The organism is Rhodoferax sp. (assembly GCF_028688795.1).
Taxonomy (GTDB): domain Bacteria; phylum Pseudomonadota; class Gammaproteobacteria; order Burkholderiales; family Burkholderiaceae_C; genus Rhodoferax.
Genome location: NZ_JAQTXM010000014.1, coordinates 56,240 through 113,195 on the forward strand (window position 1 = coordinate 56,240; position 56,956 = coordinate 113,195).

Below are 56,956 nucleotides of genomic sequence, written 5' to 3' on the forward strand. Positions count from 1 at the left end.
AGCCATTGGTGTGGGTATGGCGCTGCCGTATCTGGCGGCCAGTTGGTCACCCGCGCTGGCCCGCCTGTTGCCGCGTCCCGGGGCCTGGATGGACACCTTCCGACACGCCATGGCGTTCCCGATGTTCGCCACCGTGGTCTGGTTGGTGTGGGTGTTGGGCCAGCAAAGCGGCATTGACGGGGCTACCGCCCTGCTGGCCTTGCTGCTGGCGCTGGCCCTGATGATCTGGGCGTTCGGCTTGCGCGGGCGTGGTCGCTTCTTTGTTGCTACTTTTTCAATAGCTGTTCTCGCACTATTGACGGTTGCTATAGGCCAAAATGTCACTAAGCTTTCAGAAAATCCAGACACCGCTACCAGTACTGCACTGTGGCAACCTTGGGCGCCGGGCAAGGTGGACCAAGTGCTGGCCACGGGTGTGCCGGTGTTTGTGGATTTCACCGCCGCCTGGTGCGTGACTTGCCAGTACAACAAAAAAACCACCTTGGCCAATGCCGAGGTACTGGCCGACTTTGCCGCCAGAAAAGTCACCCTGTTGCGCGCCGACTGGACGCGCCGCGACCCGGCCATCACCGCTGCGCTGGCACAACTGGGACGCAACGGCGTGCCGGTGTATGTGCTGTACCAAACTGGCCGGGCACCCGTGGTTCTGTCCGAGATTTTGTCGGTCAGTGAAGTTCACAAGGCACTGGAAAGTTTGTAAGACGCCAGGGGTGGCATAGGTCAGTGCCGAGCTTGCGTTGTCTGAATACGCCATGCCATTGCCCCCACCGCACTGAAGCACATCATGGCCAAGCGTTCTTCTTTTCTTTTCAAGGCAGTTTTCATCCTGCTGGGTGCGTGCAGCTTTGGCCAAACACCAGTGCTTGCCAAAGAAGTTGTCATTGGTGTGTTTGCTTACCAGGGCGAACGCGAGTCGACCGCAGACTGGTCGCCCGTGCTCAGTTACCTCAATGGCGCATTGCCTACCTACCAGTTCCGTCTGGCTAATTTTGATGCCGGCGGGCTGCGTGCGGCGATTGCGCAGCAGCGCGTGGACATGGTCATTACCAACCCCGGCTACTACGTCGCCATGGAGTATGAGTTCGGACTGAGCCGGATTGCCACCCTGACCTCACCGCAGGCCCTGTCCCCCGCCAAGGCGATTGGTTCGGTGGTCATTGTTCGCGCCGACCGAAGCGACTTAAAAGCGTTGTCAGATTTGAGTGGCAAACGCCTGGCCGCTGTGGCACCGCAGGCCTTTGGCGGCTATCTGGTGGTGGCGCGTGAGCTGCTGCGCCAAGGCATCGATCCGGAATCCGACCTCAAGGAAATACGCTTTATGGGCTTGCCAATGACGCAAATCATTGCGGCCGTGCAAAGCGGTGCCGTAGATGCCGGGGTGATCCGCACCTGTCTGGCTGAACAACTGGCGCACCAGGGAGCACTCCGCATGGCAGACTTCCGGGTGCTGTCACCGCGCCACGAGGACGGTTTTGAGTGCGCCTTGTCGACACCGCTTTACCCTGACTGGCCGATTGCCGTCACCCGCACCACCGATCACAAGCTGGCCAAGCGGGTCGCCCGGGCACTCCTGGCGATGCCTGACACACCCGGCGGCCTGAGTTGGTCAGTGCCTGCAGACTACCAGCCGGTGCATGAGTTGTACCGCACACTTCGCATGGAACCCTACGCCTTCCTTCGGGAAAACACACCAAAAGCCTTGCTCCATCGCTTCTGGCCCTGGCTGCTGGGCTTTTTGCTGGTGTTGGTGGCCTGGGCCATCCACACCTTTCGGGTTGACAAGCTGGTGCTACGCCGAACGGCACAACTGCGTGAGTCACTGAATGCCCGCGAAGCCGCTGAAGCGCGCATGCGGGGCCATCAGGAACAAATGGAGCACCTGTCGCGCCTGTCCATCCTGGGTGAACTCTCCAGCAACCTGGCGCATGAGATAAACCAGCCGCTCACCACCATCGGAAATTACGCGCGCAGCGTGTTGCGTCGTCAAGCCGATGGCCGACTGAGCCCTGAGGCGGTGTTGGAGGCCTGCACTGAAATTGACAACGAGGCGCAACGCGCCAGCGGCATCGTGCGACGCATTCGCCACTTTGCCCGCAAGCGCCCCGCGGTCCGCGAGCCGGTCGACGTGGCGCAACTGGCCGCCGAAGCACGTCGTTTGCTGCTGGGCATGCTGATGCACCCGCCCGCCATCCTCATTGAAGACGTGACCGGCACGGGCTGCGACGTCTTGGCCGACGGGCCGCAGATTCAGCAGGTCTTGCTCAACCTGCTCAAAAATGCCATCGATGCCGGTCGCGACCTGCCCACTGAGCGCCAGGGTATTTTTCTGCGCATCGAAAGCGTAGAAAATCGGCAACTGGTGCATGTCATTGACCAGGGCTGTGGGCTGACGCCGGACGACCTGAGTCACCTGTTTGAACCCTTTTTCACCACCAAGCCAGACGGCTTGGGGCTGGGCTTGCCGATCTGCAAAACCATCATCGAAGCACACGGCGGTCGCCTGTGGGCTGAGATGAACCCGCAAGGCCCCGGCATGTGTTTCTCTTTTTCCCTACCTTGCCATGTTACACCTGCCTGAACAACCGATCGTCTATGTCGTTGACGACGACCCGGCACTGTGCCGCTCGCTGCGTTTTCTGCTGGAGTCGGTTGGCTGGACCGTACAACTGTTCTCCTCTGCGGCCGAATTTTTGCCGGTAGCCAGCGTGCTGTCGCGTCCTTGCTGCCTGCTGCTCGATATCCGGATGCCCGGCATGAGTGGGCTGGAATTGCAGCAGGTGCTGCATGCGCGCGGGTTTGCCGTCCCCGTTCTATTCATGACCGGGCACGCCGATGTGTCCATGGCCGTTCAGGCCCTGAAATCAGGGGCTTTTGATTTCATCGAAAAACCGTTCAACGACCAAAAAGTACTGGATTCGGTAGCGGCCGCCATGCGGCACTGCACCGACACGCTGGATGAGGCACAGCGCCGTGATGTGGCGCAACTGGCCCTGACCCACCTGTCGCCACGCGAGCGCGAGGTAGCGCAATTGGTGGCCCTAGGCCGACCCAACAAGTTGATTGCCAGCGCCCTGAACATCAGTGAAAAGACAGTGCACATCCACCGCCAGCACATCATGGAAAAGGCTGGCATCTCATCGGCGGCCGAACTGGCCCGCCTGATGCTGCGGGCCAACCCGGATGCCCTGGACTAAGGCTTAATAACGCGCATCTGCCGGTTTGCCACCTTTGGGCCAGTCATTGGCTTTTCCAGCAAAATCCGGGCGCGGCATGTGCGAGAAATAGTGCGCCACATCCACCGCGTCCTGATCGCTCAGGTTACCCTGCGCCAACGGGAACTTCTGGCCGTGCCCCATCACCATGTTGGCCTTGACGAAGGCCGCAGCGGTGTAGGTTCTGGCCATGCCGGCCCCAATGTTGAATGAGGCGTCACCCCACAAGGCTGGGAAAGCGACGTTGCCGTCCGCCTGCTTCATGCCCTGGCCATCCTGACCATGGCAAACGGCGCATTGGTCGCCGTAAACCCTTTTGCCGTTGTCCGGGTTGGCCACCAGGGTCTTGTCAATCTTCTCGGTGCCACGTCCGGGCACCTTGTCGCCCATCTTGACACTGCCTTGCATCCAGTCGGTGTAAGCCACCATGGCCTTCATCTCGGCTGAGGTTTTGGCCAGCGGTTTGCCGTTCATGGAGCGTTTAAAGCAGCCGTTGATGCGGTCTTCCAGATCAATCACCCGACCCGCCCGGGGCGCTTCCGACGGAAAGAAAGCAGAGATGCCGACAAACGGCGAGCCTTTGGCCACCGTGCCGCCATTCAAGTGGCAACTGGAACAATTCAACTCATTGCCCACATGCTCTGGCAACAAGGCTTTGGTTTGTGTCATCAGGCGCATGCCCTGAATAAGTTGATCGGCATTCGGGCGCTCAAGCAGTGCGGCAAATCGTGGTGTGACAAATTTTGACGGTTCAGCTGGCTTAAGCTTGAGTTCATCACGAATCTTGCGCACCTGATCGACGCTGACCGGCTCACCCTGGTTTCCCCATTTGGTGCGCACGAATGTGGCAATCTCGGCAATTTCGCGGTCATCCAGGCTGCTGTAGCCCGGCATGCCAAAGGCGCGTGGCGTGGTTTGTGTCACTGCAGACTGCCAGCCGCTAAGCATGATGTGGATCACCGAGGTGGCGTCTTTGGCTTGAACCGAAGTATTTTGGGCCAATGGCGGAAAGATGTCGCCCACTCCCAGGCCGTCACGGCGGTGGCAGGTCGAACAAAACTGCACATAGCCCAGTCCGCCACGCGTTTTGTAAAGCTCTTGCGCACTGGCTTGCGTGACAACTGCGGGCGCTTTACGGCCATTGGCTGCATCACCTGCAGGCAGGGATTTCAGATACTCAGCCAGCGCATTCAGATCAGCATCGGTAAAGTACTGCGTGCTGTGCTGAATCACCTCCGTCATGCTGCCAGAAGCCGCACCAAAACTGTTGCGCCCGGTTTTCAGAAAACGCACCGTCTCAGGCACGGTCCAAAGGTCACGCAGGTTGACCGCATGCCAGGCTTCAAAGGTAAAACCCGAAAGATAGAGTTTTCCAGACGACTCGGCATCACCCATGGCTTTTTCCTGGAAGGCGAGGCCACGCGGCGTGTGACAGGAGCCGCAGTGGCCCAGCCCTTGCGCAAGATACGAACCCCGATTCCATAAGGCTGATTTGGCCAAATCTGGCTTGAACACCTCATCGTCCAGGAACACCGCTTTCCACAGGCTCAAGCCCCAGCGCATGCTGAATGGCCACTTCATGGTGCTGGGCGTGTTGGCCTGCTGAACGGGGGGCACGCCGTGCTGCAGGTAGGCGAAGAGGGCTTGCATATCGTCGCTTGTTATCTTGGCATACGACGGAAACGGCATGGCAGGGTAAAGATTGTGCCCATCGGCAGCCACGCCCTTGCGCATGGCCTGATCAAACTGGGCGTAGCTGTACTTGCCGATGCCAGTGCTGGCGTCCGGTGTGATGTTGGTCGAGTAAATCACGCCAAACGGGCTGCTAAGTGCCAGACCTCCTGCCATGGGTTTGCCGTTTGCTGCGGTGTGGCACGCCACACAGTCGCCCAGCCGGGCAACGTATTCACCGCGCTTGATTTGCTCGGCGGGAGGATCAGAAGCCGCCATTGCAGAGGCGCTCAGCAGCGCCAACAGCGTTGGCAAATAGACGCGCAGATGGCGCAAGACAGATCGAAAATTCATGGGACACCTTCATGACAGACAGGTGTCCAGCTTATGCCGTTTGACCTCATTGCGACATTGGAAGATCAGTCCATCGAGCTAGGAACATTTACCTATGCCAGCGACCGACAACCGCCGCATGGCTACGCGCGATCTCCGACAACCACGCCCGCTAAGACTTCCTTAAGACTCGCCCCTTAAGCTTCAACCACGTTAACAAAAAGGTTAAGCATGCACACCAAACGCTCCACATCCCACTTGCTGGCCTGCCTGGCCATCGCATTGCCACTGGCCGCTGCAGCCAACCCCATCCTGGATGGCTACAAGGCAGAGATCAAAGGCACGTTCACCGCCGCCGCAGGCGAAAAACTGTACAAAACCGTGGGACCCAACCAACTGTCCTGTGCGTCGTGCCATACCGACTCACCCAAAAATGTCGGCAAACACGCCAAGACCAACAAGGTCATTGACCCCATGGCCCCCAGCGTCAACCCTAAGCGTTTCACAGACGTGACCCAGGTTGAAAAGTGGTTCAAGCGCAATTGCAACGACGCTTTGGGCCGAGCCTGCACCACGCAGGAAAAAGGCGACTTCATGACTTATGTGTTGTCGGTCAAATAAGGAGCGCACCATGACATTTTTCAAACCTCTTTTGCTGGCCGTGCTGGCTGCAGCCTCTTTGGGCGTCCAGGCCAAATACAACGGTGAAGACCGTGGCAAACCCGTGATGCCATCCACGAGCAACGCCAAAATGCAGGCCGAATGCTCGGGTTGCCACATGGCCTACCCAGCTGGCTTGCTACCTGCCGCCTCTTGGAAAAAAGTCATGACCGGGCTGGACAAACACTTTGGCACCGACGCCTCGCTGCCCACCGCCGACACCAAAGAAATCACCGACTACCTGGTGAAGTACAGCTCCAACCGCTGGACCGCCAACACAGCCCCGCTGCGCATCACCGAGAGCGAATGGTTCAAATCCAAGCACAACAGCCGCGAGATCAACCCGGCGGTGTGGAAGCGCGAATCGATCAAAAGTCCCGCCAATTGCTCAGCTTGCCACAGCGCTGCCGCTCAAGGCGACTTCAACGAAGATCGCATTCGCATCCCCAAATAGGCTGATTGAACACGTGCGTTTCTGATTTGAGTCACCGGCCTTTTCCAGAGAGTTCCCCCATGCGACCCACCCTGATCTGGGACCTGCCCACCCGCCTATTTCACTGGGCGCTGGCCAGCAGCTTTGCTCTGGCGTGGCTCACCAGCGACAGCGATCCGTGGCTCGCGGTTCATGTGTTCGTGGGTTATTTGATGCTGGGGCTGGTGGGCTTTCGATTGGTCTGGGGCTTGGTGGGTTCACATTTTTCGCGCTTTGCCAGTTTCTGGTTTGGCCCAAAAGCGGCTCTGGAATACCTTAAACAAGTGGCAAAAGGCCGTGCGCCACGCCATGTCGGGCACAACCCCACAGGCAGCTTGGCGATTTACATCTTGTTGGGCCTGTCTGTGTTGGTGGGGCTGACCGGCGTTCTGACCCTGGGCGGTGACGAACAACAAGGGCTGGCTGCGGGGTGGTTCAGCTTTGCCCAGGCGCGGATACTGAAAGAGCTGCATGAACTCGGCGCCATCGCCATGCTTGTGGTGGTCATTGGCCACATCACCGGCGTGGTGGTGGAAAGCCTTCTGCACAAGGAAAACCTGGCGCGCTCGATGGTCACGGGGTTCAAACAAGCCGACGCTGGCACGCCCAAAACCAATGCGCGCCCGTTGGTGGCCGTGTTGATGCTGTTGGCCATGCTGGGCTTTGGCGGCTGGTGGTTCACCTACGCGATTGACAGGCAGATCGACACTCAAACCTGGAACACCCGACTGGAAAGCGGCACGGTTGAGGAGCCCCATGTGAAATTTGTCGGCAAACAGTTGCCCGACAACCCGCAGTGGCGCGACGAGTGTGGCAGCTGTCACAACGTGTTTTACCCCGCACTGTTGCCCGCACGTTCGTGGCAAAAAATGATGACCGAGCAAGACAAGCACTTCGGCACCGATCTGGGCTTTGACAAAGCCACCAGCGATGCCATTTTGAAATTCATGGTGGACAACGCCGCCGAAAAACACGCCGTTGAAGCTGCCTATAAGATAGAGCAGTCTATTGCCGCCACAGACACGCCTTTGCGCGTCACCGAGACGCCTTATTGGGTCAAAAAGCACCGTGAAATCGCCGCGTCCGACTGGGCCAACCCGCTGGTCAAGAGCAAAACCAATTGTGCTGCCTGCCACAGCGATGCCGATAACGGCACGTTTGAGGACGGCGCCATGCACATCCCCGCGGCACCCAAAGCAGTTACGTCGGCTGCCGTAGCAGCGCCCGTGCCTGCTGCATCCAAGCCGTAACCGTCTCACATAAGCGCTACGGGCCTCGCAATGCAGCGTGGCATGGCCTCTGGCTCGTGGCTTGCGATAATCAAGCCATGAACATTTCCACATCCTCCTACGCGCCCCTCAAGAACGACACATTCCTGCGCGCCTGCCTGCGCCAAGCCACGGACCACACGCCGATCTGGATGATGCGCCAAGCCGGGCGCTTTCTGCCTGAATACCGCGCCACGCGCGCCAAGGCCGGCAGCTTCATGGGTCTGGCCACCAACACCGACTTCGCCACCGAAGTCACCTTGCAGCCGCTGGAACGCTTCCCGATTGATGCCGCCATTTTATTCAGCGACATCCTGACCGTGCCAGACGCCATGGGCCTAGGGCTGTCATTTGCCCTGGGCGAAGGCCCCAAATTTGCTTCACCCGTGCGCGATGAAGCGGCCGTTGCCAAGCTGGAGGTGCCCGACATGGCCAAGCTGCAGTACGTGTTCAATGCGGTCACCTCCATTCGCAAGGCGCTCAACGGCCGTGTGCCCTTGATTGGTTTCAGCGGCAGCCCCTGGACATTGGCCTGCTACATGGTTGAAGGCGCAGGCTCTGACGACTACCGCTTGGTCAAGACCATGATGTACAGCCGCCCTGACCTGATGCACAAGATGTTGCAGATCAATGCCGATGCGGTGGCGCTTTACCTCAACACCCAGATTGAAGCCGGTGCGCAAGCCGTGATGGTGTTTGACAGCTGGGGGGGCGTGCTGGCCGACGGCGCGTTCCAGGAATTCAGCCTGGCTTACACACGCCGGGTGCTGGCGCAGCTGCATAAAACCTGGGACGGTGCGCGTATTCCCAGCATTGTGTTCACCAAGGGTGGCGGCCTGTGGCTTGATGAGATGGAGCAACTCGACTGCAACGCGTTGGGCGTGGATTGGACAGTCAATCTGACCAAGGCCCGCGCCATTGTGGGCGGTAGCAAGGCCCTGCAGGGCAACCTGGACCCCAATGTGTTGTTTGCCCAACCCGCCCAAATCGAGGCCGAAGTGCTGAAAGTGCTCAACGCCTTTGGCACACCGCACACTGGCGACGGCGAAGGCCCGACCCATATCTTCAATTTGGGCCACGGCATCAGCCAGTACACCCCGCCAGAACATGTCGCGGCGCTGGTGCAGGCGGTGCACAGCCACTCCAAACTGATGCGCGGCGCTTGCTAGGGCACGTGCCACGGCTTAGCACTTTTTTGCTGTTTTCAGGTTCAAAAAGAGAAAATACTTTTGTACTTATGCACAAAATGGTTGATGCAGAGCAATAACCCTCTGGTCGACCATGGGACTTGCTAGCAAACCCATAGCGATAGCAAGTGCTTGATTTATATAGGTTTTTAAAATTGCCTTTTTTCTGTGCAGGCTAAGCGAAGCCTTGATTTCCAAGGCTTCGCAGGCTTTGTTGACGATCTATCAACAAAGTTATCCACAGAAAACATGAATGACTTACAAAACCCCTAAAAATCAAGCACTTAACGGCATTTCCGCAAGTTCACTTCAACAACATGACGCAAACGCCACCGCGCCTGGGCACCCTGACACCGGTGCTGGTGCATACCCCGGCCTACAGCCAAATGGCGGGTGCGCTGACCTATTTAAGCGACAGCCCCCTGCCCCCAGGCACCTTGGTGCGCGTGCCGCTGGGCCAACGCGAACTGCTGGGCGTGGTCTGGGACACCGCCCCACAAGATGGCGCAACTAGCCCGCTTGATCCGGCCAAATTGCGACCCATTGCCGCTGCGTTGGACGCCCTACCCCCTTTGAGCGCCAATTGGCGCGCCCTGATCAGCTTTGCTGCCAGCTACTACCAGCGTGCTACCGGTGAAGTGGCCTTGGCCGCCCTGCCGCCGCAGCTGCGCGACATGAGCAGTGTGCAACTGGCCCGCAAACTGAAAAAGCTGGCCAAAGCGGCGCATGTGCCAAGCAACCCAGCACACCGGCAAGACACCTCTGCTGGGCTCGCACAGGGGCTAAGTGCAGCACAAAGTGCTATTTATTCAATAGTGCTTAGCGCAGAGCAGACAGGGGCTATAAGTCAATTTCATCAAAATTCTGGGCCGTTCCTGCTGTTTGGCGCCACCGGCAGCGGCAAAACCGAGGTGTTTATGCAATGCACGGCTGAGTTGCTGGCCAATTCGCCCAACGCCCAAGCGCTGGTGATGGTGCCCGAGATCAACCTGACGCCGCAGCTTGAAGAGCGCTTCAAGGCACGTTTTTGCGCGCTGTATGGCGAAGACACCGTGGTGTCGATGCACAGCGGCATGACCCCGGCACAGCGCTTGAACAGTTGGCTGGCGGCGCACAGCGGGGCCGCACGCATTGTGCTGGGCACCCGCATGGCGGTGTTTGCATCCATGCCACAACTCAAACTGATCATCGTCGATGAGGAGCATGACCCCAGCTACAAAAGCAACGAAGGTGCCCGCTACTCGGCGCGTGACCTGGCCATTTACCGCGCCCGCCTGGAGGGCGCCAAAGTCATGCTGGGCTCGGCCACACCCTCGCTGGAAAGCTGGCACCACAGCCGCCCAGCCGCAGAGGGCGGACGCTATATGCGGCTGGACATGCCCAGCCGCGTTGGCAGTGGCCAGTTGCCCTTGGTGCGCCGGGTTGACATGAACCACCAGGCCAAATCGTGCGTGATTTCGCCTCCCTTGCTGGCGGCGATTGCCGAGCGAATCGCCCGCGGTGAACAAAGCATGGTGTTCCTGAACCGGCGCGGCTATGCCCCGGTGCTGCAGTGCACCGACTGCGACTGGAAAAGTGAGTGCCCCAATTGCAGCGCCTACCGCGTCTTTCACAAAATTGACCGCACACTGCGTTGTCACCACTGCGGTTTTTCTGAACGCGTGCCACGCGCCTGCCCAGCCTGCGGCAACCCTGACATTGCGCCGCTCGGGCGCGGCACCGAGCGCCTTGAGGAACACTTGGCCGAATTGTTGACAGGGGTGCTGCGCCCCGACGGCCAGCCAGTGCGCATTGTGCGTATTGATGCCGACACCACCCGCCTCAAAGGCGCCCTTGAATCGCAACTGGCCCAAGTGCACACGGGCGAGGTCGATGTGCTGGTGGGCACCCAAATGATCGCCAAGGGACACGACTTTCGCCGCATCACCCTGGTGGCCGCCGTCAACCCGGACAACGCCTTGTTTTCAAGCGATTTCCGGGCGCCTGAGCGCTTGTTCAGCCTGCTGATGCAGGCTGCAGGCCGGGCCGGGCGCGACTCGGCGGTGGCGGGCAGCAGTGAGATGTGGCTGCAAACCTTTCACCCCACACACCCCTTGTTTGAGGCTTTAAAAAAACATGACTACCCGGCCTTTGCGGCCTCGCAGCTCAAGGAGCGCCAGCAAGCGGCCATGCCACCGTTCAGCTTTCAGGCGCTGGTGCGCGCCGAGGCACGCACACAAGAAATTGCCCAAGGTTTTTTAAACCTGGCCAGCCAGGCAGCCGCTCAGCAAAGCGACACCGCAGCCCTGCTGGCCCACCTGACGCTCTATCCGGCTGTGCCCATGAGTATTGCCCGCATTGCCAACATCGAGCGTGCTCAGATGCTGGTGGAAAGCCCGTCACGCGCCGCGCTGCAGCGGTTTTTGACGGCTTGGCAAGGCGTGTTGCACAGCACCCGCCAATTGCCCGATTGCAAGGGTGTGATGCGCTGGGCGATTGATGTGGACCCGCTCAACATCTGAACGCGGTGCCTGGCAAGAAAGGGGTCAGGCGGGCTTGGTTGCCACAATTACCTGGAAGTTGCCAAAGAATGCCGTATGTCGCTCACAGGTCACGCCCGGCATGGCTTGCAATTGCAGCACCGGGTCATGGCTGTCCCACAGCGCCAGGCCGTAGGGTTCAAACACCTTGAAATAGGTCCAACTCAAGGCACGCAACAGCCACGGACTGGGGCGGTGAAACTCACCCAGGTACAACTTGCCACCCGGCGCCAGCACCCGCATGGCTTCGTTTAAGGCCTCAATTTTCAAATGATGCGGCAACTCATGCAGCAGAAAAAACATCACATTGGCTTGCACTGAGGCATCAGGCTGTTGCATGGCCACGGCGTTGTCACGCATGTAAACAATGTGCCCCGCGTGGTCAGCCAGCTTGGTCTTGGCATGGTCAAGTTCATTTTGAATGATGTCGGCAATCAGCACCTGGCGCGCGCCAGACGCCACCGCGGCGTCCACCACCCTTGGTATCACATTGCCAAAGGCACACGAAGTGATCAACACCTGTTTGCCCTGCAGATCGTCCCGGCGCAAGCCATGGGCGATGATGGACACCAGGTGACTGTACTGAAACAGCAAAATGGCCGAAATGACGGGTTGCCAGTCCACCAGGCGAATCAGCCGCATGTTGGAATAGATTGGGTACACATGTGCGGCGTCGTGCGTGAGCCGCCCCATGACACCTCGCATGACCAGTGCCCCGCGTGTCAGGGTGAAAAAAAACAGAGCCGTGCTGGCAAGCACCAGCACCACAGCAAAAACGGTATACGACAACCAGGCAGACATTGCATTCTTTCAATTGGGAATTTTGAGACGAAATCACTGAGGATTTTTCCAAAGCTGATTACACGTCTACGGGAAAACCCTGCATTGACTTAAATCAAAGCCTGCGCGGTCCGGGGTGGGTTGCCACCACTCGGCAGAATCACACCAGCAGCGACACTGCCAGTGAAAACGTGATGAACGCTGCCGCCGTCGACACCAAAATGATGCGGGCAATGCGCCCGTTGTCTGCACCAAAGCGTTCGGCCAACAACGACACGTTGCTGGCACTCGGCAGCGCCGCCGTGAGCACCATCACCGTCAGCGCAAAGCGTGACAAAGGCACGCCCTGGCTGATCAGCGTACCACCCACCAGCAGCACCAACAGTGGGTGCAAAAAAAGCTTGAACAGCGCCACTGGCAAATAGTCACGCAGCAGTGGCGCTGTGGCATGGCCTGATTTGGAGAGCATTTGTGAACGCGCCAACACCGCACCGATGGTAAAAAGCGCCACCGGGGATGCGGCATCGGCCAGCAAACCCACCGTCTGCGACACCGGCTTGGGTGGCACCCAGCCCAGCACCGACACCAGCGCACCCAGCAAAATCGCCCATGGCATGGGGTTGGCCAGCACACCTTTCAGGGCGTTTTTCAAGGCCTTGGCAGCACCATGTGTGTCGGCACCATCCAGCCTTGAGAGCGCAATACACAGCGAGGTGGTGACGATCATGTCAATCACCATGGTCAAAATCACCGGCCCGGCCGACTGTGCGCCCAGCAGCGCTACCAGCAGCGGCACTCCCATGAAACCAGAATTGGGAAACGCCGCCACCAGCGCACCAAACGAGGCGTCGTTCCAGCCAATGCGCTGGTTCAGACTGACGGCCACCGTGAACCCCACAATGACCAGCGCACAAAACAGCCAGGTGGCAAACACGCCCACGTCCAGCAACTGCTCAATCGGCGTGGACGAGCCAAAGCGGTACAACATGCACGGCAGGGCAAAAAACAGCACAAACCCGTTCAAGCCCGGAATGGCTTCCAGCGGCAACATGCGCCTGCGTGCCGCCAAGTAGCCGCACAGCACCAGGGCAAAGAAGGGAAAGGTGATGATAAATACTTGTAACACCGTCGGATTGTCTCAGCTTAAGGCGGCTAGGTAATTACAAGGACACGGGGTATCTTGCGCTTGGTTACTCGGGTTGGTAGACCACCCTTTCAAAAGGCTCTGGCGAGCCTTTCTGGTGAACACCCAGAACCGGATGCTAAAACAACCCTCACTTACCTTGACCCGACTGACATCAGATTTGTTGATCACACGTCACCCTGACACCATTAAAAGTACGCGCACACCTATATTCAAAGGCTAAAAAGTTTCGTACATTCCAAACCATGAAATTCATCCGATTGCCCCGTGCCAAAGTCCTTCTCGGGACACCCTTAACGTGGAATGTTCGTGATGAAGCAGGCAACCTGTTGCTGAGCAAAGGCCATGTGGTCAGCACCGAGAGCCAGCTCGATCAATTGTTGCAGCGCGGTGCGTTTGTCGATGTGGAAGAAGCCAGGCTACAAGCGCAAACCGAAGCTCCCGTCCAGATAAAACAAATGGTTGCGCCACCCAACCTTTTTGGCCTTTGGGGAAAAACTGCAGAAGCCCTGAGAACCCTGTTCAGCCAACTTGAACATAAAACCGACTTTGGGTCGCAATTGGACGAATTTGCTCGGCATATTCTGAAATTGCTTGACTCCAATATGGACATCGGCATTTTTCGTGCGGTGCGCCAGGAGAACCAGCCGCTCTTCTACTACGGCTACACACACGCCATCCACACCGCCGTGATGTGTGTGTTGCTCAGCCGTCACCTACGCTGGGCACCGGCTCAGGTGACGAGCCTGCTGAAAGCGGCGCTGACCATGAACCTGAGCATCTCTGACCTGCAGGGGCAAATGGCAGCGCAAGATGTGCCCATGAAAGACCGGCAACGGGCCGACATTCAGGCGCATCCCCAGAAAGCCGTTGACCTGTTGGAGAAACTGGGGGTGACTGATGCCGACTGGCTCACCGCCGTGCTGCAGCACCACGAACGGGCAGATGGCTCCGGCTACCCAAGCCACTGCACAGCTGTCAGCGACATGGCCATTGCCCTGCGTGTGTGCGACGTGCTCATGGCAAAAATCAGCCCACGAACCTTGCGTGCTGCCTTGTCACCTCAGGATGCCGTGCGCCAGCTGTACCGCGAGGACAACGGCGGGCCGATATCAACTGCCATCATCAAGGAATTCGGCATTTACCCGCCAGGTAACTTCGTGAAACTGGCATCTGGCGAATTGGGCATTGTGGTGCAACGCACCGGCAATGCCAAGGCGCCTGTCGTCGCGGTGATCACCGATACCGCTGGCCGACCGGTCAGCCGCACCGTGCGCCGTGACACCGCACAAGCAGAATTTGCCATCACAGGAACCCACAGCGACTTGGCCTTGCTAAAACGCTTGCCGCCGGAGCGACTGTACGGTTTTTCAAACTTGCCAGGCACACCGTGAACAAGCAACTACAGTCACCTCCAATGCTACTTAATAAATAGCTACTTGCGCTCGCACTTCTTGGGCTAGAAGCCGTTTTTTCATACAAAGAACAGCGTTATCCTTGCTCAGCAGCAAAGCCTGGTGCTTGACGGCGAGGTCGATGAACTTCTGGTCATCGGGGTCTTTGCAGGTCAGGGTGGCTTTGGCGGCGGTGTCTACCAGGGTGGCCTGTCCGTCAAATTGCGCCAGCACATGCGCGGCGCTGACCTGGTAGAACGCCATGCGCAGCACGATTTTGGGGTAGGTCAGCACCCGCTCCAGCTCGTCGCGCATGGTTTTGGTGGCGATCCACTGCAACTGGTCTGAGGCCAGCGCCTGTTTCAAAGGAACGGTGGCCGGGTCACCAAACACAAAGGCATCCAGCACGATGTTGGTGTCAAGGACAACCGGGGCTGCGACTTGGGGGTCAGAGCGCACGGCCATGACGCTCACGATGGCTCAGGCCCGGATTTTCCAGACCCGCCTTTCTCAGCCATTTTTCCGGCCACCATGTCAAAGCGGAACAGGCGGCATTCGATCGGACCGTTCCACATCGGCACGCGGCGGGTTTCTTTGAGACGCATCTTGCCGGGCAGCTTTAGGTCGGGCGTGAGGATCCAGGCGGTCCAGCCGGAATAGTTTTTCTTCCAGTGGCTGGCCAGTTGGTTGAAAAACTCGCCGCCGTTGTCTGTTTGCGGCAATTCGCGGGCGCCAAAACGACCCTGCTGTGCGCTCGCTGCACTGTCGTCAGTGCTGTCATCTTCGTAGCTGGCAGCCAAAAGCCGTGCTTCGCCCGCCGGTGCGCCGCGCTGTGGTGCGCGCTCAAAGCGGCCGGTACGGGCCACGCCGGCCACGTCAATGCGCTCGCCATAAGGCGGGTTCAGCACCATCACGCCACCGCCGGTCTCACTCACGTCAACCGGTGGCATGCGCTGCAAGGCGTCGCCGCCACGAAACTCGATCACGTCGGCCACGCCCGCGCGTTCGGCATTGCGCTGTGCAAAGTCCACCATGCGGTGCGCCACGTCGCTTGCGAATATGATGGGTTTTTGGCCTGCAGGCCTTACCACCTCAGCGTCAGCAGCTTCCTTCTTAATAGCATCCCAGTCGGCCCGGCGAAACGGCACATACTTCTCAAAAGCAAAGCGCCGGCGGCTACCGGCGGCAATGTTGCAAGCCATTTGCGCGGCCTCAATGACGATGGTGCCACTGCCGCAACAGGGGTCGTACAGTGGCAACAGGTCGTCTTCACCTTCAAACCAGCCGGTGGCAGCCAGCATGGCAGCGGCCAGGGTTTCCTTCAGGGGCGCATCGCCCTTGTCTTCGCGCCAACCGCGCTTGAACAATGGCTCGCCCGAGGTGTCGATGTAGATCGAGCAACTGTCGGTGGTCAGGTGGGTGTAAATGCGCACATCGGGCCACTGGGTGTTGACATCCGGACGCACGCCATTGGCGACCGCGCGAAAGCGATCACACACCGCGTCCTTGACTTTGAGGGCGGCAAAATTCAACGAAGTCAGCGGGCAATGCTGCGCCGTGATTTCGACCTTGATGCTTTCACGCGGGGTGAACCAACGCTCCCAAGGCACCTCGCTGGCAGCGCGGTACAAGTCCTGCTCGGACCGGTATTCGGTGTAGCTGAGCAGAACCAGCACGCGCTGGGCCAGACGGCTGTAGAGGTTGAGCAGCATGACCTGCGCAAACGAGGTGCGCACCGCCACGCCGCCGCGTTGCTTGGTGACGCAGCCGGGCGGCAGGCCTGTGATGCGCAAAATCTCAGGGGCGAGGTAGTCCTCAACGCCTGCGGCGCAGGGTAAGAAAAGTTGGAGTTGGTTCAAAGTGATTTCCTTAGCGAAGCCGGCGCAATGCGCAGACCTTCGCGGTATTTCGCCACGGTGCGGCGGGCGCATTCAATGCCTTGTTCTTTGAGCATCTCGGCAATCTGGTTGTCACTGAGCGGCTTGGCTGGGCTTTCAGCGCTCACAAACTGCTTGATCAAGGCGCGCACTGCCGTGCTGGACGCGTTACCGCCCGACTCGGTGCCCAGGCCTGAGCCAAAAAAATACTTCAGCTCGAAGGTGCCAAACGGTGTCGCCATGTATTTGGCCGTGGTGACGCGGCTGATGGTGGACTCATGCAGGCCCAACTCGTCGGCAATTTCTCGCAATACCAGTGGGCGCATGGCCAGTTCACCATGTACAAAAAAGCTCTTTTGCCGCTCCACAATGGCCGTGCTGACGCGCAGGATGGTGTCGAACCGCTGCTGGATGTTTTTGATGAACCAGCGCGCCTCTTGCAAGCGCTGCTGCAACGCCGCAAAGTTGGACGCATCGCTACCGCCGGCTTTGTGACCTTTGAGAGCGTTGGCGTAAATGTCATGCACCCGCAGGCGCGGCATGACCTCAGGGTTCAACCGCACCTGAAACTTGGCCTGGCCCGCTTGGCCGACCGGCACCACCAGCACATCGGGTACCACGATGTTGCGCTCCACGTCTACAAAACGCCGCCCCGGCTTGGGCTCCAGCCGGCCAATCAGGGTGATGGCCGCGCGCACTTGCGCGTCGCTGGCGCCGCACAAAGGCACCAAATGCTTGATGTCACGCCGGGCCAGCAAGTCCATGGGTTGGGCGCAAATGCGCAAAGCCACCCGCACGGTGTCAGCTTCAAAGTCGGGGTTGTTTTTGAGAGCTTTCAGCTGCAAGCTCAGACACTCGGCCAAACCGCGTGCGCCCACCCCGGTGGGTTCCAGGTTTTGCAGCAGGCGCAAGCCCACCGTGAAGTGGTGCACCAGGTCGTCGATTTGCTCAAGATCATCACCTGCCAGACCACGCGCCAGATCAGCCAGGTCGTCTTCCAGGTAGCCATCGTCATTGAGCGACTCGATCAAAAACCGCAGTGCGGCATTGTCTTCTGCACTCAGCCTCAACGACAAGGCCTGGCGGTGCAAAAAGCTTTGCAGCGATTCCTGGTTGCGTGCCAACTCGGTGGCGTCCATCTCGTCGTCGCCACTGAGGTTGTTGCCTTTGGCGCGGGCTTCACCGCCCCACTCGCCATCATCTGGGCTCAGGCTAACGCTGCCGTCGCCCTCCCAACTCGGGCCATCATCTGCGGTCACCGAGCTTTCTTCAGAACTATTTTCGCTTGTAGCCCTTGACTGGTAAGCGTCATCAGCTCCTGAATACGTAGCAGTCTCAAGCTCACGGTCGTTCGCCGTTACCGGCGTGTCGGACTGCGCCAAGCCAAACGACTCGCGCTCGGCCTCATCTGCCGTACGCTCCAAAAACGGGTTCTCGTCGAGCATCTGATCCACCTCGCTGCTGAGCTCCATGGTGGAAAGCTGCAGCAAGCGAATGGATTGTTGCAACTGGGGCGTGAGCGCCAGATGCTGCGAGGTGCGAAGGGAAAGACCTTGTTTCATGGCGTGACAAGCGTGGGGGCCATATTTACATACGGAAGTGTTCGCCCAGGTACACCCGGCGCACATCGACGTTGTTGATGATGTCAGCTGGCGTACCTTCGGCCAGCACACTGCCATCGCTGATGATGTAGGCGTGGTCGCAAATGCCCAGGGTTTCGCGCACGTTGTGGTCCGTGATCAGCACGCCAATGCCACGCGTTTTCAAAAAATTGATGATGCGCTGGATTTCAATCACGGCAATCGGGTCAATGCCAGCAAACGGCTCGTCAAGCAAAATAAAGCGGGGCTGGGTCGCCAGGGCACGGGCAATTTCGACCCGCCGGCGCTCGCCGCCCGAGAGGGCCAGCGCGCCAGACTCACGCAAATGCTCCACCCGCAAGTCTTGCAACAAGCCCGTCAGGCGGTGCTCGATCTCGGCGCTGCCAAGCGGCTTGCCTTGCGCGTCGCGCTGCAGCTCAAGCACAGCGCGCACGTTTTCTTCCACCGTGAGCTTGCGGAAAATCGACGCTTCTTGCGGCAGGTAACTCAGACCCAGCCGTGAGCGACGGTGAATTGGCATGTGCTCTATCGATTGACCGTCGATGGTGATGTCACCAGCCGTGGCACGCACCAAGCCCACAATCATGTAAAACGAGGTGGTTTTACCCGCGCCGTTCGGCCCCAGCAACCCCACCACCTCGCCCTTGCGCACGGTCAGGGACACATCTTTGACAACCTTACGGCTGCCATAGTTCTTTTGCAAATGATGGGCTTCCAGCCGACTGTCAAGCAGCCCGGCATCGGGGCTCACGGCCTTGCTCTGATCGCGCTCAATGGCCACTGCGTTGGACGTTGCCATCAGCGGGAGGCCCCGCCAAGTTCGGGCGTGGCGCGCAGCGGTTGGCCAGACACCGGTGCCGACGCGCTGGGTTGCGGTTTGGGTGTCAGCATGGCGCGCACGCGGCCGGCCGGTGCCCCAGGTTGCCCCGCACTGCCCATTGAACCCGCGCCCGGTGCACCATCCAGGGTGAACACCTCTGTGGTGTTGTTGTAAACAATCACACCGGCATTGAACTCGTCATTCAGCTTGGCACCCTGGTAACGACGCAATTGCGCCCGGGTGATGAACTTCACGGTATCGGCTTGGCCATCGTATTCAATGCGCTCACCCTCGCCCTCGATGTATTCATCCACCCCTTCGCGCTTTTGCCTGAAAAACGCGAGCTTGCCGGGCTCGGCAGTGACCAGGCCAAATTGGTTGCCTTGCGGGTCCTGGCGCACTTCAACCTTGCCACCGCGAATCAAAATGCTGCCCTTGGTCAACACCACACGACCCGTGAACACACTCAGCTGCTTGAGGTCGTCATAACGCAGAGCATCGGCCTCGACATTCATGGGCTTGTCACGGTCGGCCTTTTCAGCCAGCACCCACGGCGCTGCCAAAGTCAGGACGCCAAGCAAAAGCCAGGGAAGAAAGGGGGTTTTCATAAAGGCACGAATCTTGCATTACAGATGTGCCGAATTGTAGCGGGAGAACACCCGCTACACGCGCTTCAATCTATCTCAGGCCGGGCGACCGCTTCGGACTTGCGCCGCCAAAAACTCAGTCACTTGCAAAGCCCGGTCCATGCTCTTGGCCAGCGAGCCGTCGGTGTAATAAAGCCCTGCGACACCCATGGCCGGCACACCTTCCAACTGGTAAGCGTTTTGCAACTGAGTGGCGCGGGTCGCCTTGGTGGAGGTTGAGAACGAATTGAAATTCTCCAAAAACTTGGCCTTGTCAACACCCTGCTTGACCACCCAAGCCGTGATGGCATCCGCACTGGTCAAGTTTTGCCTGTCGCCGTGAATGGCGGCGAACACGCGTGCATGAAACTTGTCGACCAGCCCCATGGCCTCCAGCGCAAAAAACAGTTTTTGCTGTGGCACAGAGTCGCTCCTGAAGGCGATGGGCATACGCTTGAAGGCCACATCTTTGGGCAGCGCTTTCGCCCAGCTTGCCAGCACCGGCTCAAACGCATTGCAATGCCCGCAGTTGTACCAAAAAAACTCAATGACCTCGATTTTCCCAGCGGCGGCCTCGACCGGCGCTGGCTTGTCAAGCTTGATGAAGTCAACGCCAGGCTGTGGCGCCTTGGCTTGTGCTTGCACCCAGGAAGGCGACAACATGGCTGCAGTCACGGCAACAGACCCTGCGCCTGCAAAAAAATCACGACGTTGCATTGTTCAAATCTCCAAAAAATTGATTGACACCCAGTCAGAGGCCAAGCAGCTCAATAAGTTCAGCGCTGCACCCGCACCAAGGCCGTTTCAATGCTCAGGGCGTCCAGCCGGGCTTTGGACTTGTCGGCCTCTTCGCGCTTGTCAAAAGGCCCGGTACGCACACGGTACACGGTGCGCCCGGCCTGTTCGCGCTCAGACACTTTGGCTTCAATACCAGCCAGCGACAGCTTTGCACGCTGGCTTTCGGCGTCTTCCCGCGTGCGAAATGCACCTGCCTGAACAAAATAGGTAAAGGGCTCTGCTGCCGCAGCCGCGCCGTCTTTGGTCGCCAAACGTGACTTGGCCAAGTCACCCAGAGGGTCGCCAGTGACCGCGGGTTTGAATTCGGGCTTGGCGTCGGCTTTGGCCGAAGGGGTGACGGGTGAGCTTGCTGGACCAGCAACCGGTGCTGACTCGGACGGCACCGTGGTCTCAGCAGGCAAGACGGGTTTCGCCGGATTCTTGCCGTACAAGGGCGTATTGGGGTCCCAGTCCTTGTTTTTTTGCAACTCAGAGGCATCCTTCTCAGGCGTATGGTTGCCCATTTTGTTGACAAAAGGCACGGGGACTTTAGTGATGTACACCGCCACCACCAAGGCCACCCCCAAACCGACCACCAGGCCCACAATAAAACCCAAGAAAGTACCACCGCGTTGCCGCGTTAAGGTCCGACCATTCATCATGTTTCCCTTGCTCCTCAAACACCAGATATTCGGAATTACATTTTTTGCGGGGCACTCACGCCCAACACCGCCAGGCCATTGTGCAACACCTGAGCGGTGGCCAACACCAACGCCAGGCGGGCCAACTTGATCGCTTCGTCGTCCACCAAAATGCGCTCGGCATCGTAGTAGCTGTGGTAGCAGGCGGCGAGTTCGCGCAGGTAAAAGGTCACATCGTGCGGGGCAAACCCCTGCGCGGCATCACTCAACATGTCAGGGTATTTGGCCAACAACAACATCAGGGCCAGGGCTTGCGGGCTTTGCAACGGCGACAAGTCGACTTGCGCCAAACTTGCCACATCACCTCCCCAGGCCGCCAACACCGAGCAAATGCGCGCATGTGCGTACTGCACGTAATACACCGGGTTATCGTTGTTCTTGGCCACCGCCAAGTCAACATCAAAGGTGTACTCGGTGTCGGGCTTGCGGCTGAGCAAAAAGAAACGCACCGCGTCCTTGCTGGTCCATTCAATCAAATCGCGCAGCGTCACATAGCTGCCGGCGCGTTTGCTGATCTTGACTTCTTCACCACCCTTGACCACACGCACCATGGTGTGCAGCACGTAATCAGGAAAACCCTGCGGAATACCCACGTTGGCCGCCTGCAGCCCGGCGCGCACCCGGGCAATGGTGCCGTGGTGGTCGGTGCCCTGGATGTTGATGATTTTTTGGAAACCGCGCTCCCATTTGGTGATGTGGTAGGCCACATCGGGCACGAAGTAGGTGTAGCTGCCGTCTTGCTTGCGCATGACGCGGTCTTTGTCGTCACCGTAGTCGGTGGACTTGAGCCACAGCGCACCATCCTTCTCATAGGTTTTACCAGCCTCTTGCAAGCGTTTGACGGCCGCATCGACCTTGCCGCTGGTGTACAAGCTGCTCTCTAAATAGTAATTGTCAAATTTGACGGCAAAGGCCGACAAATCCAAGTCTTGTTCATGACGCAGATAGGCCACGGCAAACTCACGAATGCTGTTGAGGTCATTCACATCACCCGAGGCGGTGAATTCACGGTCGTCTGATTTGACGGTTTTTTGGGCCAAAAAATCAGCCGCAATGTCAGCGATGTACTCGCCGTTGTAGAAGTTTTTGCTGATCGGGTTGTCGGGGTCGGTCGGCCAGCAGGCGTCGCCCGGCTTGAAGCCTTGGGCCCGCAGCTGTGTGCTGGTGGCCAGTGTCGCAATCTGCACCCCGGCATCGTTGTAATAAAACTCGCGGTAAACATCCCAGCCCTGGGTGGCAAACAGGTTGCAAATAGCATCACCCAAAGCGGCCTGGCGGCCATGGCCCACATGCAGTGGGCCGGTCGGGTTGGCCGACACAAATTCCACCAGCATCCGTTTGCCGTTGCTGGCTTGCGTGCCATAAGCACTGGTTTGCGCCAGCACACTGCGCACCACCTGCTGCTTGGCGGCAGGTTTGAGCTTGATGTTGATAAAGCCCGGGCCAGCAATGTCCAGGGTCTCGACCCAAGTTTGATACGGGGCTGTTGCGCGCAAGGCGGTGCACAGGCTTTCGGCCAGTTGTCGCGGGTTGAGCTTGAGCGGTTTGGCCAGTTGCATGGCGGCCGTGGTGGCCAAATCGCCATGCGCGGCCACTTTGGGCGACTCAAAGGCGGCTTTTGCACCCGCACCGGGTTGTAAATCTTCCAGCGCAGTGCGCAGGGCTTCGAGGAGTTCGGTTTTAACAATCAGCATCCGGCGATTTTAAGGGGACGGGTTTTCACTGGGCTGTGCGCCACAGTCGGGCATTAAACTGAATCGACCGGCCGGCTCCGTCCGCCAGGCCGAAATCAAGAGGAGACCCCATGCGACACCCCATCACCTTTGCGTCAGTTTGCAGCCTTTGCACCGCTGTGGTCTTGCTGGTGGGCCTGGCCCAAGCACCGGCCATGGCCCAGGCCAAATTTATTCAAACGCCCTACCAGAACCCCAAGGCGCTGGTCGACGTGTTTCTGGACGATCCGGCCAAACTGGGCTCGGCGCTGTATTGGGTACGCAGTCTGGTGAACCCCCTCACTGAAGCGCCTTACAGCATGTTTTCCGAAGACATGCGCATCATCGTTTTGCTGCACGGAACCGAAATCGTGACACTGGCTAAGAAAAATGAAGCACGCTACACCGAGTTGGTACAACGAATGCGTTATTACGCCGACATGGGTGTCAAGTTCAAGGTGTGCGGCCTGGCCATGCAGGACTACCAGTACACCGCGGCCGACATGCACGATTTTGTAGAAATAGCGCCATCAGCCATCACTGAATTGATGCACTGGCAGAACCAAGGTTACGCCCTGATCACGCCCCAAGTGCATGAAAAGAAATTTGCCATCGAGAACATTCGGTAAAACAAGCAAAAAAATCCTGAGAATTTTGGCCAGCCGGTCGACGCAGGGTTTTCTTTTGGCATGATGCAGCCCATGTTGACACGTCAAACCCTGCCCCCCTCAATCTCCTGTGTGATCCCGGCCTATAACGAAGCGCGCAGCTTGGGCACGCTGGTGCCCGAGATTTTGACGGCATTGCAGCGCCTGAGCCCGCAAGTGGAACTGATCATCGTGGACGATGGCAGCCGTGACGACACTTCCGCCGTCATGCAAACACTGTGCGCCAGCCACCCGCAGGTGCTGTACCTGAAGCTGTCGCGCAATTTTGGCAAAGAGCCAGCACTCACCGCCGGCATTGAGGCGGCACAGGGCGACGTGGTGGTGCTGATGGACGGCGACGGCCAGCACCCGGTATCACTGGTGCCTGAGATGCTGGCCAAATGGCGCGCCGGTGCCGATGTGGTTTACGCCATTCGCAAAACGCGGCTCGACCAGTCTGGCCTGCAGATCAAGCTCACCGCCTGGTTTTACAAACTGGTGAACCTGGGTAACCGGGTGAAGATTCCGGCCAACGCGGGCGACTTTCGGCTGATGGACCGCCAGGTGGTGGACGCGCTCAAGCGCCTGACCGAGCGCAACCGCTTCATGAAAGGCTTGTATGCCTGGGTCGGGTTCAATAGCACGGCCATTGATTACGAGCCGCTGCCCCGCACCGATGGCAAAAGCAACTTTGGCCTGCGCGGATCGCTGTCGCTGGCCTTCACCGGTATTTTGGCGTTCTCGATAGCCCCGCTGCGTGCCTTGACTGTGACGGGTTTCATGCTCTCCATGATCGCGCTGGGTTATGGTTTCTGGGTGGTGGGTGAGTATTTCATCACCGGCATCAAGGTGCCAGGCTACGCCACCATCGTGGTCGGCATGATGTTTTTCAGCGGCATCCAGCTGCTGTCTATCGGCATTTTGGCCGAGTACGTGGGACGCATCTACGAAGAGGTCAAGCAGCGACCCAATTATTTGGTAAGTCAGCGCTTGGGCCGGGGGCTGCCAACGACACCGAGCGCAGCAGCGGGCGGCTCGCCTGACGCGTTGCCGTTGCCGCAGGCCTACCCGTCCAGCCAGGCGTGAGCGCCTCCACTTTCTGGTTTCTGGCGGTAGGTGGCGGGGCAGCTGCCACCCACATGGCGGTGTTTGCGCTGGCCCAAGCCCACATGTGGCCCGAGTTGGCCAATGCACTGGGCTTCTGCGTGGCGTTTTTTGTCAGCTTTGCCGGCCACCGTTTGCTGAGCTTCAAGGATGCAGGCACCACGGTAGCCACCAGCTTCAAGCGCTTTATGGTGACGGCCCTGGCCGGTTTTGCCAGCAACGAGTTGGTGTTTGTGATGCTGCTGCGTGGCCTTGAATTGCCCAGCCTGCTGGCGCTGTTTGTGGCGCTGCTGTTTGCCGCCGGGCAGACCTTTGTGCTGAGCCGATTCTGGGCGTTTCGGCGCTGACAGAACTCAGGTGGCCTGAACCAAAGCGTCACGTCCCCGCAGCACCGTCACATGCGCTTGCTGCAAGGCATCGGCAAACGCGCTGCTGGCCAGGTAGGCAAACTCCTGCACACGTGCCACACCAATCTCATCGTCGGGCTCAGCGGCTTGCGCGGGGTGACACATCAGGATGGCGCCCGCCGGTGCGCGCGCCAGCCAGCCCGTCATCAATGCGGCGTAACGCTGCGGGCCACCCTCAAAGTTATATATGCCAAATAGGCCTCTAGAACTTATTAAATAAGCGCAAGCAGCTATTGATTCAAGAGCATTCGCACCCATGCCGGCAATCACCCGACTCTTCAGGTCGGCCATGCCCGGCGGCGCACGGGAGATGCGCAGATAAGGCTTGGTGCCTTGCGTGCCATAACGGCGCAGCAGCACTGCCACCAGCGCGTCGCGAATGCCGGCAAACTGCTGCACATGCTGGTGACCATCGACAAAGTCAGGCGGCGCTTGCCACTGAGCCTCAAACAGGTCGAGTTGATGGTCAATCACGTCGTGCGCCCGCGCCTCATCGAACCCGCCAAGCAGCGCACGACGCATGGCGCGCCCCAATGGCATGCCATGGCCCGCGGCGATGGCAAACGCGCTGGTCCAGTCCAGGTGCAGACCGACATCGATCTGCCCGCGCAATCCCTGCAGCAGGGCCACATCTTGCGCCCAGCGTGGCGACAACACCATGGCGCTGGTGGCACTCAGGCGCCCCAACTGTGCCAATTTGGCAATGCCCATGGAGGCGCTGGCGTTGACGGCAAAGTCGTCGGCGCAGACGATGATGCCGCGCACGTCAGCATCTTTGCCTGCCGCGACTTGCCCGGTTTCAACCATGCGAACCCCAGAACGCGGCTTGGCCGTATTGCTGCTTGAGGAAATCCACCCACAAGCGCACCCGCAACGCCAGATGCTTGCGCTGCACAAACACGGCGTAAATGCCGTTGGGCGGAGCCGCATATTCTTCCAGTACCGGCACGAGTGCGCCGGAGGCGACTTCTGCCTGCACCTCCCAGGTGCTGCGCCAAGCAATGCCGTAACCACTCCGACACCAGTCAAACAACACCTCGCCGTCCGAGCAACTCAAGGGTCCGCCGGGTTTCAGATGCACCACCTCCACAGCATCACCCTGCGGCACGGAAAACGCCCAGCCACGGGTTTGCGATGCGTCGCTGGAGAGGGTCAAACAGTCAAACCGCGCCAGTTCATTGGGGTGCAGCGGTGTGCCGTGCTGCCGGAGGTAAGTGGGCGTGGCCACACACAGGCGTCGGTTGTCGGCCAAGCGCACGCTCACTAGGGACGAGTCGGGCATTTCACCCACGCGCACGGCGCAGTCAAAGCCTTCAGCGGCCAGGTCGACCACCCGGTCGCTCAAATTCAGCGAGATCGTCACGTCGGGGTGCAACTCGCGAAAGCGTGGCACCAACGGGGCGACATGGCGGCGACCAAAGCCGGCTGGAGCTGTCAGGCTCAAGTGCCCGCTGGCCTGGATGCCGCCGGCCGACACACTGGCCTCGGCATTGGCCAGGTCAGCCAGCAGCCGCTGGCAGTCTTCCAGAAACGCCGTGCCCTCGTGAGTCAACGACACCCGCCGGGTGGTGCGAACCAACAGCTTAACGCCCAGACGCTCTTCCAGTGTGTCAAGACGCCGCCCGATGATGGCGGGCGCCACGCCTTCGGCCTTGGCCGCGGCGGTCAACCCGCCACGGGTGGCCACCGCGCAGAAGGTTTCAAGTTGTTTGAGTTTGCTCATCCCACTGCGCCCGCATCGCGCAAGGCCTGCACTTGACCCCCGTCGTACCCCAAAGCACCCAGCAATTCATCGGTATGCGAGCCCAGAACCGGCGGGCTCAGGCGCACACCCAGGCGCTGGCCGTCCATGGTGAACGGAAACAGCGTGGCTTTGGTGGTTTCACCGGCGTGCGGTCCGTCGGGCAGCGTCATGTCAGCCAGGCCGCCGGTGGCCAAAAGATGCGCATCATCAAACAGCTCCTCAGGCTTGCGAATGGGGGCGTAGGGCAATTTATTGGCTTCCATCAATGCGCCCAGTTCGGATGCGCTGTAACGGCCTAGACGTTCGCGCAGGATGGGCATGAGCGTCGGGCGCTCGCGCACGCGGTCGTTGTTGCTGGCATAGCGTGGGTCAGCTTTGAGGTCAGCCAGATCAAACACATTGCAAAACGTGCGCCACTGCGCATCGCTCACGGCGGAAATGAAAATTTGTTCGCCATCTTTCACCGTGAACACGTCGTACACCGCCCACGGCGAGATGCGCGCGGGCATGGGTGCGGCGGGCTGGCCGGTCATGGCGTACTGCAGCATGTGCTGGCCCACCAGAAAGACGTTGTTCTCAAACAGGGCACTTTGCACCTCTTGCCCACGGCCGGTGATGCCGCGCTGGATCAACGCGCCCAGGGTGCCAATGGCGCCAAACATGCCGCCCATGATGTCGTTCACACTGGTGCCTGCGCGCAGCGGGTCGCCGGGGCGGCCGGTCATGTAGGCCAGGCCACCCATCATCTGCACCACCTCGTCGAGCGCGGTGCGGTGCTCATAGGGGCCAGGCAAAAAACCTTTATGGCTGACATAAATCAGCTTGGGGTTTTGCGCAGACAGCGCAGCGTAGTCCAGGCCGTACTTGGCCATGGTGTCGGGCTTGAAATTTTCCAGCACCACGTCGGCACTCAGGGCCAGTTGGCGCGCAACGGCCGCGCCTTCTGGCTTGTGCAGGTCAATCGCCATGCTTTTTTTGTTGCGGTTGAACATGGGGAAAAAGCCCGCACCCGCGCCCAGCAGGTGACGTGTGCGGTCGCCCTCAAGGGGCTCCACCTTGATCACCTCGGCGCCCATGTCAGCCAACACCATACCGCAGGTGGGGCCCATAACCATGTGGGTAAATTCGACCACGCGCAGGCCGGTCAGGGGCAAGCGTTGGGATAACGTTGAAACAGTTTGATTCATGGCAGTTGGCATCTCAGGCTGTCGCTAACAAGCTCTCATAGGGAATACGCAAACCGGCATGCAGTTTTTTGATCATTTGCAGACTCAGGCGTCGCTTGCGGTTCAGCACTTCAGAAACTCGTCCGCTGGAGCCAATGTAAGGCTCCAGGTCCTTGGGGGTCAGGTTTTGCTGCTCCATGCGAAATTTGATGGCCTCAACCGGGTCTGCCGGACCAATGGGGTAATGCTTTTGCTCATAGGCTTCAATCAGCGTGACCAACACGTCACGCTCATCCGCTTGTTCCGAGCCAACGGATGCCTGAAACACCATTTCCAATTGTTTGAACGCGGCGCGCAAATCATCGTCACTGCGGATAGGCTTAATAGTCATTGACAGTCTCCACGTTTATTTGATCGTATTGCGCATGGGTTCCGATGAACTTCACCCAGGCGATTCCTGCTTGGTATTGCATCTCAACCACGAGGCGGTATTTGTTGCCGGCAATGTTGAACACCACCCGGTTATTGGCACAAATGCTCGCGCTACCGTATTGGTCTTTGATATTTTGTGGTGTTTGCCAGTTTGCTTTTTGCGCCTCGTCATGCCAGCTTTGCAGAGCACTTTTGGCATCCAATCTCGCAGGCTGACTCCAAAACCTGATCAGTGAACTTTTGGCGATTACGCGCATCAGCAACCCTCCCGAATTGGGAGAATTATACCCATATCCCGATGTAGATGGCTTGGCCTCACAAGACCCGATCTGCCGCATTACCTGTATTCAGGTTAAAGCTGTTGCACGTTGGCCCAAACACGGCTGTCAGCATCCGTCCCTAAAATCAGAGCATGACACACCCTACCCGCACAGCCCCTGATTTGCGCGCCGTGCTGGAATTGTTCCCCAACTGATTCCTCGATTTTTTAACTCTGTACCTCACCACCATGACTGAACGCATATCCAAGAACGGCCTGCAAGTGGCCTCGACCCTGAGCCAATTCATTGACACCCAGGTGCTGCCTGGCACCGGCGTGACGCCCGCCAAGTTCTGGAAAGGCTTTGGCGCCATCGTGGCTGACCTGGCCCCAAAAAACATAGCCTTGCTGGCCGAGCGTGACCGTCTGCAGACCGAGCTTGACACTTGGCACAAAGCCAACCCAGGCCCCATCACCAGCATGCCCGCCTACCGCAGCTTTTTGGAAGGCATTGGGTACCTGGTCGAACCCCCAAAAAAGGCAAAAATCAGCACCAAAAATGTCGATGCCGAGTTGGCCAAACAAGCCGGCCCGCAGCTGGTGGTGCCGATTCTGAACGCCCGCTACGCCCTGAACGCCGCCAACTCACGCTGGGGCTCTTTGTACGACGCGCTGTATGGTACAGACGTGATCGACGAAGCCAAGGGCTGCGAAAAAGTTGGCAAAAAAGGGGGTTACAACCCCAAGCGCGGGGCCAAGGTGATCGCCTACGCACGCCATGTACTCGACCGCTGCGCCCCGCTGCGCAAAGGCTCACATGTGGATTCTGTGGCCTACAGCGTCAAGGCTGGCAAGCTGGCCGTCAAACTGGCCGATGGCAGCAATACCAGCCTGGCTGACCCAGACCAGCTCATCGGCTACCAGGGCGAAGCCAAAGCCCCCTCAAGCGTGCTGTTTGAGCACAATGGCTTGCACCTTGACCTGATCATCAACCGCGCTACGCTCATTGGCGCCAGCGACCCCGCTGGCGTGTCTGATCTGGTGCTGGAAGCTGCCTTGTCAACCATCCTCGACCTGGAAGACTCGGTGGCCGCTGTGGACGCAGACGACAAGGTGCTGGCCTACAGCAACTGGTTGGGCATTTTGAACGGCACATTGACCGAAGAAGTCGCCAAGGGCAGCAAAACATTCACCCGTGGCCTGAACGCTGACCGCATCTACACCGCACCAGACGGCAAAAAGACCGTGCGCCTGCACGGCCGTAGCCTGATGTTTGTGCGCAACGTCGGCCACCTGATGACCAACCCGGCCATTTTGTACACCGACAAATCGGGCACCGTGCGTGAAATCCCTGAAGGCATCCTGGACGCCGTGGTCACCACCACCATCGCCATGCATGACCTGGCCAAGACCAAGAAAGATGCCATCCGCAACTCGCGCAAGGGCTCGGTCTACATCGTCAAGCCCAAAATGCACGGCCCGGCTGAAGTGGCTTTTGCCAGTGAACTGTTTGGTCGCGTCGAGAACATGCTCGGCCTTGCAGAGAGCACCGTCAAGCTCGGCATCATGGACGAAGAGCGCCGCACCAGCGTCAACCTGAAGGCATGCATTGCCGCTGCCGAGAGCCGCGTTGCCTTCATCAACACCGGTTTCCTGGACCGCACCGGTGATGAGATGCACACTGCCATGCAGGCCGGCCCAATGATCCGTAAGGGCGACATGAAAACCAGCGCCTGGATTGCCGCCTACGAGCGTAACAACGTGCTGGTCGGCCTGAAATGCGGCCTGCGCGGCAAAGCGCAAATTGGCAAAGGCATGTGGGCCATGCCCGATTTGATGAAAGCCATGCTGGAGCAAAAAATTGCCCACCCCAAAGCCGGTGCCAACACCGCCTGGGTACCCAGCCCCACCGGTGCCACCTTGCACGCCCTGCACTACCACCAGGTGTTGGTGAGCGACGTGCAAAAAGAGATGGAAAAAATCAGCGCAGACAAGGAACGTGACGCCTTGTTGAACGGCCTGCTGCAAGTACCAGTAGCAGCCAACCCGAGCTGGACCGATGCCGAGAAACAGCAAGAACTCGACAACAACGCCCAAGGCATTCTGGGTTATGTGGTGCGCTGGGTCGACCAGGGCGTGGGTTGCTCCAAGGTGCCTGACATCCACAACATCGCACTGATGGAAGACCGCGCCACACTGCGCATTTCAAGCCAGCACATGGCCAACTGGCTGCACCATGGTGTCGTTACTGAAGCGCAGATCAAGGAAACCTTCGAGCGCATGGCTGCCGTGGTCGACGCACAAAACGCTGGCGACCCGCTGTACAAACCAATGGCAGGTCACTTTGACACATCGATGGCCTACCAAGCAGCTTGTGATCTGGTGTTCAAGGGACTGGCGCAGCCCAGCGGTTACACCGAGCCACTGCTGCACGGCTGGCGCCTGAAGGTGAAGGCAGCGGCGCTCATCGCATAATTAATTTACTACTAAATACATAGCTTCTAGCGCTTTGTTCATAAGGGCTAGAGGCTATTTTTATATATAAATATCACAATGACACCAACTCCACCCATCAACGCCCAAATCTGCCCCCTGTGCGGCCAGCCCAACCAATGCGCCATGGAAGTCGAGCGCGCCACGGGCGTCAAGCAGCCCCCTTGCTGGTGCACACAGACCCAGTTCAGCGCCGAGTTGCTGAACAAAATTCCAGAAGCGGCGCGAGGCGTTGCCTGCTTGTGTGCCACTTGCGTGAACGAAGCCACGCCGTGAGATGGCTTGACAACATTCCGTTGCTGGTATTGATGGCGTTGGCTGCCTGGATGGCCATTGCCCCCATCACGCCTGAACCACACCTGATCGAGAAGCTGCGCATGCTCAGCCAGGGCACGCTGGTCAAACCGCTGGATATGTTTGATTTATGCCTGCACACCGCACCGTTGGTGCTACTGGCTGTGCGTTTATGGCGTCAGTTCATCGCCAAATGAGGGGCTGAATAAGCAGGCTGGTTTTTATTGCTTAGACAGCAAAGCCATCATTTAAGCGGGCACCAGCGTGCTGCGTTATCTCTCATTGCCGGTTGAACCCGGAAAGTCACTCAAGTCTGAAAAATCAAGGTCCAGCATACGGGACACCGCCCCTTCAATTGGCGCAGTCACCGGCGCCGCCTTGGCCTGATTTTGCACCGAGGATTGCGGGGCCGTGGGAATCGAAAACTCCAGCAAATTAGCCTCAACTGTGGCAGGCTGCTCGGGCATCAGCGCCTCAGCCAGCGCATGCAGCAGCAGCAGGTCGCGGAACGCCGCCAGGTCAAAAAGGCCCCGGGCTTGCGCGTTGGCATCATAAAAAATGCATGCGCTTAAAAAAGCCAAGGCTTCAATGCGCGGCCACCGCGCCACCAGGGCTGACAATACCTCCGGGTAAGCCTCAAGGTCGTTGCCTTCCACATTGAAGACCGGAAAATCGGGAATGACCCCGTTGAAGAGCTGATGAAAGGTGTCCCGGCAGTCACGGAACTCGGTCTTCATGCCCTGCGCGTGGTAAAGCGTGAGCAGGTCAAGATATACCAGCGGATTGGGCTCGACACTTTCAGCAATCTGTTTTCTCAGAATAAACAGGGCCCGATCGGTCTGCCCCAAAGACACAAAAAAGTCAGCTTGCTGGCGAATGTCCAGAATCGGCTCCACCTGGATATGGCGAATGCCGTTGACGCCAAAGGAATTCCCTGCTCTGCTGTCCCCAAACGCCTCTGACACAGGCACCAGTTGCATCACATGATCCAGGTCAATGTCCACCTCTGACAACGGCGCGGCAGCCACTTTCACTGGCGCCGGAGTCACACCAGCGGCCGGCGTCACCCGCGTCACCGGCTGGGGCGGTACAGCAGGCGCAGGCATCGGAACTGGTGCCGTGGGCACCAAACGCGCCAGCAATTCGGTCGCGGGGCCGTCTTCCGGACTGTGCCACCAGCTTGGCTCTGCCTCATGTTGGGCACGGTGTTTGCGCTGTTGCCATAACCACGCCACGGCAGCCAGACACGCCAACACCAAAGCCAGTAGGGCATAGACCAGCCACCACGGCATCTGGCTGGCCTGTGCTTGCTGCAATTTGGACGCCAGGTCAGACAGCTTGGCATCATTGCTGGCCGCCCGGGCACGCAAAGTCTTCACATCGCCCTCAAGCGCTGAAATCTGGCGGCTGTAGCGCAGGGCGTCTTCCGTGGGCGCAAACAACATCAGCGAATCAAGCGCGTCCATGCGGTCCGACAAGATGTCCAGCGGGTCAAGCTTGAGCACCGGCCTCGACGCAGCCCGTGCCGCTGCTTTGTGCGCTTGCGCTTGCGCTTGCGCCTGCTCCTGGGCCACTGCCAGCGCCGGAGTTTTCAGGTGCTTGGCCTTGACTTGGCGCTGCGCGGTAGTTGCCGTAAGCGACCTCGACGTATTGGTACGCGCTGACTTGACCGGTGCCACCACCACGCTTGGCGCAGCGGACGCTGTCGCTGGCAACACCAACACGGGCGGCGCCTCAAGGGCATTGGCCACAGGCGCTTGGGCAGCGGTTGCGGCAAGTGCCGGAAAATCTGCCAGCAACACATAACGCCGCAAAGTGTTTGAACCGCAGTGCGCGCGCACCTCCACAGTGATCACCGGCTCGTCAATGGCCGCCGTTGACTGCACACGCACTGCAGCGCCGGTGGAGGCACCTGTAATTGGCACCACCGTGACCTTGACGGCAGATTGACGTGCATCGGCATAAAACACGTCGGCCGCCACGCAGGTACTTGACAGCACTTCGTCAGGCCCGGCCTGCACCTGTACGGTCACATCCAGTGGACGCCCAAGCACAGCTGCGCCACGCAAATTACCCAAGGTAAAAGCGTGCGCTGAAAAGGTCAAATGAACCAACAACGCGGCGAGAGCGGGTGCCAGATAACAAACTCTGTTCTTCAAGACAGCTTTTCCTCGTTTTGATGAATCCATCATCAGGTCAAAAATCAACTCAAACCACCCTGTCGGGCGCAGCACTGGTCTGCCAGCAACGCTCAATGAACGGCAAAGACGCCAGCATACCCGCTTGCCATGCAAAATTTACATTTTGATTCAGTTTGGCGCAGGAATGGGTTCTGGCAGCGTTAAGCTTGTCGCAATTAGCCCCTTTTTGCGCATCGACACCTCCACGCTCAGCCCTCAACATGTGCCAACTCCTTGGAATGAACAGCCACCTGCCGGCCAGCTTGACGCTGAGTTTTACCGGATTTTCGCAGCGTGGCGGCTGCACTGACCACCATGCAGACGGCTGGGGCATCGCTTTTTTCGAAAGTGACTGCGCCACCCCAGGTAAAGGTGTACGCCATTTTGTCGACAAATCCAGCGCTGCGACTTCGCCCATTGCCCAGATGCTCAAGACTTACCCGATCAAGAGCCACAACGTGGTGGCGCATGTGCGTAAGGCCACTGTGGGACGGGTGTCGCTGGAAAACTGTCACCCCTTTGTGCGCGAGCTGTGGGGCCGCAACTGGGTCTTTGCGCACAACGGCGACCTGAAAAACTACGCCCCCAAGCTGCACAGCAGCTTCAAGCCTGTGGGCAACACCGACAGCGAATTAGCCTTTTGCTGGCTTATGCAAGAGCTTGCGAAATCTCATGCAGGCGTTCCCACCGTTGAAGAACTGAGCCAAACCCTGCGTGAACTGGTGCCCCAGATTGCCAAACATGGCACTTTCAACTTTTTGCTCAGCAATGGTCAGGCCTTGTGGGCCCATGCCACCACCAAACTGCATTACGTGCTGCGCGCGCACCCATTTCGTCAGGTCCATCTGAAAGATGAAGACCTCACTGTGAACCTGGCTGAACTCAACAGCCCTGAAGACCGGCTGGCGATTGTTGTTACCGAGCCACTCACCACCGACGAAGACTGGGTGGCCATGTTGCCGGGCCAGCTGATGGTGTTTGTCGATGGCTTGCCGTCGCAATGCAGTTGTTCGGCGCATCGCAGTGCGTCAGTGGACGAAATGCGACGCTGTGGCACCCTGCATCAGCACACGCCAGCCATCGCCGTCCCGATAAGCGCCACCTAAGCCGTCGCAACGACCTGCAAAAAACGGTCAGGCGAGCGCGGCCTCCAGCGCCCCCACAAACATGGCGGCCACATCAAACCCGGTTTGATCGGTGATTTCCTGAAAGCAGGTCGGGCTCGTCACATTGATCTCGGTCAGGCTATCGCCAATCACATCCAGCCCAATCAGCAACAAGCCACGTTCGGCCAACACCGGGCCAATCGCTTCGGCAATTTCCAGGTCACGTGGGCTCAAGGCTTGCGCCACGCCCTTGCCGCCCACGGCCAAATTACCGCGCACTTCACCACCTTGCGGAATACGTGCCAGACAGTACGGCACCGGTTTGCCGCCAATCACCAAAATGCGTTTGTCGCCGTGTTCGATGGCAGGTAAAAACTTTTGCACCATCACGGTTTGTGCGCCGTCCAGGTTGAGCGTTTCGATGATGGCCCCCAAGTTCAACCCGTCTTCTTTCACCCGGAAAATGCCCATGCCACCCATGCCGTCGAGCGGCTTGAGGATGATGTCTTTGTGCTCGGCGTGAAAGCGTTTGATGTCTTGCGCATCACGCGTCACCAGCGTTGGGCCAATGAACTGGGGCCAATCCAGAATCGCCAGCTTTTCGGGGTGGTCACGCAGGGCGCGCGGCTTGTTGAAAACCTTGGCGCCTTCCCGCTCGGCCTGTTCCAGCAAATGCGTGGTGTAGAAATATTCGCTGTCAAACGGTGGGTCCTTGCGCATCACCACCGCGTCGAAATCTTTCAAGGCTTGCCCGCGCTCATTGGGCGTTTGTTGCTCCGAAGTAAACCAATCCACCACCTGTCCGGTGAGCGTGATGTCGCGCACAAATGCGGTGACGGGCGTGCCACTTTGCCACATGATGTCTTTGGGCTCGCAGGCGCTCAAGCTGTGGCCACGTCGCTGTGCCTCGCGCATCATGGCAAAGGTCGTGTCCTTGTAGACTTTGAAAGATTCGAGGGGGTCGGCGATGAAGAGCAGTTTCATTCGGGTTTATCCAGTCTTGTGTTTAGGAAGGAATGCAGCGCGGCACTTTGCCCCGATGCAGCAAATCAGAAAAAACCTCAAATCTCAATCTTCGACCCCAACTCCACCACCGAGTTGCTAGGCAAGTTCAAGAAATCCGCCGCGCCACTGGCGTTCAAATGCATCTGTGCAAACAGCTTTTCGCGCCACTGTGCCATGCCGCTGCCAATGGTCGGCACCACGGTGTCACGCGACAGGAAATAGCTGGTGGTCATGGCATCCAGCTCACAACCGCGACCCCGCATGTGGGTCAGGGCCTTGGGCAAATCAGGGTCGTTTTTAAAACCGTAGTTCACCACCACCTGCCAGCAATCGTGTCCGAGTGACTCAATACTCAGGCGCTTGTCCATGCCAATCCACGGCACCTCGTGGTTCACCACGGTAACAAACAGGTTGATCTCGTGCAGCACCTTGTTGTGTTTAAGGTTGTGCAACATGGCGTTGGGCACGGTACCGGGCGCCGCCGTCAAAAACACCGCCGTACCCGCCACGCGTACGGGTGGGCTGACAAACACGGCATCCAGGAAGCTAGTCAAGTCAATGGCATCAGCCTGGAGTTTTTTATTGAGCAGGCGCCGGCCATCTTTCCAGGTGAGCATCAGGGTGAAGACACCCGCCGCGATCAGCAACGGAAACCAGCCACCTTCGAACAACTTGAGCAAATTTGAAGAGAAAAAAGCCAGGTCAACAACAAAAAAGACACTGGTGGCGCCAAGACACAGCACCAGTGGGAAGTGCCAGGCGTAACGGATGACAAAAAATGTCAGCACCGTGGTGATCAACATGTCCAGCGTGACCGCAATGCCATAAGCGGCGGCCAGGTTGCTGGATGATTTGAACAGCAACACCGCCAGCACAATCAGTACAAACAAGCCCCAGTTCACAAACGGCATGAAAATTTGCCCGGTTTCCTTGACGCTGGTGTGCCAGATCTGAAAACGTGGCAAATAGCCCAGCTGAATCACCTGTTTGGTCACCGAGAACGCGCCTGTGATCAGGGCCTGCGAGGCAATCACCGTGGCCAGCGTGGCCAGCACCACCAGCGGAATCAGGGCCCAGGCCGGCGCCATCATGTAAAACGGATTTTTGACGGCGGCCGGATTGCTCAGCAACAAAGCACCCTGACCAAAATAGTTCAGCGTCAGGCACGGCATGACAACCGTGAACCAAGCCAGGCGGATCGGCTTTTTGCCAAAGTGCCCCATGTCGGCATAAAGCGCCTCACCACCAGTGACACACAACACCACGGCGCCAAGAATGATAAAGGTGGTGAGCGGCTCAGCCCACATGAAACCCAGGGCGTAATGCGGGCTGAGCGCCCACAAAATCTCGGGGTTGTGCATGATGTGCGACACGCCCAGCACCGCAATCGTGACAAACCAGACCAGCGTGATCGGGCCAAAAAATTTGCCAATGTCGGCGGTGCCACGCTTTTGCACGGCAAATAAACCAAACAAAATCACCAGCGTCAGCGGAATCACCGCTTTCTTAAAAGTCGGTGACACCACTTCCAGGCCCTCGACAGCGGAGAGCACCGAAATGGCGGGTGTGATGACGCCATCGCCATAAAACAGGCAGGTGCCAAAAATACCCACCAGCAACAGCACCCGGCGCAACTTGGGTTTGTCCTTGACCGACTGGGACGCAAGCGCCAGCATGGCCACCAAGCCACCTTCACCATTGTTGTCAGCGCGCAACACCAAGGTGACGTATTTCAGGGAAATGATGACGGTGAGGGTCCAGAAGAAAATCGACAAGATGCCCATCACGTTGTCTACCGTGAATGGCACATGGCCGGCACCGAATACTTCCTTGACGGCATACAGCACACTGGTGCCGATGTCGCCATAGACCACACCAATGGCGCCCAGGGTCAGGGCGCGAAGCGACGATTGAGAGGTTGCCAAATAGCCACCCGGCGCCAATGCGGCCGGGCTCCGTGTCATGAAGGAACGCTATTTTGCGTCAGAACGCCCGGCTACTCGAAATCTTGTGCATCCGGGTCGGTGGCTTCCAACTCGTAACTGGCCGCCAACATGGCCAAGCGCCCCACCACGCCGTACATGTAAAAACGGTTCGGCACACTGGCGCCGGGCTTGACGCCAGGTTGTGGCAACTGGGTGCTGTGCTCAAAGGCCAGTGGCACGTAGCCAGCGCCCGGTGCGTTGAGGTTTTCATCCACACCACGCCCGGCATGCACGCGGTAGAAACCGCCCACCACGTAACGGTCCATCATGTAGATCACCGGCTCGGCCACGGCGTCGTTGACGCGCTCTTGTGTCTGCACGCCCTCTTGCACCATGAAATCATGCGTGAGCCAAGGCGTTTTTCGGCCTTTGGAGAGCGTCTGGATGCGCTCTTGCAGCGCCTGCATGTCCTTGCCGTCGCGCACCGTAACAATGCCCAACTCGTGGGTGCCGTTATCGGCCTTGACCACCACAAATGGTTTTTCCTTGATACCGTACTCTTTGTACTTGCGTTTGACTCGGGTGAGCACCGCATCAACCTGGGTTTGCAGGCTATCCAGTCCGATGCTCTCATTCAGGTTGACGTTTTCGCAGCGGTCAAACAAGGGGTAAATCAGCCACGGGTCAACGCCCAGCAGCTTGCCCAGGCGCTTGGCCACTTCCTCGTAACATTTGAAATGTGTGCTTTTACGTCGCGTTGGCCAGCCCGCGTGCAGTGGCGGTAGCAGGTACTGCTCATGCAGGTCTTCCAGAATGCCGGGCACGCCCGCACGCAAATCATTGTTGAGCAAAATCGTACAGGGGTCGAAGTCTTTGAGGCCGAGGCGACGCTTGCCTCGAATGACGGGCTCAAGGGTGATCTTTTCACCACTTTGCAACTCAAACGTGGTGTTTTTCTTGACGGCCGGGTCAATCGAGCCCAGACGCACGTTCAGGCCCGCCATGTTGAAAATGCGTTGCAACTGGGCCAGGTTGGCCAGGTAAAAGCTGCTTTGATTGCCGTTTTCGGGAATCACCAGCAGGTTACGCGCCTCCGGACAAATCTTCTCGATGGCAGCCATGGCCGCCTGCACGCCCAGCGGCAGCATTTCGGACGTCAGGTTGTTCCAGCCGCTGGGAAACAGGTTGGTGTCCACCGGTGACAGCTTGAAGCCGGCATTGCGCACATCCACCGAGCTGTAAAACGGCGGGGTGTGCTCCATCCATTCCAAGCGAAACCAGCGCTCAATGGCAGGCATGGAGTCCAGCACACGCTGCTCCAATTCGTTGATGGGGCCAGTCAGGGCGGTAATCAGGTGCGGAACCATAGGAGAAACCTTGCAAAGTGTGGTTATTGATTTTAGAGCGAGGTCATGACAGTAAAACACATGACGCCTGACGTTCAGGCCAACCCGTCAGAGCAAGGCCTACGGCATAAGTTCCATCAACCGGTCAAGCTCTGGGCACAGGATCAAGCTCGGACTTCACCCTCGCCCAGCACCACGTACTTGAGCGAGGTCAGGCCCTCAATACCGACCGGGCCGCGGGCGTGAAACTTGTCGGTAGAAATGCCGATTTCGGCCCCCAGGCCGTACTCGAAGCCATCGGCAAATCGGGTGCTGGTGTTGACCATGACACTGGCCGAATCGACCTCCCGCAAAAACTGTTGCGCATGCATGTGGTCACGCGTCAGGATGGCATCGGTGTGGTGGCTGGAATACTGGTTGATGTGCGCAATGGCTTCATCCACGCCGGCCACCACTTTGATGCTGATGATCGGCGCCAGGTATTCCTCAAACCAGTCCGCTTCTTGCGCCAGCACCAGCACTGGCGGCTTGATTACTACATTTTCAATAGCTAATAGCGCTTTATCTACGGGGGCTAGAGGCCAATTTTCCTTAAGGATTTCCAGTGTCTCGGCATCACAACGCATCTCGACACCTTTGTCAGCATAGATTCGCCCAATCAGCGGCAAAAAATCTGCGGCCACGCCGCGCGCCACCAACAGGCTTTCGGTCGCGTTGCAGGGGCTGTATTTGCTGGTCTTGGCGTTGTCGGCCACCTTGACAGCCATGTCGATGTCGCACGGGTCGTCCACATAGGTGTGGCAATTGCCGTCCAGATGCTTGATGACCGGCACCTTGGCATCACGGCTGATGCGCTCAATCAGTCCCTTGCCGCCGCGCGGAATGATCACATCCACATACTGCGGCATGGTGATGAGCTGGCCCACCACCTCACGGTCGGTGGTTTGGACCAGTTGCACGGCGTTGGCTGGCAAACCTGATGCGGTGAGTGCCTGCTGCACCAGTTTGGCCAGCGCCTTGTTGGAGTCAATCGCTTCTGAGCCACCGCGCAGAATGCAGGCATTGCCGCTTTTGATGCTCAAGGACGCAGCCTCGATGGTGACGTTGGGTCGGCTCTCAAAGATCATGCCAAACACGCCAATCGGCACGCGCATTTGCCCCACGCGGATGCCGCTGGGTTGCTGGCGCAGCGCGGTGATCTCGCCAATGATGTCGGCCATGGCGGCCAGTTGCTCGCAGCCCTGGGCACAGGTTTCGATCACTTTGGGCGTCAGCTTCAGGCGGTCCACCATTGGAGCGGCCAAGCCAGCCGCGATGGCGCGCTCAATGTCTTTGGCGTTGTCAAGCTGCAGCGCGTCCACGTTGGCACGCAGCAACTTTGCCAGGGTGCGCAAAGCTACATTTTTAGTAGCTGCTTGCGCCTTAGCCATAAGGGCTGAGGCCTGTTTTGCCTGCAAACCAAGGGTTTGGGCGTAGTCGGTGATGTTGAGTGCGTTCATATCGTGTTTGGCCTGAGAAGCTGCAAGGAAGCGGCTTGCATTTTGGCAGAGTTGGCTTGCCGACCACACAGAACGCATCGGCGCAAGCCCTGTGAGTATGATTCGCCCCTTCGGAATAATTGCGCCAGATGTCTTCCCCCTCCCCCAACACCGGCCTGAACCTGGCCCAGCAAGAAGCTGTGAACTACCTGCACGGCCCTTGCCTGGTGCTGGCCGGAGCGGGTTCGGGCAAAACGCGCGTCATCACCCACAAAATTGGCGCGCTGATCAAGGCTGGCGTGCCGGCCAAGCGCATTTTTGCCATCACCTTCACCAACAAGGCCGCGTCTGAAATGCGCGAACGCGCCCGCGGGCTGATTGGCCGCGCCGCAAAAGACGCAGTGATCAGCACCTTTCATGCCTTGGGCGTGCGCCTGCTGCGTGAAGATGGTGCGGCACTGGGCCTGAAGCCCAATTTTTCGATTCTGGACAGCGATGACGTCACCAGCATCCTGAAAGACGCTGGCGGCAGTGTCGATGCCGCTACCGCGCGCAGCTGGCAGTGGGCCATCAGCGCCTGGAAAAACCAGGGCCTTAACTCGGCAGCGGCAGAGGCACAGGCCAGCACTGACAGTGAGCGCATCACCGCCCGCGTGATGGCGCATTACGAAGAACGCCTGTCGGCCTACCAGAGCGTGGACTTTGACGACCTGATCAGCCTGCCGCTTAAATTGCTACAAAACCACGAGCACGTCAGGCACAAATGGCAGGCGCTGGTGGGCCATATTCTGGTGGACGAATACCAGGACACCAACGCCACCCAGTACGACTTACTGAAACTCTTGGTGGGTGGCAAAGACCCGGCAAACGCGCGTTTTACCGCCGTGGGCGACGACGACCAGTCGATTTATGGCTGGCGCGGCGCCACGCTGGACAACCTGAAAAAGCTGCCCATTGAGTTCCCCACGCTCAAGGTCATCAAGCTGGAGCAAAACTACCGCTCCACGTCGGCCATTCTGCGCGCCGCCAACAACGTGATTGGCCCCAACCCCAAGCTCTACCCCAAAAACCTGTGGAGCGACCTGGGCGAAGGCGAGCCGGTGCGCGTGGTCGATGCCGACTCCGAAGAACACGAGGCCGAGCGCACCATTGCCCGTATCCAGGGCCTGCGCGCCAGCGGCCTGAACCAGCCTGGGCCGCAGTTCCAGGAACTCCGCGACTTTGCCATCCTGTACCGCGCCAACCACCAGGCCAAAACATTTGAGAAAGCGCTGCGCAAGGCGCAAATTCCTTACAAGGTATCGGGCGGCACGAGCTTTTTTGACCGTGCTGAGATCAAGGACCTGTGCGCCTGGTTTCGCCTGTGGATCAACAACAACGATGACCCGGCTTTTTTGCGTGCTGTGACCACGCCCAAGCGCGGCATTGGCCACCAGACGCTCGGCCACTTGGGTGACTTTGCTGGCAAATACCGGTTGAGCATGTTTGAGGCGCTGTTCTCCAGCAGTCTGGGCAGCGTGATCTCCGGCAAGGCGCTGGGCAGCCTGCACGAGTTTGGCCGCGAGGTGAATGACCTGGAATTTCGCGCGCGCCACACGCTGGGCGCTGAGGCGGCCAAAACATTTTTGCTGGATTGGCTCAAAGCCATTGGTTTTGAGCAGTACCTGATTGATGGTGAAGACAGCGACAAAGTAGCCGTCGCCCGCTGGGGCAACGTGCTGGATTTTGTCGACTGGATGAGCGGACGCTGCGGCGGCCAGGTGGAAGACGCCTCTGGCGTCAACGCCGCGGGCGAGGTGAAATCTTTGCTGGAAGTGGCGCAAACCGTGTCCTTGCTGTCCACCATCAGCGAGCGCGAAAAAGACCAAAACGTGGTGACCCTGTCGACCCTGCACGCCGCCAAAGGGCTGGAATGGCCGCATGTGATGCTGGTGGGCGTGACCGAAGGCATGCTGCCATTCAAACTGCGCGACAACCCTGACGATGCGTCCTCCGGCAAGGAGTCGGCCGCGCAGCGCGCCGCAGCCCAGGAAGCGGCAAGTGAAACACTCACCACCCACCTGCAGGAAGAACGCCGCCTGATGTATGTGGGCATCACCCGCGCCCAGCGCAGTCTAGCCGTGAGCTGGACGCGCAAGCGTAAAAAAGGCCGCGAAATGGTTCAGGCCCAGCCCAGCCGCTTCATTGCCGAGATGGGGCTGGACCAAGCCACCACCCGCGAAGATCCGCGCGAAAAGCTCAGAGCCTTGCGTGCTGAGTTTGCGCAAAAGGCGCAGGACAGTGCAGCGGCGCGGGCGCTGGTCAAATAAGCTACCGGCCGAAAAAATTAAACCATCAGGACAGACTATGAAGTTGACAAATGCCAGGGCGCGCAGGCGCATACACAGTGCAACACCGCCAACCAAAGTGACAATAATCACTCTATATTTGATAGCTGCTTGCACAATATCCACGGGCGCTACAGCCCATAATCTTATAAATTCTACAGCAGATGACAAGACCTCGGGTTGGCAGCGATGCAGCAGTCTGGGTGCCGACAGTGCGGCCCGTCTGAGCTGTTTTGACGCGTGGGCCGCACAACAAAGTGCGTCGATGCGCTTGGCATCTGAGCCAGCCTCGGCCAACAACCTGACCGCCGATGTTGGGCCACTCGCCGCCCCAACACCAGCCAAGGCACCGGCCGTGGCACCCGTGGTCATCACCATGACCGCACCCGAAGCGCACAACTGCAAGAACCCCATTTTTTCCGAACTCTCTCGCTTTTGGGAGCTGGAAGCCGGCAGCGACTGCGGCACCTTTGGCATTCGGGGCTACCACCCCATAGCTTTAAGCTGGATTGGTTCGGACAGTGTCAACGAGCAGCCCACCTCACCCACGCCGGCCAACAACGCCACAAGCGCCCAGGCGTTCAAAACCACCGAAATGCGCATTGGTGTGTCGGTGCGCACCAAAATTGCCCAGGGGCTGCTGACGCAAGACCAGCCACTCCAGCGCGATTCCTTGTGGTTTGGTTACTCGCAGCAGTCCAACTGGCAACTCTTCAGTGGCGATTTGTCACGCCCGTTTCGCACCACCGACCACGAGCCTGAGCTGATCTACATCTACCCGACCGATCTGGCGCTGCCCCTGGGTTGGCGCCTGCGCTACAGCGGCATCAGCTTTAACCACCAGTCCAACGGCCAGCCCCTGCCGCTGTCCAGAAGCTGGAACCGCACGATTTTGATGGCCGGCATGGAAAAGGGAAACACCTTTCATGTGCAGGGCAAGCTGTGGTACCGCACGCCTGATGGCGACGGCACCGATGACAACCCCGACATTGCCAACCTGATTGGCCGCGCCGAAGTGATGGGCTACTGGAACGTCAACCCCGACAACGCGCTGAGCCTGACACTGCGCCACTCCTTGCGCGCCAATGCCAACGGTTCAACGCGCGTGGAATGGCTTAAGAAACTGGGCAGCAGCGGTTTTGTTGGCAGCAACAGCGGCCTGCGGCTTCACACGCAGCTGTTCTCAGGTTACGGCGACTCGCTGATTGACTACAACCGCCGACGCACGGTGCTCAGTGTGGGTTTGAGTTTGGTGGATTGGTAAGCTTCGGTATCAACCCAACGGGTGGCACAGCCGGACCCCATCGCGCCCAGCCGCTTTTGCGCGGTACATGGCATCGTCTGCGCCTTTGGTCAACGCGCTGGCATCGGTGCCATCCTCGGGGTAGACGGCCACCCCAACACTGCATGAAATGGCCAGCTGATGCCCAGCCACCACGAAGGGCGACTTCAGGGCTTGGTGGAGCTTGTTCGCCAACGCAAGGATGGTGTCTGATTCGCTGAGGTGGGCCAACAACACGACAAATTCATCGCCACCAATGCGGGCAACGGTGTCTGCAGCCCGCACGCTAGCCAACAGCTGTTTGGCCACCTGCCGCAATACCTGATCACCCACGTCGTGACCAAAGTTGTCGTTGATGGGTTTGAAATGGTCGATGTCAAGAAAAACCATGGCAAAGCGCCCACCTTGGCGTTTGGCGCGGGCCAGCTCCTGGTCAAGGCGATCATTGAACAAGGCACGGTTGGGCAGCCCCGTCAACGTGTCGTGCTGTGCCATGTGCCGCAACTCTTCCGTCATGGCGGCAGCAAGGCCCAAAGCCCGTTCGCGGCCATTGATCATCAACCAGGTCAGCAGTGCCAGCAGCAGGCTCAAGAACACACCCGCCACGGCAATCACTGTCTCAGCTCCCCGTCCATAGCGGTCCTCGAATAACGCTTGTGTGCGCAACGACAGGGTCCAGTTGTGGCCTGCCACGACCATGTATTCATTGGCGCTGACAGCGGCGGTCTGTCTCTGGGCTTCATCAATGGCTGCGACGCCACCTGTGCGGTACAGCAAAGAGGTGTCTTTGCCATCTGTTCCGTCATAGATGGCAAGGGTGAGTCCAAGCGGCTGGTTCCCATACAAACTTGCCATGAAGTCATTCATGTGAAAGGCCGCATAAACCCATCCAATCAACTGGGCACGCCGCTGGGCGATGCTGTCATGTGGCTGGCCCTGCGCATAAATCGGCAAATACATGATGAAACCGGGCGGCGCCCCGGACTGGGTATCCGCTTTCAGCTGAACCTTGCCAGAAATGGCAGGCATGCCGGAATCGCGGGCCCTCTCAAGAGCCATCCGCCGCATGGGGTCAAGCCAGACGTCGCTGCCCGGCGGCGCTCGATTTCGGCCCACATAGGGCTCCCGCTGCACGATCGGGGCATAAACTTCACGTGGCCCGTCAGGGTCAATGACGTAGTCCGGGAAACCCGCGCTGCGCATGTTGACCAGATGCGCTGCCTTGTCCTGCTTCGACACCCAAGCCACCACGCCGATGGCCTGGATGCCGGAAAAATTGGCGTCAAGCTGCAGGGTTTCCACATAGTCGTGCAAGGCAGCACGATTCTTCAGGGGGGTTGTGGCAAAAAGCGACTGCACGCCTCGCAACATTTGCTCGTAGCCCAAAACACGTTGTTCAACGCGGCTGACGGTTTCACGCAGGGCAAAGTCAAACTGCGAACGCAAGGCGTGGCTGGCATTCTGACGCTCGTGGTCCCAGGTAAACCAGGTGACACCGAGCGTCATCATCAAGACAAACCAAGGCAGCAGCATCAGGAGAGCACGTGTTGCGGCGTTGTTGAGGGGTGTGCTCATGTCCAGGCGTGAATCAGAAATTCACAAGAGAAGCTGCCAGATCAGGTTTGAAATATTTCTCAAAGATCCGGCGCATGGTGCCGTCCGCACGCATGTCATCAATGATGGCGCGCCAAGCCTTTTGCTGCGCAGTTGAGAGGGCTTTCTTTGACATGATCAGGCCATGGGGCACGGGCGCATCGTTGAATTCCAAAATGGTGGTCAGCTCTCGAATCTTCTTTTCCTCCAGCGCCGGAAAGTCAAAGGGCTCGATGATCATTCCCTGAATACGTCCCAGCATCAGCGTCTGGTACAGCGGCGCAAGCCCCCCGGCCTGGCTGACACGGTTGGCTTTCTGCAAGGTGTCGACCAGCCGATTGGCGGATTCGCTGTACCTGAAGCTGCGGATCACACCCAGTTGCAGCGCGTCGTTCTGCTCGAAAGCCGTCAGGTTGCGCACATCGGTATCGTTGCGAACCAGCAGGTAATATTTGTTGCTGAAGTACCAGGCAAAACCGGCAAACTTGTCGCGCTCAGCGTTTGTGATGCCTGAGAGACTGAAATCAAGTGCGCCGGACTCGATGAGTTGCCAGATGCGCGAGCGCGGCATCAGGCTCACCGTCACCTTGCAACCGCTGCGGCGGATGAGTTCGTCGGCCACATCCTTGTCAATCCCGGCATCGGTGTCAGCTGAGTAGAGCAAACCGTGGTCGTGAAGCGCCAGGGTGTAGGTGCGAAAACAGTCGGCTGTTGCGGCATGGGCGACGCTGACCAAGCCAAATTGGGTGAACAGAACCAGCAATGCGAGCAGTAGTCGGCCAAACATGGGATTCCTAACAACGTTTTGGTGTTGACTTTTCACCCATGATACAGATTTGCCTCACAGATATGGGCACTGCAAGGCTGACCGACGCTACTTCACCAATTGGTTGAGCTGGATAATTGGCAACAGCACGGCCAACACGATCAGCATCACCACCAGGCCCATCGCCACAATCAACAAGGGCTCCAAAATGGTGGCGAACTGCATAGCACGGCGCTGCACTTCGGTGCTGAGCTGCTTGGCGGCGCGCTGCAGCATCACCGGCAGCTGGCCAGTTTGCTCACCGAGGCGGGCAAACATGGACAGCAGGCCAGGAAAACGCTTTTTTTGCGCCAGCGCCGAGGCCAGCGGCGCCCCTTCACGCACCAACACCAGCGCATCCAGCGCATCCGTGCGCATGGCGCGGTTGGACAGGGTTTGCGCGGCAGCTTGCAAGGCTTTCAAAATGGGCACACCAGCGGCGGCCAGCATGGCCAGCGTGCTGGCAAAACGGGCCGAGTTGTAGCTGCGTGACATCTTGCCGATGATGGGCAGGTTCAGCCAGGCGGCATCAAATTTTTCATGAAACCGCTCATTCTTCAAAGCCATGCGCCCAGCCATGGCGCCCAGCACCAACGCCACCAGCAGCAACCAGCCATAACTTCTGAAAAAGTCGCTCACAGCGATCATGATGACCGTGAGGACCGGCAAGGCTCGTTTGCTGCTGGCGAACACATGGGCCACTTGCGGCACCACGTAAGTTACCAGAAACAGCACGATGACGATGGCCACCAAGGAGACGATGGCCGGGTAAAGCGCAGCGCCAATCAGTTTGGATTTGAGCGCCTGCTGCTCTTCCAGGTCGTCAGCCAGGCGTTCCAGCACCAAGCCCAGATTGCCACTTTGCTCACCGGCGCCGATCACCGCCACAAAAATGTCCGAGAACTCGCGCGGGTGCTGCGACAGCGCTTTGGCAAACGGCGCACCGCCGTTCACTTCAGCGCGCAACATCGCCACCAGTTCGCGCTCAGGGGCTTTTTCAGCCTCATCTGACAGGCTGGTGAGGGCCCGCTCCAGTGGCAGGCCGGAAGACACCAGGCCAGCCAGTTGGCGCGTCCAGATGGTCAGCGCTGTCGCACCAAACACGCGTTTGCGCCGGCCGGCACCTGAGCCTGCCTGGGTTTTGTGCGCAGCATCAAACTGCGCACTGACCGGCTCCACTTTGAGTGGCACCAGTGACTGAGCGCGCAACTGGGCGCGCGCCGCTTTGGCGGAGTCGGCATCAATCACGCCCTGGCGGGTGTCGCCGGTGCTGCTTAAGGCCTCAAAGGAATAGACGGGCATGGTGAGGGAAATCAGTCGCGCGTGACGCGCAGCAGTTCTTCGCGTGCGGTCACGCCGGTGCGCACCAGCCGCTCGCCGTCTTCACGCATCAAGACCATGCCGGCAGCTCGGGCGGCGCTGCGGATATCAGCCTCAGAGGCTCGGCTGTGGATTTGGGCACGGATGGCGTCGTCGGTGACGAGCAGCTCAAAGACACCACTGCGACCGCTGTAACCGGTGTGGCCGCATTTGTCGCAACCAACCGGGTGGTATTCGACCGAAGGCATGGATTGCTGCGCTTCACTCGCCATGCCGTCGGTGAGGACATTGGGGTCGATGGTGGACGGCGCTTTGCAATGCACACACAGCTTGCGTAACAGGCGCTGGGCCAGTACACCCAGCAGACTGGAACTCAGCAAGAACGGTTCAACACCCATGTCGGTCAGGCGCGTGACGGCACTCGATGCGTCGTTGGTGTGCAGCGTGGCCAGCACCAGGTGGCCGGTCAAGCTGGCCTGAATGGCAATTTGCGCGGTCTCGAAGTCGCGGATTTCACCGATCATGATGATGTCTGGGTCTTGCCGCAGGATGGCGCGCAGGGCCTTGGCAAAGGTCAAATCGATCTTCGGGTTAACCTGGGTTTGGCCAACACCTGCCAGCTCGTATTCGATTGGGTCTTCCACCGTCATGATGTTGTTGCGGGTGGCGTCCAAGCGTTGCAGCGCGGCATAGAGCGTGGTGGTTTTGCCTGAACCGGTGGGGCCGGTCACCAGCACAATGCCGTGCGGTTGGGCTACCAGTTGCTCAAATTTGCGTAGCACCTCGCCTTGCATTCCCAAGGCCTCCAGGCTTAATTTGCCTTCGGATTTGTCCAGCAAGCGCAGCACCGCGCGTTCACCGTGAGCGCTGGGAATGGTGCTCACGCGCACATCCACCGCCCGCGTGCCAATGCGCAAAGAGATGCGGCCGTCTTGCGGCAGGCGGCGCTCGGCAATGTCGAGTTCGGCCATGATTTTCAGGCGCGAGATCAGCGCGGCGTGCAGCGCGCGGTTGGGTTGCACCACTTCGCGCAAGCTGCCGTCAACCCGAAAGCGCACGGACGAATGGCGCTCGTAGGGCTCGATGTGGATATCGCTGGCGCCATCGCGCGCGGCTTGTGTCAAGAGCGCGTTGAGCATGCGGATGATGGGTGCGTCATCGCTGGTTTCCAGCAGGTCTTCAATGGCTGGCAGGTCTTGCATCATGCGGCTTAAGTCAGCGTCGCTTTCGACCTCATTGACCACAGCGGCAGCGCTGGATTCACCTTGCGCATAAGCCGCGCTGATGCGTTGAACCAACACAGCAGCGGCCTGGGTTTGCAGTTGCAGCTGCGGGTATTTGCGGCACACCTCGCTCACGGCGGCGGCGTTGGATGCGGGGTGCAGCCAGAGCGTGCGCGCATCCGCATCTTCTTCAAGCAGCAGCTGGTGCGTGCGGGCAAAGGCGTAAGGCAAGGGGTAGCGCATGGCCCTACTGACCCAGTGGCCTGTTAGCCGAAGCCGGTGTGTCCGCGTTTCCCTTGATGTTGCCATTGGCAGGCAAGGCTGGGCCTGGCTTCAACTGAGCCGCAGGCAACACCGGCGCCTCGTTGATCGGCACCAGGCGGCTGGGCTCGGGCTGTGCGTCTTGCATGCCGCTTCGCATCAAGTCGTAGCGGTCCATGGAAAGCTTGTCGGTGGCGCGCGCGTCACGCACCACCACCGGGCGCAGGAACACCATCAGGTTGGTTTTTTTGCGGCTGCGGGTTTCGTTCTTGAACAAATTTCCAAACAGTGGCACGTCGCCCAGGCCGGGCACTTTTTCCTGGTTGCCAGCGTATTCGTCTTGCAGCAAGCCACCCAGCACCACGATAGCGCCATCTTCTACCAACACGTTGGACTCGATCGTGCGCTTGTTGGTGGTGGGGCCGTTGGGGGCATTCACGCTGGAGGCCAGCACATTGCTCACCTCTTGGTAAATGGCCATTTTGACGGTGCCGTTTTCGCTGATTTGCGGTTTGACCTTGAGCGTCAGACCAACGTCTTTACGTTCAATGGTTTGAAACGGGTTGACGGTGCCAGTGCTGCTGCCAGTGTTGGTGAACTGGCCGGTGACGAAGGGCACGTTTTGGCCAATGACGATCTTGGCCTCTTCGTTGTCGAGCGTGAGCAAATTGGGCGTTGAGAGCACATTGCCAGAGCCAGAGTCTTCCAGAAAACGCGCCAGCAGGCCAAGCACATAGACGCCATTGGTTTGCTGCACGGCACCAAAATTGAGTCCGCGCGCTGGCGCCACCCCGCCCGTGGCCGCCCCCGTGGCCAGACTGATGATGTTTTTGCCGCCGGTGCTGAAGTTGGTGCCCAGCAGGCCAATCACGCCATCACCGGCCTTGCCCAACGGTCCTTGCCACTGGATGCCAAACTCTGCCGCCTTCTCCACACTGACCTCAGCAATCAGGCTCTCCACAAACACCTGGGCACGCCGGGCGTCGAGCTTGTCAATGACCGCGCGAAGCTGGCGGTATTGCGGGTCGGGCGCGGTGATGATGAGCGAATTGGTGGCCACGTCGGCCTGAATTTGCCCGCCTGTGGTGGCGGCTTGCGCCGTGGCACCGGCAGCACCGCCCGGTGTTGCCGTGGCCGCAGCAGGTGCCGCACTGCCACTCAAGGCGGCGCGCAACGTGGTCGCCAGCTTGGTGGCATCGGCGTTTTTGAGGTACACCACATGCACGTTGCCCAATGCGTCGTTGTTGCTGCCTGCGTCCGGCTGGTCGAGCTTTTGAACGAGTGAGCGCACCAGCGCCAGTTGCGCCCCATTGGCAGCGCGCGCTATCAGTGCGTTGGAGCGGGGTTCGGCCACCAGCGTGGTCTTGAACGAGGTGTCGGCTGCACCGGCCGGGGCAGCGGCGGTGCTGGCACCCAGCAGCCTGAGTACCAGCGGCGCCAAATCAGAGGCAATGGCGTGTTGCAGCGGAATCACCTCCACGTCGGTGGCATTGGCCACATCCATCGCCGCAATGATGCGCGACAGGCGGCGCAGGTTGTCACCGTAGTCAGTGATCACCAGGGAGTTGTTGCCAGGGTTGGCATTGATGGTGTTGTTGGGACTGATCAAGGGGCGCAGCACCGGCACCAGGTTATTGGCCGACTCAAAATTGAGCTTGAAGATTTGCGTGGCAATCTGGTTGCTTCCAGGCAGCGTGCCGCTGTCGCCCTCTTGAATCGTCACGCCTGCACTTTGCAGCTTGGCCTCGGCCTCGGGCACCACCTTGTAAAGCCCGCCGGACTCCACCAGCGTGTAGCCCTGCAGGCGTAGCGCCGACACAAACTGGCCCAGGGCGGCCGCGCGGCTCACCGGCTTGTCGGTGACCAGAGTCAGCGTGCCCTTGACACGCGGGTCGACCACCACGTTGCGCCCGGTGATGCTGGCAAAAGTGCGCGCCACAGCTTCGATTTCAGCCCCCTGAAAATTCAGCGTGACGCCTTCACTGGCCTTGCCGGCAGCATTCGACTGCGCCCAAGAATTTATAGAAAAAAGGCCTGTAGCCCCCGTCAATAAAGCGCAAACAGCTATTGAAACAATAGTATGTTTAGAAGAAACAAAAATATGTTGTGGCATGTGCTTACCCAAGCTTGATGATGGACCGCGCGCCCTCGCGCCGCCCAATGATGTTCAATAAATTTGACAGTGCCGCCTGATGCTCTGGCGTGCTGCTGGCCTCGCCCACAAAGCGCAGCTTGCCGCCTACCCACTCACCACGACCGGAGAGCTGCAAACTGCCCTGCAAGGTGGCCAGCGACAGTTCAGGTGCTGCGCCCCCGGTCAAAGTAAAGCGGTAGCTACCCATGGGGCGCAGGGTGGACAAGCGCGATGAAATGTCTTGCGCGTCGAGCTGCGCTTGCCCACTGAGCTGCAGCCGCCCAGCTGCCCAGGTCAGGGTAAGCCCCTCGGTGCTCAAGCCCAGTTGGCCTTGCGGCGCAATCGTATTAAAAGGCGTGCCCAAGCCAGCAAGCATCTGCGCCGGCCAGACCGATGGGCTGTCGGACACCCGCAACTGCGCGCCGTTCCACCTCGGTGCCAGAAAAAACCCCCAGGACTGTGCCAGGCAACAACTGGCTTCCAGGCGCACGCCCAACCCGGTCAGGCCGGGTTGCAGCTGCCAGCCCAGCCGCGAGGGCAATTGGGTCGCGGCCACACTGCCAACGCCACCCGTGAGCGTGAGCTGCGCACTGCCTGACCAGACCGTGCCACGGGCATCCTGTAACAACACCTGACCAGCACTGGCCTGGCGCACCACTGCGGCGAGCCAGCGCGCTGGCGCAAACACCAGCACGCTCAGCAGCGCCCCCACCAGCAAACCACTCAGGCCCCAGACCCAAGGCGTTTGCGCACTGGTGCGCGCAGCCACGCCTGAGCGACGCAACGCACTGACACGTGAAGGCCGGGCAAACAAGCGCATGGGCACAGTCACAGCACCAGGTCCATCATGATGCAGGCAGGTACAACACCAGCGTGCCATCCCAGGTGCCGGCGGCATTGCGCGTCAGGTGCGCCTCAGACGGCACGCTGTGGGCGTTTTGTCGGGCCGCAGCCAGCCACTGCGCCAGCGCGTCAGGGGCCACACCCTTGAGTGTGACCGTGACACGCTCCACCTGCACCACCATTTGTGCACTGGTGCCGAGCGGTTTCAATGACGCTTCGAGCGCCCGGCGCGCGTCATCAGCACGCATCACCGGTTGCGCCCGCAAAGCCAGCGCCTGGGCTTGCAGTCGCAGCATCTGCTGGTTTTGGGCGTCCAGCGCCAAATGCTGTTGCGGCGCGGTCTTGAGCACTTTCAAGGCCGGGGCCACAGCCACCCACCACAGCAGCGCCAGTACCACCACGCCCAAGGCCAGCAAAAGCAGCCGCTGCTCACGCGGCGAAACCTCTCGCCAGCGACGCTGCAAGTCGGTCAAGGCGCTCATGGTTGGCCTCCCGCAGCCAGGAGCCATTGGTCGCCCTGCTCACTTGCGCGCAAGCCTGCCGCCTTTAGTTTGGCAATGACGGCGGCTGGGTCGCCCACCTCAGGGCCTTTCAAACGCAACTCATTTGATGCAAATTCAATAGCTACTACCGCATATTCTGCAGGGGCTACAGCCGAAAATGATGCCAACATACTCTCCAAATCAGTGCCAGCGGCAGCACCACTGGCGCGCTGCAAGGCGGCCACTTCACGCGCCATCTGCAAGGGTGCATCGACCACCACAGGCACTTTGGGAAAGGTCTCTAGCAGCACCGCGCGCACCACTTGACGTTTGGCATTCAACGTGGCTTGCTCACGCAGAGCCCAGGCGTTCAGGCCGACCAGGTTCACCAGCACGCCAGCCACCAACGCGCCACGCGCCACGCGCCACTGCGGCGCACGCAAAAAACTGGCAAACGCCTGGGTCACACGGGCCCAACGCCGGTCACGGTTGGCGTGAGCCAGGTCAAACTGGGCCAGATCCCACGGCGACTGCGCTGCTTGCAGCAAACGCTCGGTGTGCTGCAACAAGGTGACCGGGCGCTTGAACCAGGCTTCGGCGATGGCGGCCACGGCGGGCTCGGCCACCACTTGCGGCCAGGTTGGCTCGGCGTCTTGGGGCAACGTTTCACCCAACCACAGCAGTGCCGGCGCGGCCAGGGGTCCAACCAGTACGCCACCGAATGCCGGGCTGTCGGTGGCCGCTCCAGCGACTGCAGGCAAGCGCTGCAAGCCGGCCACACGCGGGTGATCGGCATCGCCGGTGACCACCACGGTACCCCGCAAACCATGTGGTGTGAACTCGGGCACGATACGCGCCACTTCATGCCCGGCTTGGGCCAGGGCACTCAATGCGGCTTTGAGCCAAGCCCGGTCGCAGGCAGCCACCCAGACCAGCGCATCCGCTGTGGCCTGCGGCTGCAAGGCCAGATGCAATTGTGCCGGGTCGTCGAGTAACTGGTCTTCCAGCACACCCTCCAGAATGCTACGCAGCCGACTGCGGGCACGCTCACCGGCGAGGGTCCGCGGCACGCTGCCTGCGGGCAGCTTCACCTGGTGCCAGGACAGTGCCTGCGCAGGCACCAGCGCCACCACTTCGTCGTGCGCAGCGGGCAACAAGGCCAACGGCACGCTGGCGTGCGCGTGCACGGTGAGGCCATCGGTGCTGAGCACGTAGTCAAACAATGCAGCCGCATCTGCGCCGGCCGGGGGTAAGGTGATGATCAGGGTCGTCATGGGCAAAGTATCAATTCATTGTAGGGGTGCCCCCTCGGCAGCCACCACTTCGCGCGTGCGGCTCAGTACCTTCACGTCCAAACCGTCGCGTTGCAGCGCAGAACGCTCTTGCAAGGTGGTCTGCCCGACGCGCAATTGGCCGGTGACACTGAAAAAGCGCGACGCCACACTGTGCTCGGCGGCATCAAATTTCACCTCTGGGTTAGCCACCACCAGCAGGGCATCCATCAGAGTGCCAATGGGTTTGGCCGCGCGTGACTGCGCCAGTTGACGGGCCTGCGCCAGCGTCAGGCCATCGACACAAGCCGCCAGCACTTCCACTGGCGCCGTGTTGAGGTTAACCGGGGTGCGCACTGGCAGCAGCGTGACAAAAGGTGCCAGGGCTTGCACGGTGCGGTCAGACAAGCCTAACCAAGCCAGGTCAACCACGCTGGCCGGCCAAAGCGGTGCCAGCGGGTCGACTTTGCCACTGACCAGTGCGCTGCCGGCTAGCAACAACTGCTGGGTCATGCGGTCAAGTTCGGCCTGGGGCAAATTCAGTTGTTTGAATAGATTTCCCCAAATGGCCACGCTGGGCTCATGCAGTTTGCCGTTGTCAATCAGATTGGTCACGTTCAGGCGCGCCTGCAAGTCGTCTATGTGGCCGGCCAAAAAGGCCTCTTGTTCAGGATCGGTGTCATCGGCCACCACCGCCTGGCCCCGTTCGGCGGCCAAAAAAGTGGACAGTCGCGCCGACGCCAGTGGCACCGCCCAGGGTTCGGCCAGGTGGTCGGAGCCGCCCTCGCGGGCATCTTCACGCAGGATCAGCCGTGCCCAATCCAGCGCCCCCGTGAGAATCCAGGCAGATTGCACGCGGGTGCGCTGGGCAGATTCAAGCTCGACCCCACGCCACTGCTGCCACATCATGCTGGAGGCCAGCGTGGCGACCAGCACCACGGTGAGCATGGCCATCAAAATGGCAGCACCGCGCTGGCTGCGACCTACCGCCCTCATTTGCCACCGCCAAGGATCGGGCGCGCCCAATCACGCGTGAGCGTGCCGCTGAGGGCCTGCCCGCCCGAGAGGGTCAACACCAAGCGCACACCATCCGGGGTGGTGCTGGTGGTTGTTGCGCCGGGCGCTGCTTCGCCGCTGGCAGTGCCCGTGGCATCGGCACTGGCCGCACTGGAGAGCGGGTTGGTCCAGGTGTTACCGCGGTAATAAAAAATTTGCCAGGCATCCAGCGCCACCGTGCGCACCTCGCGCTGGCGATCTTCATCGCTGGGGGTTTGCGCCCAGACCTGCGCTTTTTGCCAGGCCAGATCAAGCTCGCCACGAGTACGCAACTCGGGCGACTGCCAGCGCAACCACTGGCCAGTGCCGCCGTCATTGCGTTGCGCCCAGGCCACCACCCGCAGACCTTCACCCGGCGAGGCGCTTCCGCGACGCAGGATGCGCATGCTGCGGCCGTCCCATTCCAGGCTTGGCATGTTGGGCTGCTCGGCCATGGCGTCCAGGTCGGCACCCCACTGGCCAAGCGTGGCCTGCAGGGTTTGCACATCGTCTGCACGCTGCTGCAATTGCGTTTGCGCCCGGCTGATGCCATCAAGCCCGCGCCAGCTCAACACCGCCATCAGCGCCATCAGGCTGATGGCCACCAGCAACTCGATCAGGGTAAAGCCCAGGGCACAACGCGGCCGACGCCGCTTGACCGGCAAAGCACCGCACCCCATGCCCTGCAACATGGCTTTCATCAGTAGCGCCCCACCACGGTGCTGACGCGCCAAATGGGCACCTCAGCATCGAGCACCTGGGCGTCGACGCGGCGAAAGTTCGCATTGGGCGTCGGGCGCACGGCCAGTACCACCGTCAACGTACGCCCGGCCTGTTCACAAGCGGTCTGGTTGTCGCCCACGCCCGGCAACTGGCGCGCCAGGCGCACTTGGGTCAGGGCATTTTCAGCACACAACTGAGCCAGCAACATGTCCGACTGGCGCTGCGCATGGCGCGTGATGGCGCCGGTGGCTTGCAAGCCGGCAGCCAAGGCAATGGCCACAATGCCCAGCGCCACCAGCACTTCCACCAAAGTAAAGCCGCGCCGCTTTGCGTAAAAACCCACGGACAACTCCCGGCGCAAACGCGCGCTGCCGAGACGTGTCACCGGGTTGCTGGGCTTCACGGCTGCACCTGCACCGCAAAAGGCCGCACACCATCGGTGCCCAGGCGCAGGCGCTTGTCGGGCTGGCTGCGCGACGTGAGCGTGACGCTTTGCGGGGGAATGATGGGCTCTGGGCCCAACAACAAGGAATCCTGCCTACCGGCGCGAGCCACGGTGGGTACCGGGTCCAGTTCGGCGCGAATGTCAGCATCGAGCCAGGTCTGCGGCAAATCAGACTGAACGCCTGCCTGGCTGCTAAAGCCGTCAAAGCGAAATCCTTGCGCCGTGGGCTGCCAGCGCACCGGCACGCCGCTGAGCTGGGAGCGTGCTCTGGCAGATTCCAGCAAGGCAGACAGGCGCAAGGCCTCACGCTCCAGCTGGCTCTGGGTGCCATCGCGCATGGCAAAACCCACACCGGCCGAGCCAATCGCCACAATGGCCAACACCACCAGCAGCTCAAGCAGGGTAAAGCCGCGCAACCTCAGCCGGGCTTTGCCATGATGAATCAAGGTTGCCAGCTGCCAACATCGGCGCTCTTGCCTTCGCCACCGGGCTGGCCATCGGCGCCGTAAGACATCACGTCCACTTCGCCCTTGATGCCAGGGTTGAGGTACACATAAGGGGAACCCCAGGGGTCTTTGGGCAGCTGGTCAAGGTAAGTCTTCCAGTTGTTGGGCACTGGCGCAACCGTTGGCTTGACCAGCAGCGCCTGCAAGCCCTGCTCAGCGGTGGGGTAACGCTGGTTGTCCAGCTTGTACAGCTTCAAGGCCTGCATCAGGTTGGTGACATCGGTCTTGGCTGCCGTGACGCGTGCATCGTCAGCGCGGTCGAGCACATTGGGCACGATCAGCGCGGCCAGCACGCCAATGATCAGCAGCACCACCATCAGTTCTATCAGGGTAAAGCCGCGCTGCAGGCGTTGAGTGACTTGGAAA

The 56,956-nt window shown here is 59.5% G+C and carries 52 protein-coding genes (2 of these 52 cut by a window edge); 18 read left to right on the plus strand and 34 right to left on the minus strand.

Features of this window, described 5'->3' with window-relative positions:
• From PHQ58_RS11970 to PHQ58_RS11980, 3 genes are all read left to right on the plus strand, one after another.
• Positions 1–700: the end of a thioredoxin family protein gene (locus PHQ58_RS11970; RefSeq protein WP_300111350.1), read on the plus strand. The gene continues 1,328 nt to the left of window position 1, outside the view; only the last 700 of its 2,028 coding nucleotides appear in the window; its start codon lies off the left edge, out of view; its stop codon occupies positions 698–700.
• Positions 701–784: 84 nt separating this feature from the next.
• Positions 785–2,578 (plus strand): sensor histidine kinase, encoded by a 1,794-nt coding sequence (locus PHQ58_RS11975; RefSeq protein WP_300111238.1) that lies wholly within the window; start codon positions 785–787, stop codon positions 2,576–2,578.
• Entirely contained in the window at positions 2,562–3,194 is a 633-nt protein-coding gene (locus PHQ58_RS11980) for a response regulator (protein ID WP_300111240.1), read from the plus strand. Before PHQ58_RS11975 ends, PHQ58_RS11980 begins: the two co-directional genes overlap by 17 nt.
• 3 nt (positions 3,195–3,197) lie before the next feature.
• On the opposite strand, the gene PHQ58_RS11985 is transcribed toward PHQ58_RS11980, so the two are convergent.
• Entirely contained in the window at positions 3,198–5,237 is a 2,040-nt protein-coding gene (locus PHQ58_RS11985) for a c-type cytochrome (protein ID WP_300111241.1), read from the minus strand.
• Between the two features lie 210 nt (positions 5,238–5,447).
• Here PHQ58_RS11985 and PHQ58_RS11990 point away from each other — a divergent pair, with 210 nt between their 5' ends.
• The 5 genes from PHQ58_RS11990 to priA all read left to right on the plus strand — a co-directional run bounded on the left by PHQ58_RS11990 (position 5,448) and on the right by priA (position 11,304).
• Entirely contained in the window at positions 5,448–5,837 is a 390-nt protein-coding gene (locus PHQ58_RS11990; protein WP_300111243.1) for a DUF1924 domain-containing protein, read from the plus strand.
• Between the two features lie 10 nt (positions 5,838–5,847).
• Entirely contained in the window at positions 5,848–6,330 is a 483-nt protein-coding gene (locus PHQ58_RS11995; protein WP_300111245.1) for a diheme cytochrome c, read from the plus strand.
• A gap of 59 nt (positions 6,331–6,389) precedes the next feature.
• On the plus strand, positions 6,390–7,598 hold the full coding sequence (locus tag PHQ58_RS12000; RefSeq protein ID WP_300111247.1) for a cytochrome b/b6 domain-containing protein: 1,209 nt from the start codon (positions 6,390–6,392) through the stop codon (positions 7,596–7,598).
• Between the two features lie 77 nt (positions 7,599–7,675).
• On the plus strand, positions 7,676–8,785 hold the full coding sequence (hemE, locus tag PHQ58_RS12005) for a uroporphyrinogen decarboxylase (protein WP_300111249.1): 1,110 nt from the start codon (positions 7,676–7,678) through the stop codon (positions 8,783–8,785).
• Positions 8,786–9,120: 335 nt separating this feature from the next.
• Positions 9,121–11,304, plus strand: coding sequence for a primosomal protein N' (priA, locus tag PHQ58_RS12010; protein ID WP_300111251.1), 2,184 nt, complete (start codon positions 9,121–9,123; stop codon positions 11,302–11,304).
• 24 nt (positions 11,305–11,328) lie between these two features.
• On the opposite strand, the gene PHQ58_RS12015 is transcribed toward priA, so the two are convergent.
• Complete coding sequence (locus PHQ58_RS12015; RefSeq protein ID WP_300111253.1) at positions 11,329–12,123, minus strand: class I SAM-dependent methyltransferase; 795 nt, start codon at positions 12,121–12,123, stop codon at positions 11,329–11,331.
• Between the two features lie 139 nt (positions 12,124–12,262).
• Positions 12,263–13,228 carry an AEC family transporter gene (locus tag PHQ58_RS12020; protein WP_300111255.1) on the minus strand — a complete coding sequence of 322 codons (966 nt, stop codon included), beginning with the start codon at positions 13,226–13,228 and terminating at the stop codon, positions 12,263–12,265.
• Between the two features lie 263 nt (positions 13,229–13,491).
• On the opposite strand from PHQ58_RS12020, the gene PHQ58_RS12025 reads away from it, so the two are divergent.
• A complete protein-coding gene (locus PHQ58_RS12025) occupies positions 13,492–14,640 on the plus strand; it encodes an HD domain-containing phosphohydrolase (RefSeq protein ID WP_300111257.1) in 1,149 nt (382 codons plus the stop codon).
• A gap of 30 nt (positions 14,641–14,670) precedes the next feature.
• Here the strand turns inward: PHQ58_RS12025 and PHQ58_RS12030 are convergent, their stop codons facing one another.
• From PHQ58_RS12030 to argS, 8 genes are all read right to left on the minus strand, one after another.
• Entirely contained in the window at positions 14,671–15,105 is a 435-nt protein-coding gene (locus tag PHQ58_RS12030; protein WP_300111352.1) for a putative toxin-antitoxin system toxin component, PIN family, read from the minus strand.
• A 5-nt stretch (positions 15,106–15,110) separates the two neighbouring features.
• The gene (locus PHQ58_RS12035) at positions 15,111–16,499 is read right to left on the minus strand and encodes a class I SAM-dependent RNA methyltransferase (protein ID WP_300111259.1); all 1,389 of its coding nucleotides are present in this window, start codon (positions 16,497–16,499) and stop codon (positions 15,111–15,113) included.
• Positions 16,496–18,079 (minus strand): RNA polymerase factor sigma-54, encoded by a 1,584-nt coding sequence (gene rpoN / locus PHQ58_RS12040; RefSeq protein ID WP_300111261.1) that lies wholly within the window; start codon positions 18,077–18,079, stop codon positions 16,496–16,498. Before rpoN ends, PHQ58_RS12035 begins: the two co-directional genes overlap by 4 nt.
• 25 nt (positions 18,080–18,104) lie before the next feature.
• A complete protein-coding gene (gene lptB / locus PHQ58_RS12045; protein WP_300111262.1) occupies positions 18,105–18,917 on the minus strand; it encodes an LPS export ABC transporter ATP-binding protein in 813 nt (270 codons plus the stop codon).
• Positions 18,917–19,546 carry a lipopolysaccharide transport periplasmic protein LptA gene (gene lptA, locus PHQ58_RS12050; RefSeq protein ID WP_300111264.1) on the minus strand — a complete coding sequence of 210 codons (630 nt, stop codon included), beginning with the start codon at positions 19,544–19,546 and terminating at the stop codon, positions 18,917–18,919. The genes lptB and lptA overlap by 1 nt, the downstream gene beginning before the upstream one ends.
• 75 nt (positions 19,547–19,621) lie before the next feature.
• On the minus strand, positions 19,622–20,281 hold the full coding sequence (locus tag PHQ58_RS12055) for a thiol:disulfide interchange protein DsbA/DsbL (RefSeq protein WP_300111266.1): 660 nt from the start codon (positions 20,279–20,281) through the stop codon (positions 19,622–19,624).
• 59 nt (positions 20,282–20,340) lie between these two features.
• Positions 20,341–21,003, minus strand: coding sequence for an SPOR domain-containing protein (locus PHQ58_RS12060; RefSeq protein ID WP_300111268.1), 663 nt, complete (start codon positions 21,001–21,003; stop codon positions 20,341–20,343).
• A gap of 35 nt (positions 21,004–21,038) precedes the next feature.
• A complete protein-coding gene (gene argS, locus PHQ58_RS12065) occupies positions 21,039–22,736 on the minus strand; it encodes an arginine--tRNA ligase (protein ID WP_300111269.1) in 1,698 nt (565 codons plus the stop codon).
• A gap of 110 nt (positions 22,737–22,846) precedes the next feature.
• Between argS and PHQ58_RS12070 the strand changes: the two genes are divergently transcribed.
• The 3 genes from PHQ58_RS12070 (at position 22,847) to PHQ58_RS12080 (ending at position 24,852) form a co-directional block, all read left to right on the plus strand.
• Positions 22,847–23,383, plus strand: coding sequence for a DsrE family protein (locus PHQ58_RS12070; protein ID WP_300111270.1), 537 nt, complete (start codon positions 22,847–22,849; stop codon positions 23,381–23,383).
• 72 nt (positions 23,384–23,455) lie between these two features.
• A complete protein-coding gene (locus PHQ58_RS12075) occupies positions 23,456–24,487 on the plus strand; it encodes a glycosyltransferase family 2 protein (protein WP_300111271.1) in 1,032 nt (343 codons plus the stop codon).
• The gene (locus PHQ58_RS12080) at positions 24,484–24,852 is read left to right on the plus strand and encodes a GtrA family protein (protein ID WP_300111273.1); all 369 of its coding nucleotides are present in this window, start codon (positions 24,484–24,486) and stop codon (positions 24,850–24,852) included. Before PHQ58_RS12075 ends, PHQ58_RS12080 begins: the two co-directional genes overlap by 4 nt.
• Before the next feature lie 6 nt (positions 24,853–24,858).
• Here PHQ58_RS12080 and PHQ58_RS12085 read toward each other — a convergent pair whose 3' ends face one another.
• The 5 genes from PHQ58_RS12085 to PHQ58_RS12105 are packed head-to-tail and all read right to left on the minus strand — an operon-like array spanning position 24,859 to position 28,511.
• Positions 24,859–25,719 (minus strand): ChbG/HpnK family deacetylase, encoded by an 861-nt coding sequence (locus tag PHQ58_RS12085; protein ID WP_300111275.1) that lies wholly within the window; start codon positions 25,717–25,719, stop codon positions 24,859–24,861.
• Entirely contained in the window at positions 25,712–26,635 is a 924-nt protein-coding gene (locus tag PHQ58_RS12090) for a LysR family transcriptional regulator (RefSeq protein WP_300111277.1), read from the minus strand. Before PHQ58_RS12090 ends, PHQ58_RS12085 begins: the two co-directional genes overlap by 8 nt.
• Positions 26,632–27,843 (minus strand): CaiB/BaiF CoA-transferase family protein, encoded by a 1,212-nt coding sequence (locus PHQ58_RS12095; protein WP_300111278.1) that lies wholly within the window; start codon positions 27,841–27,843, stop codon positions 26,632–26,634. Before PHQ58_RS12095 ends, PHQ58_RS12090 begins: the two co-directional genes overlap by 4 nt.
• Positions 27,844–27,856: 13 nt before the next feature.
• The gene (locus PHQ58_RS12100) at positions 27,857–28,213 is read right to left on the minus strand and encodes a transcriptional regulator (RefSeq protein WP_300111280.1); all 357 of its coding nucleotides are present in this window, start codon (positions 28,211–28,213) and stop codon (positions 27,857–27,859) included.
• Entirely contained in the window at positions 28,203–28,511 is a 309-nt protein-coding gene (locus PHQ58_RS12105; protein WP_300111282.1) for a type II toxin-antitoxin system HigB family toxin, read from the minus strand. The genes PHQ58_RS12100 and PHQ58_RS12105 overlap by 11 nt, the downstream gene beginning before the upstream one ends.
• Before the next feature lie 251 nt (positions 28,512–28,762).
• Here PHQ58_RS12105 and PHQ58_RS12110 point away from each other — a divergent pair, with 251 nt between their 5' ends.
• The 3 genes from PHQ58_RS12110 to PHQ58_RS12120 all read left to right on the plus strand — a co-directional run bounded on the left by PHQ58_RS12110 (position 28,763) and on the right by PHQ58_RS12120 (position 31,497).
• Positions 28,763–30,988, plus strand: coding sequence for a malate synthase G (locus PHQ58_RS12110; RefSeq protein ID WP_300111284.1), 2,226 nt, complete (start codon positions 28,763–28,765; stop codon positions 30,986–30,988).
• Positions 30,989–31,066: 78 nt separating this feature from the next.
• Positions 31,067–31,282 carry a cysteine-rich CWC family protein gene (locus PHQ58_RS12115; protein WP_300111286.1) on the plus strand — a complete coding sequence of 72 codons (216 nt, stop codon included), beginning with the start codon at positions 31,067–31,069 and terminating at the stop codon, positions 31,280–31,282.
• Positions 31,279–31,497: a hypothetical protein gene (locus PHQ58_RS12120; protein ID WP_300111288.1), complete on the plus strand. Its 219-nt coding sequence runs from the start codon at positions 31,279–31,281 to the stop codon at positions 31,495–31,497. The genes PHQ58_RS12115 and PHQ58_RS12120 overlap by 4 nt, the downstream gene beginning before the upstream one ends.
• Positions 31,498–31,572: 75 nt before the next feature.
• Here PHQ58_RS12120 and PHQ58_RS12125 read toward each other — a convergent pair whose 3' ends face one another.
• Entirely contained in the window at positions 31,573–33,459 is a 1,887-nt protein-coding gene (locus PHQ58_RS12125) for a hypothetical protein (protein ID WP_300111290.1), read from the minus strand.
• Between the two features lie 242 nt (positions 33,460–33,701).
• On the opposite strand from PHQ58_RS12125, the gene PHQ58_RS12130 reads away from it, so the two are divergent.
• Positions 33,702–34,586 (plus strand): class II glutamine amidotransferase, encoded by an 885-nt coding sequence (locus PHQ58_RS12130; RefSeq protein WP_300111291.1) that lies wholly within the window; start codon positions 33,702–33,704, stop codon positions 34,584–34,586.
• Between the two features lie 27 nt (positions 34,587–34,613).
• Here PHQ58_RS12130 and gshB read toward each other — a convergent pair whose 3' ends face one another.
• The 4 genes from gshB to PHQ58_RS12150 all read right to left on the minus strand — a co-directional run bounded on the left by gshB (position 34,614) and on the right by PHQ58_RS12150 (position 40,361).
• The gene (gene gshB / locus PHQ58_RS12135) at positions 34,614–35,570 is read right to left on the minus strand and encodes a glutathione synthase (RefSeq protein ID WP_300111292.1); all 957 of its coding nucleotides are present in this window, start codon (positions 35,568–35,570) and stop codon (positions 34,614–34,616) included.
• Positions 35,571–35,647: 77 nt separating this feature from the next.
• On the minus strand, positions 35,648–37,516 hold the full coding sequence (locus tag PHQ58_RS12140; protein ID WP_300111354.1) for a potassium transporter Kup: 1,869 nt from the start codon (positions 37,514–37,516) through the stop codon (positions 35,648–35,650).
• 71 nt (positions 37,517–37,587) lie between these two features.
• Positions 37,588–38,883 (minus strand): glutamate--cysteine ligase, encoded by a 1,296-nt coding sequence (gshA, locus tag PHQ58_RS12145; protein WP_300111294.1) that lies wholly within the window; start codon positions 38,881–38,883, stop codon positions 37,588–37,590.
• A 143-nt stretch (positions 38,884–39,026) separates the two neighbouring features.
• Positions 39,027–40,361, minus strand: coding sequence for a glutamate-5-semialdehyde dehydrogenase (locus tag PHQ58_RS12150; RefSeq protein ID WP_300111296.1), 1,335 nt, complete (start codon positions 40,359–40,361; stop codon positions 39,027–39,029).
• A gap of 128 nt (positions 40,362–40,489) precedes the next feature.
• On the opposite strand from PHQ58_RS12150, the gene PHQ58_RS12155 reads away from it, so the two are divergent.
• Together PHQ58_RS12155 and PHQ58_RS12160 are read left to right on the plus strand one after the other, a co-directional pair.
• Positions 40,490–42,649, plus strand: coding sequence for an ATP-dependent helicase (locus PHQ58_RS12155; RefSeq protein WP_300111297.1), 2,160 nt, complete (start codon positions 40,490–40,492; stop codon positions 42,647–42,649).
• Positions 42,650–42,932: 283 nt separating this feature from the next.
• A complete protein-coding gene (locus PHQ58_RS12160) occupies positions 42,933–43,931 on the plus strand; it encodes a phospholipase A (RefSeq protein WP_300111298.1) in 999 nt (332 codons plus the stop codon).
• Positions 43,932–43,940: 9 nt separating this feature from the next.
• Here PHQ58_RS12160 and PHQ58_RS12165 read toward each other — a convergent pair whose 3' ends face one another.
• The 13 genes from PHQ58_RS12165 to gspG all read right to left on the minus strand — a co-directional run.
• Positions 43,941–45,524 (minus strand): CHASE domain-containing protein, encoded by a 1,584-nt coding sequence (locus PHQ58_RS12165; RefSeq protein ID WP_300111300.1) that lies wholly within the window; start codon positions 45,522–45,524, stop codon positions 43,941–43,943.
• 13 nt (positions 45,525–45,537) lie between these two features.
• The gene (locus tag PHQ58_RS12170; protein ID WP_300111301.1) at positions 45,538–46,329 is read right to left on the minus strand and encodes an ABC transporter substrate-binding protein; all 792 of its coding nucleotides are present in this window, start codon (positions 46,327–46,329) and stop codon (positions 45,538–45,540) included.
• A gap of 87 nt (positions 46,330–46,416) precedes the next feature.
• Positions 46,417–47,649 carry a type II secretion system inner membrane protein GspF gene (gspF, locus tag PHQ58_RS12175; protein ID WP_300111310.1) on the minus strand — a complete coding sequence of 411 codons (1,233 nt, stop codon included), beginning with the start codon at positions 47,647–47,649 and terminating at the stop codon, positions 46,417–46,419.
• An 11-nt stretch (positions 47,650–47,660) separates the two neighbouring features.
• Positions 47,661–49,133, minus strand: a complete 1,473-nt coding sequence (gene gspE, locus PHQ58_RS12180) for a type II secretion system ATPase GspE (RefSeq protein WP_300111312.1) — start codon at positions 49,131–49,133, stop codon at positions 47,661–47,663.
• 4 nt (positions 49,134–49,137) lie between these two features.
• Positions 49,138–51,264, minus strand: coding sequence for a type II secretion system secretin GspD (gene gspD / locus PHQ58_RS12185; protein ID WP_300111314.1), 2,127 nt, complete (start codon positions 51,262–51,264; stop codon positions 49,138–49,140).
• 4 nt (positions 51,265–51,268) lie between these two features.
• On the minus strand, positions 51,269–52,117 hold the full coding sequence (gspN, locus tag PHQ58_RS12190; RefSeq protein WP_300111316.1) for a type II secretion system protein N: 849 nt from the start codon (positions 52,115–52,117) through the stop codon (positions 51,269–51,271).
• Positions 52,118–52,130: 13 nt separating this feature from the next.
• Positions 52,131–52,610, minus strand: a complete 480-nt coding sequence (gene gspM / locus PHQ58_RS12195) for a type II secretion system protein GspM (RefSeq protein WP_300111318.1) — start codon at positions 52,608–52,610, stop codon at positions 52,131–52,133.
• Positions 52,607–53,884 (minus strand): type II secretion system protein GspL, encoded by a 1,278-nt coding sequence (gspL, locus tag PHQ58_RS12200; RefSeq protein WP_300111320.1) that lies wholly within the window; start codon positions 53,882–53,884, stop codon positions 52,607–52,609. The genes gspM and gspL overlap by 4 nt, the downstream gene beginning before the upstream one ends.
• Positions 53,885–53,899: 15 nt before the next feature.
• Positions 53,900–54,877 carry a type II secretion system minor pseudopilin GspK gene (gene gspK, locus PHQ58_RS12205; protein ID WP_300111322.1) on the minus strand — a complete coding sequence of 326 codons (978 nt, stop codon included), beginning with the start codon at positions 54,875–54,877 and terminating at the stop codon, positions 53,900–53,902.
• Complete coding sequence (locus PHQ58_RS12210; RefSeq protein ID WP_300111324.1) at positions 54,874–55,617, minus strand: type II secretion system protein J; 744 nt, start codon at positions 55,615–55,617, stop codon at positions 54,874–54,876. Before PHQ58_RS12210 ends, gspK begins: the two co-directional genes overlap by 4 nt.
• Positions 55,617–55,988 (minus strand): type II secretion system minor pseudopilin GspI, encoded by a 372-nt coding sequence (gspI, locus tag PHQ58_RS12215; RefSeq protein ID WP_300111356.1) that lies wholly within the window; start codon positions 55,986–55,988, stop codon positions 55,617–55,619. The genes PHQ58_RS12210 and gspI overlap by 1 nt, the downstream gene beginning before the upstream one ends.
• 50 nt (positions 55,989–56,038) lie before the next feature.
• A complete protein-coding gene (locus PHQ58_RS12220; RefSeq protein ID WP_300111326.1) occupies positions 56,039–56,530 on the minus strand; it encodes a GspH/FimT family pseudopilin in 492 nt (163 codons plus the stop codon).
• A protein-coding gene (gspG, locus tag PHQ58_RS12225; protein WP_300111328.1) for a type II secretion system major pseudopilin GspG crosses the window boundary here: on the minus strand, positions 56,527–56,956 show its 3' portion. 14 nt of this gene lie beyond the right edge of the window; only the last 430 of its 444 coding nucleotides appear in the window; the start codon falls outside the window, past its right edge; it ends in the stop codon at positions 56,527–56,529. Before gspG ends, PHQ58_RS12220 begins: the two co-directional genes overlap by 4 nt.

Bases quoted from the DNA above. Each gene is read 5' to 3' on its own strand.
- PHQ58_RS11975 (WP_300111238.1), top strand. From the start codon at position 785: ATGGCCAAGCGTTCTTCTTTTCTTTTCAAGGCAGTTTTCATCCTGCTG.
- PHQ58_RS11980 (WP_300111240.1), top strand. From the start codon at position 2,562: ATGTTACACCTGCCTGAACAACCGATCGTCTATGTCGTTGACGACGAC.
- PHQ58_RS11985 (WP_300111241.1), bottom strand. From the start codon at position 5,237: ATGAATTTTCGATCTGTCTTGCGCCATCTGCGCGTCTATTTGCCAACG.
- PHQ58_RS11990 (WP_300111243.1), top strand. From the start codon at position 5,448: ATGCACACCAAACGCTCCACATCCCACTTGCTGGCCTGCCTGGCCATC.
- PHQ58_RS11995 (WP_300111245.1), top strand. From the start codon at position 5,848: ATGACATTTTTCAAACCTCTTTTGCTGGCCGTGCTGGCTGCAGCCTCT.
- PHQ58_RS12000 (WP_300111247.1), top strand. From the start codon at position 6,390: ATGCGACCCACCCTGATCTGGGACCTGCCCACCCGCCTATTTCACTGG.
- hemE (WP_300111249.1), top strand. From the start codon at position 7,676: ATGAACATTTCCACATCCTCCTACGCGCCCCTCAAGAACGACACATTC.
- priA (WP_300111251.1), top strand. From the start codon at position 9,121: ATGACGCAAACGCCACCGCGCCTGGGCACCCTGACACCGGTGCTGGTG.
- PHQ58_RS12015 (WP_300111253.1), bottom strand. From the start codon at position 12,123: ATGTCTGCCTGGTTGTCGTATACCGTTTTTGCTGTGGTGCTGGTGCTT.
- PHQ58_RS12025 (WP_300111257.1), top strand. From the start codon at position 13,492: ATGAAATTCATCCGATTGCCCCGTGCCAAAGTCCTTCTCGGGACACCC.
- PHQ58_RS12030 (WP_300111352.1), bottom strand. From the start codon at position 15,105: ATGGCCGTGCGCTCTGACCCCCAAGTCGCAGCCCCGGTTGTCCTTGAC.
- rpoN (WP_300111261.1), bottom strand. From the start codon at position 18,079: ATGAAACAAGGTCTTTCCCTTCGCACCTCGCAGCATCTGGCGCTCACG.
- lptB (WP_300111262.1), bottom strand. From the start codon at position 18,917: ATGGCAACGTCCAACGCAGTGGCCATTGAGCGCGATCAGAGCAAGGCC.
- lptA (WP_300111264.1), bottom strand. From the start codon at position 19,546: ATGAAAACCCCCTTTCTTCCCTGGCTTTTGCTTGGCGTCCTGACTTTG.
- PHQ58_RS12055 (WP_300111266.1), bottom strand. From the start codon at position 20,281: ATGCAACGTCGTGATTTTTTTGCAGGCGCAGGGTCTGTTGCCGTGACT.
- PHQ58_RS12060 (WP_300111268.1), bottom strand. From the start codon at position 21,003: ATGATGAATGGTCGGACCTTAACGCGGCAACGCGGTGGTACTTTCTTG.
- argS (WP_300111269.1), bottom strand. From the start codon at position 22,736: ATGCTGATTGTTAAAACCGAACTCCTCGAAGCCCTGCGCACTGCGCTG.
- PHQ58_RS12070 (WP_300111270.1), top strand. From the start codon at position 22,847: ATGCGACACCCCATCACCTTTGCGTCAGTTTGCAGCCTTTGCACCGCT.
- PHQ58_RS12075 (WP_300111271.1), top strand. From the start codon at position 23,456: ATGTTGACACGTCAAACCCTGCCCCCCTCAATCTCCTGTGTGATCCCG.
- PHQ58_RS12085 (WP_300111275.1), bottom strand. From the start codon at position 25,719: ATGGTTGAAACCGGGCAAGTCGCGGCAGGCAAAGATGCTGACGTGCGC.
- PHQ58_RS12090 (WP_300111277.1), bottom strand. From the start codon at position 26,635: ATGAGCAAACTCAAACAACTTGAAACCTTCTGCGCGGTGGCCACCCGT.
- PHQ58_RS12095 (WP_300111278.1), bottom strand. From the start codon at position 27,843: ATGAATCAAACTGTTTCAACGTTATCCCAACGCTTGCCCCTGACCGGC.
- PHQ58_RS12100 (WP_300111280.1), bottom strand. From the start codon at position 28,213: ATGACTATTAAGCCTATCCGCAGTGACGATGATTTGCGCGCCGCGTTC.
- PHQ58_RS12105 (WP_300111282.1), bottom strand. From the start codon at position 28,511: ATGCGCGTAATCGCCAAAAGTTCACTGATCAGGTTTTGGAGTCAGCCT.
- PHQ58_RS12110 (WP_300111284.1), top strand. From the start codon at position 28,763: ATGACTGAACGCATATCCAAGAACGGCCTGCAAGTGGCCTCGACCCTG.
- PHQ58_RS12115 (WP_300111286.1), top strand. From the start codon at position 31,067: ATGACACCAACTCCACCCATCAACGCCCAAATCTGCCCCCTGTGCGGC.
- PHQ58_RS12130 (WP_300111291.1), top strand. From the start codon at position 33,702: ATGTGCCAACTCCTTGGAATGAACAGCCACCTGCCGGCCAGCTTGACG.
- gshB (WP_300111292.1), bottom strand. From the start codon at position 35,570: ATGAAACTGCTCTTCATCGCCGACCCCCTCGAATCTTTCAAAGTCTAC.
- gshA (WP_300111294.1), bottom strand. From the start codon at position 38,883: ATGGTTCCGCACCTGATTACCGCCCTGACTGGCCCCATCAACGAATTG.
- PHQ58_RS12150 (WP_300111296.1), bottom strand. From the start codon at position 40,361: ATGAACGCACTCAACATCACCGACTACGCCCAAACCCTTGGTTTGCAG.
- PHQ58_RS12155 (WP_300111297.1), top strand. From the start codon at position 40,490: ATGTCTTCCCCCTCCCCCAACACCGGCCTGAACCTGGCCCAGCAAGAA.
- PHQ58_RS12160 (WP_300111298.1), top strand. From the start codon at position 42,933: ATGCGCTTGGCATCTGAGCCAGCCTCGGCCAACAACCTGACCGCCGAT.
- PHQ58_RS12165 (WP_300111300.1), bottom strand. From the start codon at position 45,524: ATGAGCACACCCCTCAACAACGCCGCAACACGTGCTCTCCTGATGCTG.
- PHQ58_RS12170 (WP_300111301.1), bottom strand. From the start codon at position 46,329: ATGTTTGGCCGACTACTGCTCGCATTGCTGGTTCTGTTCACCCAATTT.
- gspF (WP_300111310.1), bottom strand. From the start codon at position 47,649: ATGCCCGTCTATTCCTTTGAGGCCTTAAGCAGCACCGGCGACACCCGC.
- gspE (WP_300111312.1), bottom strand. From the start codon at position 49,133: ATGCGCTACCCCTTGCCTTACGCCTTTGCCCGCACGCACCAGCTGCTG.
- gspD (WP_300111314.1), bottom strand. From the start codon at position 51,264: ATGCCACAACATATTTTTGTTTCTTCTAAACATACTATTGTTTCAATA.
- gspM (WP_300111318.1), bottom strand. From the start codon at position 52,610: ATGAGCGCCTTGACCGACTTGCAGCGTCGCTGGCGAGAGGTTTCGCCG.
- gspL (WP_300111320.1), bottom strand. From the start codon at position 53,884: ATGACGACCCTGATCATCACCTTACCCCCGGCCGGCGCAGATGCGGCT.
- gspK (WP_300111322.1), bottom strand. From the start codon at position 54,877: ATGAGGGCGGTAGGTCGCAGCCAGCGCGGTGCTGCCATTTTGATGGCC.
- PHQ58_RS12210 (WP_300111324.1), bottom strand. From the start codon at position 55,617: ATGAAAGCCATGTTGCAGGGCATGGGGTGCGGTGCTTTGCCGGTCAAG.